Source organism: uncultured Ruminococcus sp., assembly GCF_946415235.1.
GTDB lineage: Bacteria > Bacillota > Clostridia > Oscillospirales > Ruminococcaceae > Ruminococcus.
Genome location: NZ_CAMKRR010000003.1, coordinates 1 through 57277, shown reverse-complemented (window position 1 = coordinate 57277; position 57277 = coordinate 1). Strand labels below are relative to the sequence as shown.

Genomic DNA, 57277 nt, shown 5'->3' with positions numbered 1-57277 from the left:
CATATCATCTGCTGAAATATTATTTGTGGCGCAGTACATTGCAGCTGCCATAAGAAACATACTTTTTGTAAGATTGTTTTTTATGCAGTATTCGGTTATTATCCTGTCTTCATAAAGACTCGCTCTGCATGATAGGCTTTTATAAAATATAACACCCTGAGAATATCGGGATTTAAGTTTATTATCTTTCTTTTTCATAGATGTTCCCCCTTATTACGATAATTCTATCATCGCTTTCCTGAAATGTCAAGCGATAAATGTAATAGATCGTATTTTTTTATAACAATACTTTATTTTATTTATCTGTAAAATTTAGACTTGCTTTTTTGTACAAAATGATGTATAATAATTAATGATTATTAATTAAGGAGATAAATGCTATGGCAAACATAGGTTTTATTGGTGCAGGAAATATGGGCACCGCTATTATGAAAGGCATATCCACAAGCAGCCTTGGAAAGGATGTTGAACTTTTTGCATTCGATCCGAGTACAGAAAAGGTAGAAGCTCTCAGTAAATACAATGTATCTGCTTGCTCTTCCGAAAAGGAAATAATGGAAAAATGCAAGTATGTTTTTCTTGCTGTAAAGCCTCAGATAATTGAGGGAGTACTTGAAACTATCGCTGCACATACCCAAAAGGATACAGTAATTATTTCAATAGCAGCAGGTATCGGTGATGACTTTATTGCAAAGAAGACTATTCCCGAAGCAAAGGTCATCCTTGTAATGCCGAATACCCCCCTTCTTCTTGGTGAAGGTGCATCTGCTCTTTCAAGAAATGAGAGAGTTTCCGATGAAGAATTTGACGTTGTTCTGAATATCTTCAGGATATGCGGTAAGGCTGCTGTGATCCCCAAGGACAAGATGAAGGAGATAATCGCTATAAACGGCAGCAGCCCTGCTTTTATCTATCTTTTCGCAAAGGGATTTATCGACTATGCAGCTTCTGTAGGAATAGATAAAGCTGCGGCAGAGGAGCTTTTTACACAGAGCCTTATCGGTTCGGCGAAAATGATAACGGATTCAGGCAATACAATAGATGAACTTATAAAAATGGTATCATCTCCCGGAGGTACAACTCTTGCAGGACTTGACAGGCTCTATGAGGGAAACCTTACAGATGTAGTTAAGAATTGCTGTGAAAGCTGCACCAGGAGAGCATACGAGCTTTCAAAATAATTCTAAATGACCTTTCATGTGCATATTTTTTAGTAGAAAGGAATGATGCACATGAAAAATATGGGTACCAATGCAGAAACACACTGTATATGGACAAGCTTACCGTTTTTTATATCCATAATAATCACAGGGATCGTAATAGGTTCTGTTGCAGAAAAGCCTTTATTTGAATTTGAATGGGCACGATTTGGCTATACGGTGTCTTCTGAAAGATTTTTTGCAGCAGCAGACATAAAAAATACATTCATTATTTCTGTTCTGTGTGTTTGCTTTGCTTTTATTGCAGGTTTTTCAGCGATAGGGCAGCCGTTTGCTTATTTTCTGCTTCTGAACGATGGGACAGCAGTAGGCTCCTGTATATTTACCATGTACAAGCTTTACGGAAAAAGTGCTGTTCTGCCGTTGGTCATGACTGTTCTTCCAAAAGCGGGATTCGTATTTGCAATCACAGCGTTGACTGTCAGGTCTGCATTAAAAAGCTCTGCAGCGCTTTTCTGCGTTTATCGTGACGGTGACATCAGGGACAGCAGAGAGCTTGATCTCAGACTTTACTGTATTAGATTTATTGTACTGATGCTTTTAGCTTTGGTATTCTCGGCAGCTGTCGGTGTTTTTGATTTTTTGTATTTAAAACTTTTTAGACTGTAAACGGAGGAGTTTAAATTGGGCTTTTTTTCAAGAAAATATGAGAGTGCGGGCGTTGGTATAGCAAAGGATGCGCCCAAAAAGGAAGGCATTGCACTCTTTTTTGATATATTTGGCAGAAAGCTGTGGCAGCTTATGGAGATAAACCTCATTTATATGATGTTTTTCATGCCTTTGGTGATGGTCCTGCCTGTCATAAGCCTGCTTAAAGGAAAATATCCTCATTCTGTCATTGCGGCTGCAATTCTGGCTGTTATTTTTATGGTATTGATAGGACCTGCAACTGCGGGAATGACAAAGGTCATAAGGTCTTATGTTTTAGGAAAGCACGCCTTTATATGGCATGATTTCTGGAAGGCTTTCAAGGGCAATTTCAAAACAGCTTCAATAGTGGGCTTTGTTGATTGTATCATTATATTATCTGCGCTTTCATCGCTGAGCTTTTATCCCGCTTTGGCAACGCATTACAATACGAAGGCTTTGTACATACCAATGGTCATTACTCTCAGCCTTTTTCTTGTGATAACGATAATGAATTTTTATATTTTCCCTATGATGGTTGCAACTACGCTTAAGGTAAAGAATCTCTTCAAGAACTCGCTTGCACTTGCATTTGTAGCGATCAAGCAGAATTTCATTACCTTTGGTGTTATCGTCGCAACTGTTGCATTGATGTATGTTTTCAGACTGTATGTACTGCCTGTTTTCCTGATATTGATACCATTTTTCCCCGCAGCATTTCTTTGTCTGGTCTCGTGTTTCAATTGTTATCCTGTGATACAGAAATATGTTATAAACCCTTATTACACGAGTATAGGAGAAGTAAATCCTGAGCTTGTTGATGAAACGCCTGATGAAACAGAGCGTATCTTCGAGGATATGGGCGGTAAGGAAAAGCCTGTGGAACAGCGTAAAAAAAGCAAAGGCAAGAGAATATCATAAATAAGCAATACAAAACTTTTTACTTTTGCTCTTGTAAACAGTGAATGGAAAATAGAAAGCGTTGTTTCACAATAAACGAAACACCCCTTGAACTTTTAAAGGTCCAAGGGGTGTTCTTATTTTATGTAACATATTAAGCGCTTATGCATAGAATATAGCAGGGGAGATCATACTTCCGCAATATTAAGCACAACACCCGCAGGGGATATATCTATATGTCCGAATGTAGGCTTGCTGCCGTCACGAGGGATAGAAGCACTTCCCGGATTGAGATAATATATCCCGTTCTCGTAGCTTTCGTACTTCATATGAGTGTGCCCGAAAAGCACGATATCACATCCGTTTGTCTGAGCGAGAGCTGTTAATCTGTCGAGAGAACTGCCTACACCGTAAAGGTGACCATGTGTTGCAAGGATCTTATGCTCCATAACGGGAAGAACAAAAACCTCCTGACTCAGACTGTCAAAATCACAGTTGCCTGCCACATGAATGATCTTGGGAGCGAGTTTCTGGTGCGAAAGAAGGAAATTATCAAGCTCACGCTCACCGTCACCGAGGTGAAATATCCAATCTGCGTCTGTATTTCTTAAAATAACACTTTCAAGAGCATAAGAATTGCCGTGTGTATCAGATAGTACAACGATACGCAAGTTTGATCCCTCCAGATTAAAAGATGTGATTGTCCGATTTTAGGAAGCAAATCCTCGGTCTGCACTGACATAAAAAAATATAATGTTCGTTATACAAACATTATATCATATTTTTTTGAAAAATGCAATATATTATTACTGCATACATTACAATTAAGGAGCAAAAATATGAATAATAATATTGATCCAAAGAAAATAGCGGCACTTCTGAATGTTGTGAGCAAAAAGATAGGAGTTCCGTCTGAAAAGCTGAAAAAGGAGCTTGAAGAAGGCAAATTTGACAGTGCGCTTTCAGCCATGTCACCCAATGACGCTGCAAAATTTCAACAGGCTGTTAATAATCCGCAGATTGTTGAAAAAATGATGAGCAGCCCGCAGGCAAAGGCACTCTATGAGAAGCTTTCAGGCTCAAAGAAATAGAAATTTGACTTATGGATGATATAATGAGCAAAATAAGCGATCTGCTGTCAGATGAAGAAAGCATAAAGCAGCTGTCGGAGCTTGCTCAGATGCTCGTATCGGAGGATAAAAACACAGATGCAGGCGTGGAGGCGGCAAATCTGCCTGATATTGATATAGCTTCTGTTATGAAGCTTACAAATCTTATCGGAGAGGCTTCAAAACAGGACAAGAATACTGATCTGCTGCTTGCTTTAAAGCCTCATCTCGGCGCTGAAAAGCAGAAACGTGTAGATAAAGCTCTTAAGCTTCTGAAACTCCTTGCCGTATGGAATATAGTAAAGGACAGCGGAATGCTGCATGATCTTATCTGATGAAAGGGGGATAGGCAGCCGCGATGTTTGAATATGGGACAAATCAGCATAAAAAAGAGCATATGGACCTTTATCACGGTATTCACAGAAAAGCTGCTGCCGATGTTCCGCCTTCATCAGAAAATAATGAAAACATACATGAAGATCTCGGCAGCGGTTATTCATTTAAAAGCAAGCTTTTGGATGAGCTGATAGACGATTTTTTTGACGGAAAAATTGACAATGACAAGCTTCTGATCGGCGCTCTGATGTATATGCTTATAAAAGAAGGGGCAGACATGAAGCTTATTATCGCTCTTGGTTATATACTTATGTGAGAGGTATGAAATGGATTCGGGATATATTTTTAAAATACTGTGCGGAATTGCAGCGGTTATCATGATAGTTTATTATTACAGGCGTCAGAAAAAGCTTTTTTCCTTCTTTATCGGGGCTTTTACGGGAAGTGCCGCTCTTTTTATAGTTAATAAGTACGGTTCGATTATAGGTATGGATATTCCTTTGAACCTTTTTAACATCTCAGGCAGCATTATTCTCGGAGCTCCTTTTGTTTTGTTTCTTGTAATCATGAATTTTTTGTAAAAACAACGGACAATTTCACAAAAACTATTGAATTAAAATTGTTTATATGGTAAAATATACATATAGGAGGTGGATCATGAACATCATTGATATTATCAATAAATCAAAAAAGGCTCAGGAGCTGTCCGAAGAAGAGATATTCTGGCTCGTAAACGGCTTTACAAAAGGGGATATCCCTGATTATCAGATGTCAGCGTGGCTTATGGCTGTTTGTCTCAACGGACTGACTGAAAAGGAAACATTCGCGCTCACATCTGCTATGCGTGACAGCGGTGATACATTAAAACTCAATATACCGTTTACCGCGGACAAGCACAGTACAGGCGGAGTCGGCGACAAGACATCTCTTATAATAGGACCTGTCGTTGCAGCCTGCGGCGTATGCGTAGCAAAAATGTCGGGAAGAGGACTCGGTCATACAGGCGGAACTATTGATAAGCTTGAAAGTATCGATGGTTACAGAACTGATCTTTCTCTTGATGAGTTTGAAAGCGTACTTAAGGAGACGGGTTTTTCCATAATATCGCAGACAGGCGAGCTATGCCCTGCTGACAAGAAAATGTATGCTTTGCGTAATGCAACGGGTACAGTTGACAGTATCCCGCTCATATGTGCAAGTATAATGAGCAAAAAGCTTGCGACCAATACCAATTGCCTTGTTCTTGATGTTAAATACGGCTCGGGAGCTTTTATGAAGAACAAAAGTGACGCAGAAAAGCTTGCAAAGCTTATGGAAAAGGTGGGAAAGTCCGCAGGCAAAAAGTGCAAAGCTGTAGTTACTGATATGGATTCGCCTCTGGGAAGAAATATCGGCAATGCTCTTGAAGTCAGAGAAGCTGTCGAGATACTTCAGGGCAGGAGCAAGGGAAAGCTTTACGATATTTGTATAGAACTTGCTGCTGATATGCTCGAACTGGCAGGTAAGGGGAATAACGGGGAGTGCAGGAGAATGGCCGAAGAAGCTGTTTCTTCGGGCAAAGCTCTCGATATCCTTCGCAGGACGATAAAGCTCCACGGCGGAAACGAAAAAATATGCGATGATACGTCATTGCTGCCTCAGCCGCAGCTTAAATACGAGATAAGAGCCACAAAGGATATGGAAATACTTGGCTTCAACTGTGAAGAGCTGGGTATGACATCGGTTCTGCTCGGCGCGGGAAGGCTGAATAAGAATGACAAAATTGATATGAGCGCTGGTATAGTCATGAACTGTGAAATAGGGGATCATCTTAACGCTGACGATATTATAATGACACTGTATTCCACAGTTTGCAGCGATTTTTCCGATGCAGCGGTCAGAGCGCTCAATGCAGTAAAGTTCAAGATCACTGAAAAGCCAAGCTATACTTGACGAAAGACTTTCAGTGTGATAAAATATGAATATAAAATATAAAGGAGGTAACTCATTATGGGTTTCGTTGATTCAGTAAAAGGCTTTGCAGGAAAAGTCGGAGGTTCCGTTGAGCGCGGGGCTAAGACGGTTTCAGCCAATTCAAAGAAATTTATGGAGAAAACAAAGATCAAAAATGAAATTTCAAATATTGAATCAGGTATAAATGCTGATTACATAGAGCTTGGTAAGGCAATGTTTGAAAAGATATGCAATTCCCCGGAAAATGAGTTTGAAGATACTGTTTCCGATATCAAGGAAAAGAATAAGAAGCTTGCAGAGCTGAAAGCTGTCCTTATGACTCTTGAGGACAAGATGTTTTGTACAAACTGCGGCGCACAGATAAGCAGGGAGCAGTCTTTCTGTGACAAATGCGGTCAGAAGGTTCAGATCGAGGAACCTGCTGCTGAAACTGCCGAGGTCGTTGAGAAAGCAGCAGAAGTTGTTGTTGATTCAGCTGATATCGAAGAAAAAGAATGAACGGTTAAAGGCGCATATGCAATATATGTGCCTTTATTTATGCAATATGTAAAAAAAGTAAAGCCGTAATTTGGCTAATAATACGCTTAGAAAGACTTTACTTTCCTGTCTTTTTGTGATAAAATAAGAATAGTTTATTGCTTTACAGCTTTTTGGCTTTTATATGCCAAAGTGCAGGGCTGTTTCGGCAGAAAGGATACGTATAATGCCAATTACAGATTTACTTAAAAGAAATGCAGAATTATATGGCAGTGATGTGGCTCTTGTTGAGATCAATCCCGAGATAACCGAGGTGCGCCGTATAACATGGAAGGAATACGAGCTCATAGAACCAAATCCCGAATGTCATTACAGACGAGAGATAACATGGAAGGTCTTTGATGAGAAGGCTAACCGCTTCGCCAATATGCTTTTAGAGCGTGGAGTACATAAGGGCGATAAGGTCGGTATCCTTCTTATGAATTGTCTTGAATGGCTTCCTATATACTTCGGAATACTTAAAACAGGTGCTCTTGCTGTACCTCTTAATTACCGCTATACATCGGACGAGATAAAATATTGCCTTGATCTTGCTGAGGTCGATATACTTGTATTCGGTCCCGAGTTTATCGGACGAATTGAAGAGATTGCCGATGAAATAAGCAAAAACAGACTTCTTTTCTATGTCGGTGAAGGATGTCCGACCTTTGCGGAGCACTATGACAGCCTCGTAGCTAACTGTGCAAGCGCTGAACCTGATATAAAGGTTTCTGATGATGATAATGCAGCTATTTATTTCTCTTCGGGTACAACAGGCTTCCCGAAAGCTATACTGCACGATCATACAAGCCTTATGCATTCGGCAAAAGTTGAGCAGAATCACCACGGTCAGACTCGTGACGATATTTTCCTTTGTATCCCGCCGCTTTACCATACAGGTGCAAAGATGCACTGGTTCGGAAGTCTTTATTCGGGAAGCAAGGCTGTTCTGCTGAAGGGAGTTAAGCCGAAGTCTATCATAGAAACAGTCTCTGCTGAGGGATGCACTATAGTATGGCTTCTTGTACCGTGGGCTCAGGATATTCTTGATGCGATTGACAGGGGAGAGATAGATCTTTCACAGTATGATCTTGATCAGTGGAGACTTATGCATATAGGTGCTCAGCCTGTTCCTCCTTCACTTATCGCTCGCTGGAAGAAGGTCTTCCCCAAGCATCAGTACGATACAAACTACGGACTGAGTGAGTCTATCGGTCCCGGCTGCGTGCATCTCGGAGTTGAAAATATCCATAAGGTCGGTGCTATAGGTAAAGCAGGCTTTGGCTGGGAAGTTAAGATCGTCGATGAAAGCGGTAATATCGTTGAGCGCGGACGGGTAGGTGAGCTTGCAGTAAAAGGTCCCGGTGTTATGAAATGCTATTACCGTGATGAAAAAGCTACCGCAGAGACATTAAAGGACGGTTGGTTATTTACAGGCGATATGGCTCAGGAAGACGAGGACGGTTTCATTTATCTTGTTGACCGTAAAAAAGATGTTATTATCAGCGGCGGTGAAAACCTTTATCCTGTACAGATAGAAGACTTCCTCAGAAGCCATCCGGCTGTCAAGGATGTGGCTGTAATAGGTCTTCCAGATAATCGTCTCGGAGAAATAGCTGCGGCTATAATCTCAATAAAAGATGATCATACCTGTACTGAGGAAGATATAACTGCATTCTGCCAGAAGCTTCCGAGATACAAGAGACCTCATAAGATCATTTTTGCCGATGTACCAAGAAATCCTACCGGAAAGATTGAAAAACCAAAGCTCAGGGAAATATACTGCGGCGAAAGTCTTGTGGCAAAACAAATAAAGAATTAACGGAAATAAAGGAACAGTTCACGCTGTTCCTTTATTAAATACCAAAAATCGACAAAATTCGTCAAAATTCGATGAAATACGCTATATGCATAAAAACGATAATATGTTATAATTTGTCTGTAAGCATTTAAGAGGTGATTTACATGACAAATAAATTAGAATCAATTATCGTAAAATTATTACTCAACTTCAGGATATCGCCAAATACTAAGGGTTATCATTATCTTCGGGATTGTATTTTTATCTGTGTTACAACAAAAGAGCCTATTAACGCTCTTACAAAGATGCTTTATGCCACGATAGCCGCAAACTATCATACTACAGAATGTTCGGTGGAAAGAGCTGTAAGACACGCAATTAAATCAGGCTGGTACAGACACAATGCTGAACTCGCAGATACGATATTTTTGAATGTTCTTCAATGTTCAAGCGATATTCCTACAAACTCGGTTTTTATATCCACGTTATCAGAATGGATACGTGTAAATTACGCAGATCTTATATAAAATGTGCAGATCTCGTACATATGGTTTAAAAATCCGGTTTATAAAAAGCAGTATGTTAAAAAGCATACTGCTTTTTATTTTTGCTGTATGTCCGAATACAAGGATTTTGTATTGAAAATAGCGTGGAGAAGTGATATAATGATAATAATGAAATTTGAGATAAAGTTTCACCAAATCAAAGTTTGGTGAAACTTTGAATAGTTTTCAACGGAGATCAAAGTTATGAGAGAGCTTTTCAGGATGGATCTAAAGGATTACGAACTTAGCTTTAACAGGTACAGACGTCCATCAGTTCGTGGTATTATAATTAAAGAAAATAAAGTTGCGATGGTTTACAGCCGTAAATATGATTACTATAAGTTTCCCGGCGGAGGTATTGAATCAGGCGAAGATATTATTGCTGCACTTAAGCGTGAGGTTCTTGAAGAAACCGGACTTGCTGTTCTTGACGGTCCTGTTAAAGAATACGGTTCTGTTATGCGTATTCAGAAAAGCAGATTTAAAGAAAACGAGATATTTGAACAGGAAAATTTCTATTATTTATGTCAGACAGATGGGATTTATAATCCACAGCGTCTGGACGAATACGAAGATGAAGAAGGATTTGAACTTCAGTACGTATATCCCAAACACGCTGTTTTAGTTAATCGCACACACGATCACGCTGACTATGATCTTATGCTTATTGAACGTGAGTCTAAAGTCCTTGAATGTCTTATGAAGGAAAAGTTAATATGAATAACTATAATAATGATTCCAATCCGGAGTTCCTTAATAATTACCTTGTGCATATGAAGATCGTAAAGCTTCTTGCTGAACGAACTATTCAAGAGTATTACACTGATATAAGGCTTTTTTTGCGGTTTGTATATGAAAATTCTCATAATACCGGCAAACCGCTCGAAGAGATTGATATTCGTGATATGTCAGTCGATGAACTCAGGAAAATAAGTGTTTCCGATATTTACAATTTTATTTTTTATGCTTCTGATGAGCGAAAGAATAAAGACCGTGCAAGATACAGAAAAATATCGTCTTTGAGAAGTTTTTTCAAATATCTTGAGAAAGTAGCACATATCATTGATGAAAATCCTACGAAAGACCTCGATGTGCCAGTCCCTAGGGCTTCCCTGCCGAAGTTTTTGTCACTGAATGAAAGCCTTAGGCTCCTTGAAACTGCTGATAATGCCGATTCTAAGCGGGATTACTGTATTATAACTCTTTTCCTTAATTGCGGTATGCGTTTAAGTGAACTTGTTGGTATCAATATCTCTGACCTTGATTTCTATGAAAATCGTCTTAAAGTTCTCGGAAAAAGAAGCAAGGAAAGAATGGTTTATCTTAATTCAGCTTGTGTTGATGCTTTGCAGAAATATCTTGTTATACGCAAAAACAATCCAAAGGCTGCGAATGAGCCTGCCTTATTCATAAGCAATCAGAACAGACGCATTTCTAAACGCCGTGTGCAGCAGATAGTTGAAGATACTCTTACAAAAGCAGGCCTTGACGGTAAAGGCATAACAACTCATAAGCTGCGCCACACAGCAGCCACATTGATGTATCAGTACGGCGACGCTGATGTACTGACACTGAAAGAGCTGCTCGGACACGCGAGCATTTCTACAACAGAGATATATACTCATCTTAATGATGAAAATGTCAGGAATGCTATTGAGAGCAATCCCCTTTCAAAAGTCAAATCTGAGGAAAATGGTTCAAAGTAATACTTTATTTTATAACTTTAGTGTTGCAAATTGATCTTTTTTGTAGTATAATATTTTGGGAGATTTAATAGCTTAGTAAATCGGAGGTCACATTTTATGTGCGGAATCGTAGGTTTTACGAATAATATCAGCGATCCTGATGAAGTTCTCGGAAAAATGATGGACAGGATAAAGCACAGAGGTCCTGATGCTTACGGAAAATACATTGATGATGATATTGCTCTCGGACACAGACGGCTTAGTATTATAGACGTAAGTTCAAGCGGAGATCAGCCCATATTCAATGAGGACAATTCACTTGTTATCATTTTTAACGGCGAGATCTACAATTATAAGACGATTCGTGAGACACTTATCGAAAAAGGGCATAAATTCAGAACAAATACTGATACGGAAGTGCTTATACACGGCTATGAAGAATTCGGTGAAAAGCTTCTTAATATGCTCAGAGGAATGTTTTCTTTTGTAATATGGGATAAAAATAAAAAGGAGCTTTTTGGTGCCCGTGATTTCTTTGGCATTAAACCTATGTATTATGCCGATATGAACGGTACTCTCATGTTTGGCTCTGAGATAAAAAGCTTTCTTGAGCATCCAAAGTTTACAAAGGAACTCAATACCGCCGCTCTGGAGAACTATTTGACTTTCCAGTACTCCCCTACTTCGGAAACATTTTTTAAAAATGTTTACAAGCTTCCGCCTGCACATTATTTTAAGTATATGGACGGACATTTTGAAGCTAAACGCTACTGGGACGTTAATTTTGATGCTGATGAGCTTCCAAAGCTGGATGAATGGGTGGATAAGATATCTGAAACCTTCCATGACTCCGTTGAGGCCCACAAGATCGCTGATGTTGAAGTTGGTTCTTTCCTTTCAAGCGGTGTTGATTCAAGCTATGTTGCTGCAATTGCCGATGTTGACAAGACATTTACTGTCGGTTTTGGCAATGACGAAAAGTATAACGAGATAGGCTGGGCTAAAAACTTTTCAAAGTGTATAGGGAAAGAGAATACCAGTAAGGTCATCTCCCCCGAGGAATACTGGAACAGCCTTTCAATGATACAGTATCACATGGACGAACCGCTTGCCGATCCGTCAGCGGTTGCACTTTATTTTGTTTGCAATATCGCTTCGGAAAAGCTTAAAGTCGTTCTTTCGGGAGAAGGCGCTGATGAAATTTTCGGCGGCTATAATGTATACAGTGATCCCAACGGTACATTTTATGACAGGCTTCCGAGGAGCATCAAACGCGGAATAGGTAAAATAGCCGCAAAGCTCCCTGCGAAGCGAGGAGTTAATTTCTTCGTCCGCAAGGGCAGAGATGTTGAGGAGCGCTTTATCGGAAACGCTTATATGTTCACTCCGGAGGAAAGGAAGTCGCTCCTTAAGATAAAAACGGACGCTCCCGACCCGACTGTTATTACCAAGCCGTTTTACGATAATGTGAAGAATAAGGACGATGTTACTAAAATGCAGTACCTTGATCTTCATATGTGGATGGCAGGAGATATCCTTCTGAAAGCAGATAAGATGAGCATGGCTAATTCTCTGGAGCTGAGAGTTCCGTTCCTTGATAAGGAAGTTATGGCGCTTGCCGAGAGGATACCCGTAAAATACAGGGTAACTCATGATAAGGGTACAGATGAGACAAAATATATCACGAAATACGCAATGAGGCTTGCCGCGAAAAAGGATACTCCGAAACAGACAGCCAAAACTGCTGCAAAAAAGAAGCTCGGTTTCCCTGTTCCCATAAGGGTATGGCTGAGGGAAGAAAAGTATTATGATCTTGTAAAGAGCTGTTTTGAAAGTGATTGCTCCAAGCAGTTTTTCAATACCGCTCCCCTGCTCAAGCTTTTATACGATCATCGTGACGGAAAAGCCGATAACAGCAGAAAGATCTGGACTGTATTCATATTCCTTATATGGTATAAGGTCTATTTTGAAAATAACGGAAAATATTGATCGACAGGAGTTTTTATGGCAAGTATAGTTACTTATAAGTATATAAAACAAAATCCTGATATAATGGAATATATCAGACGTGCGGATCAGGCACTTGAGGCTCTCGGTTATACGGAGCATTCATTCCCGCATGTTGAGCGTGTCGCTCATACATCGGCAATGATACTTGAGGGGCTTGGATATGACGACAGGACTGTGGAGCTGGCAAGGATAGCTTCTATCATGCATGATATAGGAAATGTCATCAACAGAGTAGACCATGCACAGAGCGGAGCTGTTATGGCTTTCAGGCTTCTGGACTGTCTGAGTATGCCTGCGGACGAGATATGCTCTATCATCTCTGCCATTGGAAATCACGATGAGGGCACAGGTCAGCCCCTTGACGCTATTTCGGCTGCTATGATAATCGGTGACAAGACAGATGTCCGCAGGAGCCGTGTACGTAATACAGATCTTCTTACGTTTGATATACACGACAGAGTAAATTATGCGGTCGAAAAGTCAAATGTAAGATTCAATGATGATAAATCTTCTATTATACTCGAACTTCAGATAGATACTGAAATATCCTCAGTCCTTGAGTATTTTGAGATATTCATGAAGCGTATGCTCCTTTGCAGAAGGGCGTCGGAATATCTCGGCGTACATTTTGAAATGATAATCAATGGCAGTAAAATACTGTAAAATCAATGGAGGTCAATTATATGTTTTCAGAATATCAGCACCTTATAGACTTGAATGATTATCCTGTTTCATGGTGGAAGAAAGTTGTAGAGCTGGGAGAAGAGATATACAAATCGCCTGAACAGTTCGCTCATGTATGCGACGGAAAGATCATGGCAACTCTTTTCTATGAGCCCTCCACAAGAACTCAGATGTCATTTCAGGCAGCGATGATACGCCTCGGAGGTCAGATCATTGGATTTGACAATCCGGCCAATTCATCGGTTGCTAAGGGAGAAACTATCAAGGATACAACGAAGATAGTAAGTAATTACTCTGATGTCCTTGTAATAAGACACCCGATCGCAGGTGCTGCAAAGGCTGCTTCTCTTACGGCAGACTGTTCTGTTATAAACGCGGGTGACGGCGGTCATCTTCACCCTACACAGACTCTTACCGATCTCCTTACTCTTAAAATAGAGAAGAAAACTCTTTCTGGGCTTACTATCGGAATGTGCGGCGATCTTCTCAACGGAAGAACTGTTCATTCTCTCTGTAAGGCACTTAGTATGTTCTCTGACAATAAATTTGTTTTTATTTCCACAAATGAACTCGGCATGCCTGCTTATATAAAGGATATCATCAAAGCAAACGGCAGCAGCTACAAGGAAGTTCAAACCATCGAGGAAGCCATAGGAAGTCTTGATGTGCTTTATATGACAAGAATACAGCAGGAGCGCTTTGCAAGCGAGGAGGAGTATCTTGCTCAGAAGAATACATACGTCCTTGACAGAAAGAAGATGCTTGGAGCAAGAAAGGATATGATAGTTATGCATCCCCTGCCCCGTGTCGATGAGATAACTGTCGATGTGGACGATGATGAGAGAGCAATGTATTTCAAGCAAGCTAAATATGGTATGTTTGTGCGTATGGCACTTATTATGACCATATTAAAGGAGAAAAAATCATCCGAAACTCTTAAGGGCAAGGTCTTCAGCGGCGTGAAATGCTCAAATCCGAAATGCATCACAAATCACGAAGCTTACCTTCCGAAAAGCTTCCGTTCGAGCGGAGATGAAACTCTTCTCGAATGTGAATACTGTGATGAAAGAAAGCTTATATAGTTCTGATTTCCGTACAGTTTTTCTGTGCGGAAATTTTTTTTGAAATTTTTTCGGAAAAGGTATTGACAAATCTGTTAAAACTGTGTATACTGTATATATACAGTAAGAAAGGAGAGCACAGATGAATATCTTTATTGATAATCGCAGCGGTGCACCGATATACGATCAGATCTATAATCAGATCAAGGATATGATCATTTGCGGGAATTTAGCGGCTAATGAATCCCTGCCGTCTATAAGGACTCTTGCGAAAGACCTTCGTATAAGCGTTGTGACTACCAAGAGAGCCTATGATGAGCTTGAACGAGAAGGATATATATATACCCTCCCTGCCAAGGGGTGCTTTGTTGCAGCACAGAATACGGAAATGCTTAAAGAGCATAACCTTAAGCTTATTGAAGAACATATGAATGAAATACGAAAACTTGCTGTATCGTGTCAGCTTTCAAAGCAGGATATTATTGATATGTTTGATATAATTGATGAATTGGAGTGATATTATGAATGCATTGGAGATCAAAAATCTTACAAAAAAATATAAGGGGTTTAAACTCGATAATATTTCCCTTACGCTTCCGAGAGGATGTATAATGGGAGTTATCGGTGAAAACGGAGCAGGCAAGAGTACGACTATTCGTTCTGTTCTGGGTATGGTAAAGCCTGACAGCGGCGATATAAATATAATGGGCAGGAAGCTTGATGCCGGTCTCAAAAACGATATCGGCGTCGTACTTGATGAAGTCGGACTTCCAAACTCGGTAAATGTTTTGGATGTTAATAAAATTATGAAGAAGTTCTTTAAAAACTGGGATGAAAAGCAGTTCTTCAAGTATATTGACAGCTTTTCACTGCCTAAGGACAAGAAATTCGCCGATTTTTCAAAGGGAATGAAGATGAAGCTCGGAATTGCCGTTGCTTTATCCCATAATGCCAAGCTTCTTATCCTTGACGAGCCTACAAGCGGTCTCGATCCGCTTGTAAGAGATGAGATAATTGATATACTTAACGATTTTACACGTGATGATGACCATTCGATACTTATCTCATCACATATTGTAAGCGATCTTGAGAAGATATGCGATTATATCGCGTTTATCCATAACGGCAGGCTGATGCTGTGCGAGGAAAAAGATGTACTTCTTGAGAAATACAAGTTTATAAATGTTACCGAGCAGCAGCTCTCTGAGCTCGATCAGTCTGCAATAAGAGGCAAGAAGGTAGGGAAATTCGGCGTTGAAGCTATTGCCGAAGCCGAAAAGATACCTGCAACATTTAGTTCTGTACCAATTACTATTGAAGATCTTTTCGTATTTATGGCTAAGGAGGACAAATAAATGAAAGGCTTGATTTTTAAAGAGATCCTTACAATATTCAAGGATAATAAGTTTTCAATTATAGTAATACCTGCTTTTGCACTTTTTGGGCTTTTTAACGATCAGAATATGTTTCTTATGATCGTACCCGTATTGATGGCAATGCTTCCACTTGGACAAATGACATATGATGAACTTTGTCATTGGGACAGATACGTACAGTGTATGCCTGTGGATAAAAAGCAGATCGTTTCTTCAAAGTATGCTGTAGTTGTTGTTTTGTCACTGATTGCTGCTGTTGTTATCGGCATTGTGATGGGTATAATGAATTATATGAAAAACGGCAGCCTGAACGAAGTAATATTTATGGTTCTCACTTCCCTGCTTATAGGCGTTTCAGTGCCATGCATCTCTATTCCGATCAATCTTAAATTCGGAACTGCGAAGGGCAGGCTCGTTTATATGATAATAGTTGGATTGATCTGCGGACTTGTTCCTGTTGTTCTTCTTTCCGATTCGGTAAAGCTCAGTGAAAAAATGGCAAAGCTGTTCAGTAATACAGCGGTATTCGGAATGGCAGCCCTTGGTTTATTCTTTGTTATGCTGTTTATCTCATGGCTGATATCGGTGAGTATATACGAAAAAAAGGAAGTATGAACATAAAGAAAAGCGATAGATGTTTAGTCTATCGCTTTTTGTCATATTGTTGCGTAAAGATTGGTTTCCCACGCTGGAATGTAAAGCTGATGCCTTATATAGAGCTTATAAGAAGGATTAAGCTTTTTTATCAGCAGCGGAAGCTCAAATATATCCTCGTTTCGATGATAAAGAGAGACCATTAGCTTTGGCGCGTAGTGGGCAATGGTAAGAGCTGCACCCCATATAGCTTCGCGCTCGAAGCCTTCCACGTCCATTTTGATGATGGTGGCAGGCTTCTTTGACAGAACACTGTCTACAGAAAGAGCTCCGATCATATTGTCAGATTCTGCTGTGATAGCTGACTGACGTCCTGCTTTTGCAGCGAACGGAAGCTCACCGTCTACACACCATGCTGCCGAATTATAGGCATACACATGGGACATCCTGTCAATAAACTTGGCAAGCTTTTTGAAGTTCTTTTTATCGGGCTCAAGTGCATAAATGGAAACATAGTTGCCGTGAGTGAACTCAAGAAGCTCCTTTATGGTGTCTCCGTTATATGCTCCGAGATCAACGTATATCTCGTTCATTGTAGGCTTTATTATTTTTTTGTATATATCCGCCTTTGTCGTTGTTACTGCGGAAAGGTACTCTATCTTGCCGCTTATCTTGAAATTGATTATATTTGCGTATACCTTGCGCGAATAATCGTCGGCAAGACTGTCATAGACCTGCTGTATCTTATCAGCGTTTTCCATACAGTACTCATACGTAAAGAGCCCTTTGCCGACAACAGGAACATCAGGTACATAAAGAGTATGCTTTTCGGAAATTTCTATGACTTTATCAACTATTTCCTGGTATCCTGCCGCAAAAGCAAGTACAACAACAAAGTCATCCACGGCTTCTTCGATCTCAGAAAGCTTATGTACACGGTATCCCTCAAAGGAATGTCCGCGAACAAAATCGTCACTGGCAAATATACCTGCTACAGTTATATGCTTCTCACGGAAAACGGACATTATCTTCAATGCGCCGTCTCCCATTCCGTAGATGAATATCGGACGTTCTTCAGCCTTTAGCCTGTCCCAGCTGGATTGTTTTTCTGTAATAAACGATAGCATTTCTTCCAATCACCTCTGAAATTAAAAATCTCCGTCACCGTCGTGCGTATCGTCGTAATCGTCGAAGTGATCGTGACCTGAATGGAAGCCCATCATATCTCTTCCTCTTATTCCGTATCTGTCGCGCATGATATTCAGATATTTGTCTATCAGTTCAGAGACCTTCCTTACATTTTTTACGCAGTGAACTTCCTTGGAAGGGGTATCCGCATCACGACTGTATATTATTATGGTCCCGCAGTTGAAAAGGCGCTGAAAGAACGGATATTTGACCTTTTTATCAGTGATCTTGTAAAGATCGATCTCATCCTCGTCAATACTGAGGAAGCCTGTACGTGTTATGAATTTTGTTTCCGTAAGATAATAACGTGTAAAAGTAAGAGGCAGTCCGAAAATTGAACGTTTTTTATCTGTCCATACGTATTCAAAAGCATTTTTTTTCATGGTTGATCCTCCAATCCGTTAATCCGTTAGAACTCACTACATATATTTTAACACATTATAAAGGAATAGTCAACTATATTCTTTAATAAAACGATATATACACCCGCTGAAAGCGTGTGGCCTGAGTGTGATATAAACAAAAATACAAGAAAAATTCGCAAAAAATGAAAAAAAGGCTTTACAAATATATAATAATATGGTATAATATTATCACCGTGTACTTGGTTCGGGGCTTGACCTCGATTTTCACCCCCCACTGAGTTGACGGAATATTTTATATTTAAGAGGTGCTTCAAATGTTATTGAAGGATGAAAAGACAGCCGTTATTGAGGCTAACAGAACACATGAAAACGACACAGGTTCACCTGAGGTTCAGATCGCTATTCTTACAAGAAGAATCAACGACCTTACAGAACACCTCAAGAGCCACAAGAACGATCACCACTCAAGAAGAGGTCTTCTTAAGATGGTCGGTCACAGACGTAACCTTCTTGCATATCTCAAGAAGAAGGATATCAACAGATACCGTGCTATCGTAGAAAAGCTCGGTCTCCGTAAGTAATCTTGTTTATAAAGGCAGTGGGGTGCTGTACCCTTCTGCCTTTACGTCTATCAGAGTGCAGGGATTAGAAGTCAGAGGCAAGAGCCGGCAGGCTTTTCCGGTTTTTACCTCTAACTTCTAAAAGCTCTCCTCTGAAATATAATAAAATGGAGGCAAATCAGATGTTTGAAAACTACAGAACTTTTGAAACGACTTATGCTGGCAGACCGCTCATCGTTGAAACAGGCAAGACCTGCGGACTTTCCAATGGTTCATGCTGGGTAAGATACGGCGAAACTGTCGTAATGGCAAACGTAACAGCAAGCGCAAAGCCAAGAGAGGGTATCGATTTCTTCCCTCTTTCCGTTGACTACGAGGAAAGACTTTACTCTGTAGGCAGAATCCCCGGTTCATTTACAAAGCGTGAGGGCAAGCCTTCCGAGAAGGCCATACTTACATCACGCTGCGTTGACAGACCTATCCGTCCCCTCTTCCCCAAGGATATGAGAAACGATGTTTCTGTTGTAATGACAGTACTGGCTGTAGAGCCTGATAATTCACCTGAAATTGCAGGTATGATCGCAACTTCGGTAGCTATCTCGATATCGGATATCCCGTGGAACGGACCTATCGCAGGTATCAATGTCGGCCTTGTTGACGGCGAGATCGTTCTTAATCCTACTCTTGAACAGAGAGCTAAGACTGATCTTAATCTTACAGTTGCAGGTACTGCTGAAAAGATCGTTATGATCGAGGCAGGCGCTAACGAGGTCCCCGAGGATACTATGCTTGATGCTATTCTCAAGGGTCATGAAGAGATCAAGAAGATGGTCGCATTCATCAATGATATCCGTGCTCAGATCGGTAAGCCAAAGTTTACATTTGAGTCAATGGAAGTTGATCACGATATGTTTGACGCCATCGAAGCATTCGCTTCGGATCGCGTAAAGGTTGCTCTCGACACAAACGATAAGAATGTACGTGATGAGAGACTTGCTCCTATCGTAGATGATATCCATGCTAACTTTGACGAGAAGTATCCCGAGCAGATCCCCATGATCGACGAGTGCATCTACAAGCTTCAGAAGAAGATCGTTCGTGCATGGCTGTACGAAGGCAAGCGTGTTGACGGCCGCGGAATCGACGAGATCCGTCCTCTTGCAGCCGAGGTTGGCATACTCCCCCGCGTTCATGGTTCGGGTCTCTTTACAAGAGGTCAGACACAGGTACTTACAGTATGTACACTTGGTCCTGTAAGTGACTGTCAGAAGATCGACGGTCTTGACGAAGAGGACTCAAAGAGATATATGCACCAGTACAATTTCCCAAGCTATTCTGTTGGCGAAACAAAGCCGAGCAGAGGTCCCGGACGCCGTGAGATAGGTCATGGTGCTCTTGCTGAAAGAGCTCTTGCTCCTGTTATCCCTTCGGTTGAGGACTTCCCGTATGCTCTCAGACTTGTTTCCGAAGTGCTTTCTTCAAACGGTTCGACATCACAGGGCTCTATCTGCGGTTCAACTCTTGCTCTTATGGATGCAGGTGTTCCGATCAAGGCTCCTGTTGCAGGTATCTCCTGCGGACTTATCACTCTTCCCGACAGTGATGATTTCATGACAATGGTGGATATTCAGGGACTTGAGGACTTCTTCGGCGATATGGACTTCAAGGTTGGCGGTACTCATAAGGGTATCACTGCTATACAGGTAGATATCAAGGTAGACGGTCTTACTCCTGCTATCATCAAGCAGGCTTTTGAGAAAACAAGAAAGGCTCGTATCTATATTCTTGACGAGATCATGCTCAAGGCTATCCCCGAGAGCAGACCTACAGTCAATAAGTATGCTCCTAAGATGCTCCAGACAAAGATACCTGTTGACAAGATACGCGAAGTTATCGGTCAGGGCGGTAAGGTGATACAGAAGATCTCGGCTGACTGCGACGTTAAGATCGATATCAGCGACGACGGAAATGTATTTATCAGCGGCGTTGACGGAGACAATGCAAACAAGGCTCTCCAGATCATCAATACTATCGCTAATGATCCTGAGGTTGGCGCTATCTATAAGGGCAAAGTTGTAAGGATCATGGACTTCGGCGCATTTGTTGAGATCGCTCCCGGTAAGGACGGACTTGTTCATATCTCCAAGCTGGACAAGCAGAGAGTTGAAAAGGTCGAGGATGTTGTTTCTATCGGTGACGAGATTGTTGTAAAGGTTACAGAGATCGACCGTCAGGGCAGGATAAATCTTTCACGCAAAGATGCTCTTGCTGAGATCGAAGCTAAAAAGACCGGAGCAAATAACTGATAATAATGGGCAGCCTTATGGCTGCCCTGTTTGTTTATAAGAAAAAGCAGACCAAATGGTCTGCTTTTTGCGGTTATGGTTCTGTTTCGACTGCAATGCCTTGTTCAAGGCTTTTCTGACAGTCGATATACCTCTGATTTGAGCTTCCGCGGAACTTTATTTCCCAATCCTTCTGTTCAAGGATAAATGGTCCGTCAATAAGGACATCGGTGACTTTCAGCAGGTCGTTCCAGTTGTTTTGTTCACGGGAACTGTAGAGCTGTTCAAACGTATAGCCCGTATACGTTACAATATTAAGCCCGAGCTTTTTGATCTCCTTCCCCAGTGAAGCGAGAGCTCCTGCCTGACAAAAAGGCTCTCCGCCGCTGAATGTCACGCCGTCCAGCAGCGGATTGCTCTTTATTTTTTCAAGCAGTTCCTCTGTATCTGTAATTGTACCGCCATTGAAATCATGAGTCTGCGGATTGTGGCATCCCCTGCAGTTATGAGGACACCCCTGGACAAATACTGTAAATCTTATACCAGGACCGTCAACGATAGAATCGTTGACAGTTCCGGCAATTCTTAGTTTCATTATATCACCTTATACATCGTGCTTTACGCGGTCATGCTCTTCCGCGCGTTTTCCGTTGTTGAAACGGTCAAGTGTTCCCACAAGATATCCTGTGATACGTCTTATTCTGTCAAAGGCAACATTGTCCGAATGTTCCTTTCTGCCGCAGCAAGGACAAGTTTCACCTATGATACCTGTATATCCGCAGCATGGATCACGGTCAACAGGATGGTTTATAGCTCCGTAGCCGATGCCTGATTCCTTCATGCAGCGTACTATCTTCTCAAATGCGCTGAGGTTTTCGAGGGGATCGCCGTCAAGCTCGATATAGCTGATATGACCTGCATTTGTGAGCTCGTGGTAAGGAGCTTCTATCTTGATCTTCTCGAATGCACTGATAGGATAATAAACAGGTACATGGAATGAATTGGTATAATAGTCTCTGTCGGTAACACCTTCGATAATGCCGTATTTCTTTGCATCCATACGTACAAAACGTCCCGAAAGACCTTCGGCAGGAGTTGCAAGAAGCGAGAAATTAAGACCTGTACGCTTTGATTCTTCATCAAGTCTTTTCCTCATTGATGAAATAATCTCAAGACCGAGTTCGCGGGCTTCTTCACTTTCACCGTGATGTGCTCCGATAAGAGCTTTAAGAGTTTCGGCAAGTCCGATAAATCCTACAGAAAGCGTACCGTGTTTCAGTACCTCACCCACTGTATCATCGGGACCAAGCTTGTCGGAATCTATCCATATTCCCTGTCCCATAAGGAATGGATAATTTCTTACCCTTTTCTGAGCCTGGATATTGAAACGATGCATGAGCTGATCTATAACGAGCTCCATTTTTTCTTCAAGCATATCGAAGAAAAGACCGACATTATGATCGGCTTTTATAGCAAGCCGCGGAAGATTTATAGAAGTAAAGCTGAGGTTTCCTCTTCCTGTGACTATCTCTCTTGACGGATCGTAGTTGTTGCCGATAACACGTGTACGACATCCCATATATGCTATCTCTGTATCAGGATTGCCCTCCTTGTAATACTGGAGATTGTAAGGAGCGTCAATGAATGAGAAGTTCGGGAAAAGCCTCTTTGCAGATACTCTGCAGGCAAGCTTGAAAAGATCATAGTTAGGATCGGTAGGGTTGTAGTTTATACCCTCCTTGATCTTGAATATGTGTATCGGGAATATAGGTGTCTCGCCGTTGCCGAGACCTGCTTCCTGAGCAAGAAGAACATTTTTGATGACCATCCTTCCCTCGGGAGATGTATCTGTACCGTAATTTATTGAGCTGAACGGAGTCTGTGCGCCCGCACGGCTGTTCATGGTGTTAAGGTTATGGATAAGCGCTTCCATAGCCTGATAAGTTGCTCTGTCTGTTTCCTTTTCAGCATTTCTTGTTGCGAAAGCCTGAATTTTCTCAGCAGTGTCCTTATCGGTATATTTCAGCAGCAGCTCCATTTCCTTTTCCTTGTAGCCGTTATCGTTTGCAAGAATAGGTTTGAGCTCATATTTTTCGGATAATTCCTTCTTTATTTCGTCAACTATCTCGAATTCGCTGTCAACTCCGCCTAAAAGAGACAATGCTCTTGCAACATTCTGTCTGTATCTTGCAGCATATGTCTTTTTTACGCCTTCTGCCATGGCATAGTCAAAAGTAGGGATACTCTGACCGCCGTGCTGATCGTTCTGATTGGACTGTATAGCGATACAGGCAAGGGCTGAATAGCTTGCTATATCGTTAGGCTCTCTTAAGAAGCCGTGTCCCGTGGAGAAGCCGTTTGTAAACAGCTTCTTCAGATCGATCTGGGTGCAGGTGGTTGTAAGTGTGTAGAAGTCGAGATCATGTATATGAATATCGCCCTCACGGTGAGCTTTTGCGTGTGCAGGCTCAAGGACGTACATTTCATAGTATTCTTTAGCGGATACAGAACCGTATTTGAGCATTGTACCCATAGCGGTATCGCCGTCGATGTTGGCATTTTCGCGCTTTATATCACTGTCTTTGGCAGGACTGAAGGTAAGCTCATTGAGGACGCACATCAGATTGGTTTTCATCTCGCGTGAGCGTGTGCGCTCGTAACGATAGAGAATATAAGCCTTTGCTGTTTTAGCGTGACCTTTTTCAATGAGAACTTTTTCAACGAGATCCTGAATCTCTTCAACAGTTGGAGTTTTACCCGGGTTCTGTTCCTCATAAAGACGGCAAACTTCAACGGCTGCGTCCATAGCAACATTGAAATCCGTACCGCCTCTCGCTTGTGCAGCTTTAAATATAGCATTTGCGATCTTTTCTATATTAAAAGGAACTTTTCGTCCGTCTCTTTTAATAATGTGTATTATCATTTCTATACCATACCTCCAAACACAATATATAGTGTCTGTCTTTCTAATGCTCTTATAATATTATATATAATTATTTTTGATATGTCAATGTAGGGTATGCACAATACGGCGGATAAAAATGCAAAAATAATTGTGATAAATATGCATAAATCATTTATAAAAAGCTGTTTTGGCGATATTTGGGCGTTTAAAAGCCGTCTACTAAATGTAAAAGCTTCAACACTATATATAGTGTTGAAGCAAAAAATTATACAGTGTGACAAAGTATGTAATCTGCTATCTTTTTGAAGGCTTTTTCAGTCAGAGCACCTGTTTCGGAGTCGGTAAATTCTTCTGAGATGGATCCGTCAACACTCTTTAAAGCTGTATTTGTATCAAGACAGTAAACTCCTGTCATATTGGCTATAGTAAGAAGCTTGGTATTGAACTCATTGATAAGGCTGTTGCTTATTTTTTCATTGCTCTCAGGTACAGGCGGAAGCTGAAGTATATAGATATCAGCAGATGTCAGGTATCCCCTGACGTTTTTTACGAATTCGGTATAATTGGAGATCATATCATCAACAGAAGATGTACCTATGTCACTTCCGAGCATGATATATATTTTTTCGGGCTTTTTTGCCTGAAGTATCTCATATGCAGTTTTGTTTCCGTAAGATGTATCTATTGTAACTGTATTACAGCCTGCAGCGTTAAGAGCATCACTTCCTATTACGTCTTTCAGTTCGGTATGATCCTCAATACCGAGAAGTGTTGAGTCTGTAACGAGACAGCAGGTATCAAGATATGAACTGTCTTTTGCTTTAGACTGCTGTATGGGATTGGATATCTTATTTTGTGTATTATCGTTCTGCGATTCGTTACTTTCGACAGGAGTATTGTCATCGGCGGCTTTATCAGAACTTTCTTCAACGACAACCTTGTCAAAATTATCTTCCCAGAAGTTTTCATTGATGTTTGCAGCGACCATATATACGATGAAGCAGGCTGCAAATGAGAGCATAAAAATAAGGATCATCCCCCATATGCTGAATCTGACCTTTGGTCTGCCTCTTTTTTTATCAGAGATCCTTGTTATACTTTTCTTTTTTGCCATATTTTCTCCCGACTCGTGAAGAGCTGCCGAATTACGGTGAACGGCTTACCGAAATGTGTCATGTATTAATATTATACCCCATTTTGACCATATTTGCAATAGATTTCATTTATTTTTTTATTTCGATATGTACTTGAATTTTATAAAAAAAAGGACTATAATAATACTATAATCGGTTTAGGAGGGATGAACTGTGTTACATTGCGGCAAGCCTATGATAAAAGGCGTATTCAGAATTGAACAGCGCGGTATACCGTCAAAGCATTCAACACTGGTGTATCCCGTGTCTACCTTCTATGAGAATGATACTATGATATGTGAGGTTCCGTCAGATAAAACGCTTGGGTATTACTGCACCGAATGCGGTATGCTTATAGGTGTGTTTCCTGTTACTCATCCCACAGGCTTTGCCGGTGAGTTCAACAAAGATATTGATGAGAGCATAGACATTCTTCCCAAAAAGAAATGCGTTGAATGCGGTGCGGAGATAGATGTGGATTATCCGAGATGTCCTTTCTGCGGTCATATATTTGAAGCAATATGATTTTTGTGCCTGCTTTGCAGGAAATATACATAATGGAGGTCATTTTTATGAATTACAAGGAAAGCTTTATTAAATTCATGGTCGATTGCGGTGTTCTTACCTTCGGTGAGTTTACATTGAAGAGCGGCAGAAAAGCTCCGTATTTTATAAACTGCGGAAATTACCAAACAGGTGCTCAGCTTGCAAAGCTCGGCGAATACTATGCTGAATGCATCAAGGCAAACGATATCCCTGTTGATACTCTCTTCGGACCTGCTTATAAAGGCATACCACTGGCTGTATCTGCTGTTGTTGCACTCAGCAATAAGTACGGTATAGATGTATCATATTGTTTTGACAGAAAGGAAGCCAAGGATCACGGCGAGGGCGGTATGTTTGTCGGCAAGGAGCTCAGGGACGGTGAAAGGGTTGTTATTATAGATGATGTTATGACATCGGGAAAGGCTCTTCGTGAGTCTATGCCTAAGCTTATGACTGCTGCCGACGTAAATGTTACGGGTATGGTCATAACAGTAGACCGTATGGAAAAAGGTACCGGAGAGCTTTCGGCTGTACAGGAGGTAAAGCGCGACTTCGGCGTTATAGTTTATCCTATCGTTACTATGGAAGATATTATTGATGCTATAAAGAAAGAGATCGTTCCTGGTAAGGAATATCTTGACAAAATGCTTGAATACAGAGAACAATACGGTGTTAAATGATAAAAGCGCTTCCGAAAGGAAGCGCTTTTTCATGCTTACTTGAATAATATAATCAGGAATTGCTCTACAAGGACTACAGAGATAAGTGCTACAGGATATGTAGCGGCATATGCTGAGGCAACATTTTCCGTTCCTGCCGTGCTTATAAGAGTACCAAGCGCAGGGGTAGATGTCATACCGCCTGTTATAGAGCCGAGGTTGTTGAGAAGGCTGAGCTTCAGTACATATTTTGCAAAGAGGAATCCGATTATCATAGGTAAGATAGTCATTATTATTCCGTACACAAAGTATACGGCGTCAAAGTACTGTACAAATTTAGCTCCGCCCGAAACGCCTGCACCTATAAGGAAGAACATGAGACCAAGCTCACGGAAGACCTTAAGAGTTGAATCCTTAGGCGTAACAGAGAACTTTCCGAAGTGTCCGAAGTGTCCGAATATAAGCGAAACAAGCAGACAGCCTCCTGTTGTGGAAAGTGAGAAATTGCCGAATTTGAATGAACCTATTATAATTCCAAAGAAAGCTGCAAGAGAAAAAGGCATGATGCCGAAGCTGTCCATTTCTATGAATTTGAACATTTTCTTTTCTTTTGCTGCGTTCTTGGATGCAGGGATAAGAAGCTCTCTTTCTTTTTCCATATTTGCTTTTGTGAGCTTGGGGATTATCTGAACAAAGAGAACAACTCCGATAACACCAAAGATATAGGCTATTGCGTATCCTACGGATACGATGCTCTGCAAATGATCTGTTCCTACTGCGTCCTTGGCAGCCGAGAAACCGGGAGTGCTTGTGAGTGCTCCCGAGAGGATTCCTGCGAGCATTGCTGTGAATTCTTCACTTGAAAGGTCGGTAAAGTTCTTTCCTACCATAATACAGCCTGCACAAGCAAGTCCGCCGCTGAAAATAATGATAACGGCAAGGAGAACATAAGACTTGAAGTTCTTTTTGAAGTTACCGAAGAAATTCGGTCCTGCAATAAATCCTACAGCTGTAACGAAGAGTATAAGTCCGAGATTGTCTATTATCTTAAGAGCATTGTTCACAAAATCGGTATTGATCTCGGCAGACAGTTCCTTATAGAACAAACAACCGTATATAAGTGCCATAATGAACACTCCTGCTGTTCCGAGAGATATGCCTTTGATAGTAATTCTTCCAAGTACATATCCGAGAGCAGCTATCGCAATTACCGACAGCATAAGGAAGCCGACACCATGAATTGAAAGAATTCCGTTAAAAAAATCCATTTTTATCACTTAACTTTCTTTTATTATAACATATTTCGGGACGCTCTGATAAGCGTCCCATATTTTTATTTTTTTCTTGCATAGTGCGGGAGCAGCATCGGTGAAGCTGTTCCGCTTGAAGCTCCTGCCGCTTCAAGCTCCTTGTTGAACTTCTCGATATGAGCAAGGGTGAGCTTTTGGGGAACTGCTGTTTCCTTAGCCTTGGCAGCTGCATAGATACCTGCGTTCCTGCCGAAAACGATAACATCAAGGAGCGAGTTTCCCATGAGTCGGTTTCTGCCGTGGATACCTCCTGCGACTTCTCCTGCCGCATAGAGATTTTCTACTCCTGTTGAGCAGTCATCAGATATCTCGAGTCCGCCGTTCTGATAGTGGAGTGTCGGGTATACGAGTATAGGCTCTTTGCGGATATCTATGCCATATTTGCCAAACATTCTCATCATTGCGGGGATACGCCTTTCGATGGTTCCCTCGCCGTGGATAAGCTCTATCATAGGAGTATCGAGCCACAGCGCCTTGCCGAGGTTTGTCTCTACGCCCTTGCCGCGTTCCGTACATTCACGTATGATAGAAGCTGCGGTAACATCGCGTGTCTCCAGTGGGTGCATGAATACATCACCGTCTATATTTACAAGCTTTGCACCGAGCGAACGTACCTTTTCGGTAACAAGAGCGCCGAATATCTGCTCGGGGTAGCCTGTACCTGTGGGGTGATACTGTAAAGTATCGGCGTAAAGAAGCTTTGCGCCTACTCTGTAGCCGAGAATAAGTCCGTCAGCAGTTGCACCGTAATGGTTTGAAGTCGGGAATCCCTGATAGTGGAGACGTCCTGCACCGCCTGTTGCGATAATAACTGTCTTTGCCTTAGCTACAAGGAGCTCTTTGGTCTCCATATTCATAAGAACAGCACCTGATGCCTTACCGTTTTCGTCGAGGATTATTTCCACTGCGGCTGTGAAATCAACTACAGGTATACCTCTGTTGATGACCTCGTCACGGAGAGTTCTCATTATTTCCGCGCCTGAGTAGTCCTTTGCAGCGTGCATTCTCTTGCGTGAAGTACCGCCGCCGTGAGTTGTTACCATTGTTCCGTCGGGTTCCTTATCGAACTCAACACCGAGCTTATTGAGCCACTGTATAGCTTCGGGGGCTTTTGTGACCAGTTTCTTTACGAGCTCTGGTTTTGCAGCGAAGTGTCCGCCTCCGAAAGCGTCGAGGAAATGTATGGCAGGTGAATCGTTAGGCTTGTCAGCAGCCTGTATACCGCCCTCAGCCATCATTGTATTGGCGTCGCCTATACGAAGCTTTGTGACGATCATTACCTTTACGCCTGCATCGTCAGCTTCGATCGCAGCAGAAGCGCCTGCACCGCCACCGCCTATGATAAGTACATCTGTTTCATAATCGGGAGAAGCAAGATCCACGCCATCAGCGCTGATACGGCTTTTTCCCTGAAGAAGCTCTGCAAGCTGTGTAGGAACTTTATCACCCTTGTTTACACCTGCGGAGAGGACAGTGAATTCGTCCTGCTTGTAATCGGGGTGAAAATGTGCAAGAAGGTCGTCCTTCTCTTCAGCGGTCATTCTTCTTGGTTCGAGAGCGGCGTTATCAGCTCTTTTTTCAGCAACTATCTTTGCCAGTTCATTGAGTTTTTCGATTTTGTACATATTCTCCCCTCCTTACTTCTCTATTTCGCGGTGATTGTACATATCTTTTATCTCGTCAATATTGTTGACAGCCTTTGTCATGAGCTCCTCGATCTGCTTGTCAAAGATACCATCGTTGACTTCCTTTACCCTGTCCGAGAGATGTCCGCATTCCGGAGCAATGTACTTACCGTTGAGACGTCTTGCAAGCATAGCTACTTGAGGATGGGAAATACCTGCGGGACAGCGTGATGAACATACTCCGCACATTACGCAGTCAAAGCTCTCCTCAGCACATTTCTCGTACTCGCCTCTCTGTGCGTAAGCAATATACTGCATAACATTGAGTTCCTGAGTACAGGCCTTTGTACAGGCATTGCAGCCTATACAGCTGTATATCTCGGGATAAAGCTGCATCATTATCTGCTGGTCCGGCTTTATTTCTTCGATGTTGTATACTCTTTTTTCAAGTGGGAAGAAAGGAAGAGTTGCTACGTACATTCCTTCCTGTATCTCGGTCTGACAGGCAAGACATCCGTGAAGCTCTATCTCCCCTTTTATTCTGTATATCGTAGCACAGGCTCCGCAGAATCCGTTGCGGCATCCGCAGCCTCGTACAAGCTCATAGCCTGCGTACTCCATAGCTGTCATTATCGTAAGACCTGCAGGCACCTGATATTTCTTGCCGAACAGGTAAACATTCAACATATTTTCCATGCAAGTTTCTCCTTCTTAATATTCGTCAGGCAGTTCGCCAAGCTGATCAAAGCGGAAAACAGGACCGTCTTTGCATACATATTTGTTTCCGATATTGCAGCGTCCGCATTTTCCGACGCCGCATTTCATGCGAAGCTCCATAGTTGTGTAGACCTGTGTTTCGGTAAAGCCAAGTTCTTTTAGGCCTGCAAGTGTGAACTTGATCATGATCGGCGGTCCGCAGACAAGTACTGTCTTGTTTACAGAGGGATTTAGCTCCTTGACATAATTCGGAACAAAGCCTACATGGCCATCCCAGCCATCCTGCGGATTGTCTATAGTGAGATCAACTTCGATATTAGGATCAGCCATCCACTCGTCGATTATCTCCTGATAGTCAACAAGGTCGTCCTTTGAACGTGAGCCGTAGATGACCTGCACATCGCCGTAATTTGCACGGTTATCACGGACATAGTTTATTACCGACCGAAGAGGAGCAAGTCCGATACCGCCTGCGATAAAGAGGAGATCCTTTCCTTTAAGCTCTGTTTCAACAGGAAAGGCGTTGCCGTAAGGTCCGCGTATCGTTATCTGCTGACCTACATCCATAGCGTGGAGCCATGTCGTAAGACATCCGCATTTCTTTATGCTGAACTCCATAAACTCCTTATTTGTAGGAGAAGATGTTATTGAGAACATTGCCTCTCCCACTCCGGGGATAGAGAGCATTGCGCACTGTCCGGGCATATGCTCGAAAACCTTGCCGCCTTCGGGAGAAACTACCCTGAAGGTCTTGACATCGGGAGTATCCTGCCTTATATCGGTAACTACTCCGATGTAAGGTATCAATGTATCATTATTCATCACTTTACCTCCAGCGCTTTCATTACCTTGACGATATTCATGGATATGGGACATTTTGAAAGACATCTTCCGCAGCCTACACAGCCGAATTCTCCGTTATTGTTTGCGGGGAAATATACAAGCTTGTGCATGAATCTCTGACGGAAGCGCTCAAGCTGAGTAAGTCTCGGATTTCCGTGTGCCATTTTGGTGAAATCGGAGTACATACATGAGTCCCAGCAGCGGAAACGCTTTATTCCGTGACCTGTATTGAAATCCTTTATGTCATAGCACTGACAGGTAGGACAAACAAAGGTGCAGGTGCCGCAGCCGAGACAGCTTTCCGAAAGCACTCCCCATTTATCGGAGTTGAAGTACTCATTCAGCTTGTCTCCGCCGAAGCTGTCAGTTGTAAGGTCGGCAAGAGGAAGCTTTTTCAGTATCTCTCTTGTTTTGCTGCGTGTTTCTTCAAGCTTTGAAGTATCGCCTTCTTCGAGAAGCGATGATACAGAGTCTATGAACTTCTGTCCCTTTTCGTTGTGAGCTTCTATGAATAAGTTCTCACCGTCGCTGTAGCAGGCGGCATCACCCTCGGGAGAAGCTGCGTCTATACCGAAGGTACCGCAGAAGCAGGTCTCGGCAGGACGTGTACAAGCCATAGTTACAACAGTTCCGTGTTCGCGGCGGTTTTTATAATAGCTGTCAACGGGTTCGGCAAGGAATACCTTGTCGAGTATCGTGAAGCTTCTTGCGTCACAGGCGCGTACACCGAATATTACAAAATCCTCTGCTTCTTCACGGACATCTATAACTTCAATACTTTTGCCGTCCATTTTGAAGTCAACGAGGTTTTCCGTCTGAGGAAAGAAGAAATCCTTTGCGCTCCTTACAGTGTTGAGAGCGCTGCTGAGTTTCATGCCGCTTTCGTACTTTCTGTATTCAGCGCCGCCGTCTTCGCGGTCAGTGGGGACATAGAGAGCCTTTGAAGCTGAGACAGCTTCAAAAAGCTTATCAAGCTTGTCAAGTGATATCTTCAGCATTATTCTGCTCCCCTTTCATGAACTATATTTGCTTCACAGTCGCTCTGTTTATATTCATTCAGCGGAGCACGGGAGGTAGTATCCTCTCCTGCCTGATATTCGCCGTAAAAAGTATTTATATCCTTAATGAACTTGCGGTTGAGAAGATGAAGCGGTATATTCTGAGGGCATACTCTTGAGCATTCGCCGCAGTCCGTACATCTTCCCGCTACGTGGAACGCGCGGATTATGTGGAACATATTCTCCTCAAAGCTGTCTGCGGGAGCCTTGTTTTCAATCCCCGAATCTGGATTATCGAAAACGCACTTTTCGCAGGTGCAGGCAGGACAGACATTGCGGCAGGCATTGCAGCGTATACACTTTGAAAGCTGCTCTCTCCAGAAGTCATAACGCTCCTGCGCGGTCATGTTCTCGAGCTTTTCTACCATATCGAAGCGGTTTGAGTCGAGTACATCGCCTTCTTCACCAAGAAGCTCGTCATATATCATATGCTTTTTGCTCTTGCATGAAGCGCACTTGTCAAGTACTGCCTCATAGAAAGGCATTGTCTCCTCGCCGTAAACAGTTTCGATCTTTAATGTGTAGTTTTCGTTTTTTACGCTTAGAATACCTGTTATCCCCTTTTCCTTTATCTTTTCAGCGTCAAGCTTTGGACCTCCGGGGATGCCCACTATATAAACATTTTCACGTACAACCCTGTGCTCCTTTATGAGCTGATTGAAGCTGTATGTGTCGCAGGGCTTGAGGAAAGCAAGTATCTTTCCTTCCTTTTTGCTCTCTTTTACAAGATATTTTGAAACATTTGCCGCTGTAAAATCGTCATATACAAAGTCTTTTTCAAGCTCTTCGGCAGTTTCAAATATCGCAGGAGTGATATCGTAAACGAATTCTCCCCTCTTCCAGCCGATGACACGGTCAACGATGCCGTCGGCCAAAAGCTGTTTTGCTTTATTTATCATTGCTTCCTGCATCGTAGATCCTCCAATCTGCGGTTAGGTCCGAGTTTTTTTACAGCTTCCGTAAATTCGTTCATGGTAGCTGCAAATTTAGCTCCTTCAGCTGCGGACACCCATTCTACTCTTGTTCTATCACGTTCAATACCGAGAAAATCCAGCATACTGAACAGAAGCGTCATTCTTCTTCTTGTAAAATAGTTTCCCGAGGTGTAGTGACAGTCTCCGGGGTGGCAGCCGCAGAGTATCACTCCGTCGGCTCCGCGCTGAAAAGCTCTGAGAATGAACATAGGATTTACTCTGCATGAGCACGGGACTCTGATTATCTTAATGTTATCGGGATAGTTCAGCCTGTTTGTGCCTGCGAGGTCAGCTCCTGCATAGGAGCACCAGTTGCAGCAGAAAGCTACGATCAGCGGCTGAAACTCTTTATTTTCATTTACTTGCATATTGCATCTACCTCCGCTATGATCTGGCTGTTTGAAAATCCGTTCAGATCCATTGCTCCCGAAGGACAAGCGACTGTACAAGCACCGCAGCCCTGACATACAGCAGGATTGACGCTTGCAACTCTTCGTATTGCAACAGTTCTGTCTGGCATTTTGAATTCCTTGTCAATGTATGTGATAGCGCCGTAAGGACAAACCTTTTCACATGAGGAGCAGCCGTTGCACATGAGCTCGTCTGAATGGGCAACGCAGGGATTACAGGTGATACTGTTCTTTACAAGGAGTCCTATAGCCTTTGCAGCTGCCGCACTTGCCTGAGCGACTGTTTCTGGGATATCCTTCGGACCCTGACAGGCACCCGAAAGGAATATACCGGCCGTTGCGCTCTCGACGGGACGGAGCTTCGGATGAGCTTCCGTGAAGAAATCATTTGTATCCATCTGAGTTGTCAGCATTGTTGCAAGCGGACGGGCTGTCTTGTCAGGCTCGATAGCTGCTGCAAGAACTACCATATCAGCGTCAATATGGAGCTGTTCGTTTGCAAGGAGGTCGGAAGCCTGAACGTCTATCTTGCCGTCTGAACGCGGAGTTACCTTTCCGACCATACCCTTGATATAGTGAACATTGTACTGTTCAACTGCTCTGCGGTAGAATTCGTCAAAGTTCTTTCCGGGAGTACGGACGTCTATGTAGAATACATAAACCTCTGTATCAGGATATTTTTCGCGTATGAGCATAGCGTGCTTGGCTGTGTACATACAGCATATCTTCGAGCAGTAGGGTTTTCCCTTGCTGTCGTCACATCTTGAACCTACGCACTGGACGAATACTATCTTGTGTGGATGCGTTTTGTCTGAAGGACGAAGAAGCGTTCCGCCGTTAGGACCTGCCGCATTCATGAGTCTTTCAAGCTCAAGCGACGTTACTACGTCAGGACACTGATTGTATGCGAATTCGTCATATTTATCAAGATTTATAGGATTGAAGCCCGTAGCAACGACGATTGCGCCGTACTTCTGCTCTATAAGCTTATCTTCCTGCTTATAGTCAATAGCTCCCACAGAGCATACCTTTGAGCAGACTCCGCATTTACCTGTTTTCAGCATCATGCAGTAGTTCGGATCAATGGTTGCGACCTTTGGTACAGCCTGAGCAAACGGGATATATACTGCTGATCTGTTGTCAAATCCCATATTGAATTCGTTTGGAACTTTATTCATGGGACATTTTTCGGTACATAATCCGCAGCCTGTACATTTTGTTTCATCAACAAAACGTGCCTTTTTCTTTATAGTTACCGTAAAATTGCCAACAAAGCCCTTTACGTCTGATACTTCGCTGTATGAATGTATGGTTATGTGCTCGTTCTGAGAAGCTTCTACCATTTTAGGCGTAAGTATGCAGGCTGCACAGTCAAGAGTCGGGAAGGTCTTGTCTATCTGAGCCATTTTACCGCCGATCGTTGGCTGCTTTTCAACTATATCTACATCAAAGCCTGCCTCGGCAATATCAAGGGCAGTCTGTATTCCTGCTATACCGCCTCCGATAACGAGGGCTCTTTTGACAACAGGGCTCTCGCCTGCTGTAAGAGGAGCATTGAGATGCACCTTTGCAACTGCTGCCTTACCGAGAATTATTGCCTTTTCCGTAGCGCTTGCTATATCCTTGTGGATCCATGAACACTGTTCGCGGATATTGGCAATTTCTACGAGATAAGGATTAAGACCTGCTGAAGCTGCTGCTTTTCTGAATGTATTTTCATGCATTCTCGGAGAACATGAACATACCACGACGCCTGTGAGGTTATGTTCTTTTATAGCGTTTTTTACAAGGTTCTGACCTGATTCGGAACACATATACTGGTAATCCTGAGAGACGATAACTCCGGGTTCATGACCAAGCGCTTCCGCGACTGCCTTTACATCGACAGTTGCAGCGATATTTGTTCCGCAGTGACAGACAAATACACCTATTCTCTGCATTAAACTGTCCCCCCTTCTTACTTTATGTATTTCCTGAATGCTGTAACTATAGCCTGCTGCGGCATATCCTCGTCAAGCATTTCAGGTATCTGATTCGGGTTCATGTGATTGTTTCCCTGCTGCCTTATCGCTGCAAGGCGAACTGCTTCCACTACCTTTGCAGGCTCTACATTTCGCGGACATCTGTCAACGCAGGCGAAACAGGTCAGGCACTTGTATATCGACTTTGAATTCATCAGTGTCTCGATATCTCCGCGCTCGACCATATAAACGAACTGATGAGGATGATATTCCATTTCATCGTAAGAAGGACAGGTTCCCGAGCACTTTCCGCAGCGCATACATTTAAGTACGTTTACGCCGCATGAACGCAGCACCTGTTCTTTGAGATTTTTATTCATTGTCATCCTCCTTTGCTCCGAGAGCCTCAGCAAGTATCTCGGTGAAGTAGTATACAGGCAGAGAAGAATCCGAGTTTTTTTTCAGATTATACATACAAAGCGGACAGGCAGTAATGACCATTTCCGCCCCCTGATCCTCTGCGGACCTCATTACATTGCTGCTTCTTTTCTGTGCCTGAGCCCTGTCCTCAAGAGCTATATATCCGCCGCAGCACTCATTCCTCTGAGCATATATTACAGGCGTTCCGCCTATGGCTCGGATAAAGTCTTCTATGATAGACGGATTTTCCGGATCATCCATTGCAAGAGCTTTTGAAGGACGGAGCAGCAGACAGCCGTAATAAGCAGCTATTTTTTTGCCCGTAAGAGGATTAACGACCTTTTTTGCAAGCTCATCAAAGCCTATAACGTCCCTGAGCATTTCGAGATAGTGATATACTGTTGCTTCTCCGCAGTATGGCTCGTCAAGCTTGAGGTAGTTATTTACTTTTGAAGCAAATTCTTCATCGTGCGATATATCGTAATTTGTCTGCTTGATAACATTATGACATGCGGAACAGACTGTAATAAGCGGTCTGTCAGCTGCCCTTGCAGCATTTAAGGTCCTTACTGCCGAAAGCTTGGTAGCGATTTCGTCTTTTGCTGTTGTATATGCGCCGCCGCAGCACTGCCAGTCGGAAGGCTCTTCAAGTGATATGCCGAGCGCTTTTGCAGATGCTCTTGCGTAATCGTCGAGAGTCTTGGCTTTGGTCCTCAGCGTACATCCGGGATAATAAGTAAAGGTTTCCATACGCATTTTTCCTTTCATTATATATCAGACCATCTCTTCGGGATGGAATACTTCATCAAATCTTTCGGGAGTAAGGAAACCAAGCTCCACGCAGGCTTCCTTAAGGGTTATATTGTCTTTGAAGGCTTTTTTTGCAGTCTTTGCGGCGTTTTCGTAGCCGATATAAGGATTGAGGGCTGTTACGAGCATAAGAGAATTGTGAAGATTGTGGTGCATCTTTTCTCTGTTCGCCTTTATTCCTACTGCACAGTTCTTATTGAAGGAGGTTATGGATTCTGCAAGAAGTCTTGCTGACTGCAGGAAATTGTATGCACATACAGGCATAAAGACATTGAGCTCAAAATTTCCCTGTGAAGCAGCCATACCTACGGTGACATCGTTGCCCATTACCTGTACAGCGACCATTGTTACCTGTTCGCACTGTGTAGGATTGACTTTTCCGGGCATTATTGAAGAGCCGGGCTCGTTTTCGGGAATGAATATCTCTCCGAGTCCGTCACGGGGGCCCGATGCGAGCCATCTGACGTCATTGGCAATCTTCATCATATCAGCTGCAAGAGCCTTTAATGCTCCGTGGGCAAAAACGATCTCGTCCTTTGAAGTAAGAGAGTGGAATTTGTTCGGTGATGATCTGAAATCCTTTCCCGTGAGCTTTCCGACATTCTCCGCAGCCTTTTCGGCAAATCCCTTAGGTGCGTTCAAACCTGTACCAACGGCAGTTCCGCCGAGTGCGAGTTCTTTGAGCTCCTCACAGGCTGAAAGTATCATTTTTTTATCTTTTTCAAGAGAAGCTCTCCAGCCGCTGATCTCCTGAGAGAACTTGATAGGAGTTGCGTCCTGAAGATGAGTGCGTCCGCTTTTTACTATGCCTTCATTTTCAGCTTCAAGCCTGATAAATGTATTGATAAGCTCTTCAACAGCGGGCACTACTCTGTCCTCAAGCGCAAGAACGGCGGATATATGCATAGCTGTTGGAAAAGTATCGTTTGAGGACTGACTCATATTTATGTCATCATTCGGATGAAGAAGAGCTTTGCCTGCGATCTCGTTTCCGCGGTTGGCAATTACCTCGTTTGTATTCATATTTGACTGAGTACCGCTTCCCGTCTGCCATACGACAAGCGGGAAATGATCGTTAAGAGAGCCGCTTATGACTTCGTCGCATACTCTGACGATAATGTCACGCTTTTCTTCAGTCATTTTCTCGGGCTTTATCACATAATTTGCCATTGCGGCAGCTTTTTTCAGAATTCCCAGAGCGTGTGTTATCTCACGCGGCATTGTCTCGATGCCTACGCCGATAAGGAAATTTTCATGACTTCTTTCGGTCTGTGCGCCCCAGTACTTATCGTTAGGTACTTTGACCTCGCCCATTGAATCATGTTCTATACGGTAATCCATTTTAATATCCACTCTCCCAGACAGATTTAGCGGAGAAAATGCAAAATATGACACTATCTCCTTAATTTCAATCGTATACATTATAAGTATACCAGTATCTCGGGATTATTTCAAATTCAGTTTAAGAATATTGCTATTCAGATATTGATATCTAATTAACAATTCTTTTTTATTAAAACCTTAATAAATCTTTTATATGATATATTGTTTTATATATCAGCAGCCTAAAAAATGTACATAAATAGTAAATCAATATTATTTTTGGCATTATTTATCTTCCTGCGGTCTTTGCTGAAGGGTGAACCAAAACATATCAAACGAGTAGTTTTATTATATATGCATAAAACAATTGACCTTTTTTATGCAAGCCATATAATTGACATCAAGGTGAAGGAATATGTTTATTCCGATTAATATATAATGTTGCTGAGAGTTTGATATTTTTTTCACACTATATATGCGATGATTTTGAAAAAACGGAGCTTCTGATGCAAAGCTCCGTTTCGTGTTCATTTATTATTGCTTTCAAGGTTGTTCAAGCCATAGGAAAGAGTTGTAAGACTGTCGCCAAGATGTACATTTTCCACGACAATGCCTTTATGCAGCACTTTCAGGTCATAGTGGGTAAAGTTCCAGAAAGCTTTTATACCGCATTCGATAAGCGTATTCACAAGCTTTTCGGCGGACGTCATGGGAACGCAGAGTATAGCGGCAACAGGCTTGTTTTCTGCACAGAATGTCCCTACCTCTTCGATGCTTTTGACTTTGAGCCCTCCGAGGTCCTTGCCGATTATATCGGGATTAACGTCGAATGCTCCTATAAGGTCAAAGCCTTTGTTATGAAAATCAATGTGTGTTGCGATTGCTTTTCCGAGATTTCCCGCACCGAGAAGTATCATAGGCGTAAGGGTGTCAAGTCCGAGTATTTTGCCTATTTCAAAGCGAAGGTCGCTTACGTTGTAGCCGTAGCCCTGCTGTCCGAACTCGCCGAAGCAATTGAAGTCCTGACGTATCTGCGAAGCTGTGAGCCCCATTTTCTCCGAAAGCTCACGCGATGAGATGCGGATATAGCCGTTATGCTCGAGTTCACCAAGGAAACGATAATATCGAGGTAGTCTTCTTATGACTGAATTGGATATTGTGCTCTTTGACATTACAATATGCCTTCTCTCTTACTTCATTAATTTGTCGAGTCTGATCTTTATTTCGTCAAGGAATGTCTTTGAGTCAACCTTACGCTTATTGTCAAGCTTTGAAATAAGATAGAGGTCACCTGTCATTATTCCGTCTTCAATGGTCTGTATAGTTGCTTTTTCAAGCTTGTCAGCAAAGTCACAGAGCTCCTTTGTACCATCTAGCTCTCCCCTTTTGCGGAGCGCTCCGCTCCATGCAAATATAGTGGCAACCGAGTTCGTAGATGTTTCCTCGCCCTTGAGGTACTTATAGTAATGACGCTGTACTGTTCCGTGAGCTGCTTCATACTCATAGATACCGTCGGGTGAAACGAGAACGGATGTCATCATTGCAAGGCTTCCGTAGGCTGTTGATACCATATCCGACATAACGTCGCCGTCGTAGTTCTTGCAAGCCCAGATATATCCGCCGTTCGAACGGATAACTCTTGCAACAGCATCATCTATGAGGGTATAGAAGTATTCAATACCTGCTGCTTCATACTTTTCCTTATACTCCTTATCGAATATCTCCTGGAAAATGTCTTTGAAGCGGTGATCGTACTTCTTTGAGATAGTGTCCTTTGATGCAAACCATACGTCCTGCTTGAGATCAAGTCCGTAGTTGAGGCAGGCTCTTGCAAAGCCTGCAATAGAAGCATCAAGGTTGTGAAGTCCCTGTATTATACCGTCGCATTTTGTAAAATCGTGGATAAGCTCACGGGTCTCATTTCCGTTTTCGTCAGTAACGACAAGCTCAGCCTTGCTGCCCTTGCTTACACGCATTTCGGTATTCTTGTAGACGTCACCGTATGCATGACGGGCAATGGTGATCGGCTTTGTCCATGTTGGAATATAAGGCTCTATGCCTTTTACTATTATAGGAGTACGGAAAACTGTTCCGTCAAGTGCTGCACGGATAGTGCCGTTTGGAGATTTCCACATCTGAGTGAGATTGTATTCGGGCATTCTTGCAGCGTTAGGAGTGATAGTTGCACACTTTACCGCTACGCCGTACTTTTTGGTAGCTTCAGCGGAGTCAAGAGTGATCTGATCCTTTGTCTCTTCTCTGTTTTTGAGTCCAAGGTCGTAATATTCAGTGTTGAGCTCTACATATGGTTCAAGGAGAGTTTCCTTTATCCATTGCCAGAGAATTCTTGTCATCTCGTCGCCGTCCATTTCAACGAGCGGCGTTTTCATGGTGATTTTTGCCATTGGTTCATACCTCCGTAAATAAAAGTTCATTAAGCCTTGGCACGGCTGAGCAGATCAATAAATGCAAGCGCTCCGCAGAAAAGCAGCATTAGTATGATGTTTCTGACAACAGCGGGTGCGAACGATATCCTGTCAAATGAGATACTTTTATATGTTCCCGCAGCAAGGGCACACAGTCCGCCGATTACCGGATAGGCGGCTCCGTGAAGTCCTATCATCCTTGTTAAGGCAAGTCCGAGGATAAAGCCTATAAACTGCGGAAAAATGATAGCCAGCCAGCCGCCGAGATACTCTCCTGCGCGCTGACGGAGATTAAGGGGGATGATCACCCTTTCCCTTCTGTCTGACTTGATCCTTTGATTGCTGTCATTCACATCTGTTACGATATCTTTAAATATTTCTTTTATATCCATAGTACTTTACAGTCAGCACTATTTTTACTTCATCGACTCTCTTGTGAAGTCAAGAAGTCCGCCTGCGAGCATGATATCCTTTGTACGTCCCGAAAGCTCGCAGAGTACGGGGATTTCCCTGCCGTTTGTCTTGTTGAGAACAGTGAGCTCACTCTTTCCGCTTTCAACTGATTTCCTTACATCAGCAAGAACGAGCTCGTCGCCCTGCGAAATGCTGTTATAATCAGCTTCATTTACAAATGTAAGAGGAAGGATTCCTGCATTTATGAGATTTGCACGGTGGATACGTGCGAAGGATTTAACAAGTACAGCCTTTACTCCAAGGTAAAGCGGTGCAAGTGCAGCGTGCTCACGTGAAGAGCCTTGCCCGTAGTTGGAACCGCCGACGATTATACTCTTGCCGAGTGATTTTGCTCTCTCGGGGAAGCTTTCGTCGCAGACTGCAAAGCAGTGCTGTGATATCTTCGGGATATTTGAACGCAGAGGAAGTATTTTCGCACCTGCGGGCATGATATGGTCTGTAGTGATATTATCGCCTACCTTGAGTGAAACAGGAGCGTCGATGGTTTCGAGGAGCGGAGCTGTCTCCGGATAAGGCTTGATGTTTGGTCCGCGGAGTATCTCAACGCTGTCCATTTCTTCAACAGGTGCGGGAGGAACTATCATATTGTCGTTGATAACAAATTCCTCGGGGAGCTTGAATTCAGGCATATCGCCAAGCTCTCTCGGGTCTGTGAGGTAGCCTGTAAGAGCTGAAACAGCAGCCATTTCAGGAGATACGAGGTAGATCTGTCCGTCCTTTGTTCCCGAACGGCCTTCAAAGTTTCTGTTGAATGTACGCAGAGAGATACCCTTTGAGTTAGGTGACTGTCCCATACCGATGCAGGGACCGCAGGCACTTTCGAGTATTCTTGCACCTGCGTCTATGAGTATCGAAAGTGCACCGTTCTGAGCAAGCATATTGAGGACCTGCTTAGAACCGGGAGCAATAGCAAGCGATACATCGGGATTTACGGTCTTGCCCTTGAGTATATAAGCTACCTTGAGCATATCAAGGAGCGAAGAATTCGTACATGAACCGATACATACCTGATCTATTTTAAGTCTGCCTATCTCCTCAACGCTCTTGACGTTGTCGGGAGAATGAGGACAGGCAGCAAGAGGAACGAGCTTGCTGAGGTCGATCGTGAGCTCTTCGTCATAAACGGCGTCGGGATCTGCTGCGAGAGGAGTCCATACTTCCTCACGCTTCTGTGCCTTGAGGAACTGTTTTGTGATCTCGTCTGACGGGAATATAGATGTTGTAGCGCCGAGCTCTGCACCCATATTTGTGATAGTTGCTCTCTCAGGGACAGAAAGTGTCTTTACGCCTTCGCCGCAGTACTCTATTACCTTTCCTACGCCGCCCTTAACGGATAATCTTCTGAGGACTTCGAGGATAACATCCTTTGCGGCTACCCATGGCTGAAGCTTTCCTGTGAGTTCAACCTTAACGACCTTCGGGCAGGTTATATAGTAAGCGCCGCCGCCCATAGCAACTGCAACGTCAAGTCCGCCTGCACCTATAGCGATCATACCTATACCGCCGCCTGTAGGAGTATGGCTGTCAGAACCGATAAGAGTCTTTCCGGGAATACCGAAGCGCTCAAGGTGTACCTGATGACAGATACCGTTGCCGGGACGTGAGAAGTAGATACCGTGCTTCTTTGCGACACTGCCGATAAATCTGTGGTCATCGGCATTTTCAAAGCCGCTCTGAAGAGTGTTATGATCTATGTATGCCACAGAGCGCTCTGTCTTTACGCGAGGAACGCCTATCGCCTCAAATTCAAGATATGCCATCGTACCAGTTGCGTCCTGAGTAAGAGTCTGATCGATACGTATACCGATCTCCTGACCCTTGATGTACTCGCCGTCAACAAGGTGTGCCTTAAGGATCTTTTCAGTTAAAGTTGAACCCATTGAAGATCATTCCTTTCAATATATAAAAAATACATTATAATTTTACAACATTTCTGTCAGTTTGTCAAGAATTAAACAAAGTATTTTTTGTGCAGTCAAAAAAGACTCCATATAAAAGAAAATATCCTGAAAGCGATAAAATGTTTTCAGGATAAAACAGAAGATCATTTGTATAATTTGCTCTTTATACGCAGGCTTGCTTCTATATGCATTATCCAGTGGCGTGAAAAGGGCATTTGTATCAGTCCGCGGATATCCTTTCCGCACCAATAATCAATGAGCCACACTGCGTTTTCGTCGCTGCTGACAACATTTAAGTCTGTAAGCAGCTTTTTTGTCTCGGGAGATATCTTATTCTTCATTGAATTAAATGGTAAATTTTTTAATATGATCTCGGTGCTGGTTTTTACTTCCGAAATTTAAGCATACAGCTCGTCAAGCTCCAATTGCCCGGAAAAATCAGATATCTGCTCTTTTACAAGCTCATTTCCCGTTGTTATGATCGGTGAACCGATGCGTTTCTTGTAATTCCCTGCAAAGAAGATCTGTTCGTCATTGTTTATGATCGTATGTGCGACTATATCCTCTATGCGGGAAATATGCCATATTGAATAGGCTATGGTCTTGGAATGATATCCGTCTGCGTTTATGAACGGGATTGCATTGAAGTCTTCTCTTTTCAGTTCTTTCCTGAATAATAGCAGTTCTTCCATAAGCTGATCTCTCAGTTTACAAAGAGTTTCAATGCCGTTTGTAAAGGTTTCTTCCTTTTTCAGCTTCGTTTGGAGCGTTTTATTGAGTTCGGACCATTCTTTATTCATCTTACTATCTCCTTATTATATATCAAGATGCAAACTGGCTGTTGTAAAGCTCTGAATAGAAACCGCCTTTTTTCATGAGCTCTTCATGACTTCCCTGTTCTATGATATTTCCCTGCTTCATAACGAGGATAACATCGGAATTCCTGATAGTTGAAAGTCTGTGAGCGATAATAAAGCTCGTTCTGCCTTCCATGAGCTTTATAAATGCTTTTTGTATACGCTGTTCTGTTCTGAGGTCAATAGAGCTCGTAGCTTCGTCAAGTATCAGGATCGGTGGAGACATGAGCATTATCCTTGCGATGCAGATAAGCTGCTTCTGTCCCTGTGAAAGTCCGCAATCCTCACTTATTACGGTATCGTAGCCGTTTGGAAGCCTTTTTATGAAGCCGTGTGCATATACAGCTTTTGCGGCTTCTATTATTTGTTCTCTTGCAGCATCGGGAGCTCCGTAGGCGATATTTTCGGCAACAGTACCAGTAAATACCCATGTTTCCTGCAATACCATGCCAAACTGACTGCGAAGACTGTCGCGTGTGATGTCGTATATGTTTTTGCCTGATATTTCGATACTTCCGCTGTTTATATCATAAAAGCGAAGCAGTAGATTGATTATTGTGGACTTTCCGCAGCCTGTGGGACCGACTATCGCTACACGCTGTCCCTGTCTGACATTGAGATTGAAGTTTTGGATAAGCTTTATTTCTGGCGTGTACGAGAAAAATACATCGCTGAACTTAAGGCTGCCGTCACATGAAGCAAGCTCCTCTTTATAGGAATCGTCGGATATCTCCTTTTCGTCGAGGACGGTGAAAACACGCTGTGCTGAGGCGACGGCGTTCTGAAGCTCGGCAAATACGCCCGAGATCTCGTTGAAGGGCTTTGTGTACTGGTTGGAATATGCAAGGAAGCTTGAAAGCTTTCCGACGGTCATAGTGCCTAGAAATGGGAAACGCCCTATAACGCCGAGAGCTCCAAGCAATCCAACTGCCGCATAGATCAGACCATTGACAAAACGTGTGGTCGGGTTTGTCATGGAGCTGAAAAAAGTTGCTTTTGCGCCTATCTTTCCGTATGCTTTGTTGACCGTGTCGAATTTTTCTTCCGCTCTTTCGCCGAAAACGAATGCGTTTACTATTTTCTGGTTCCCTGCCATTTCTTCCGCAAGACTTACCATGTCACCGCGAAGCTTTGACTGTTTCATGTATGAGTCATGTGAAGCCTTTGTTATCCTTGAAGCGGCAATGAATGAAAGCGGAGTCAGTATTACAACTACGACGGCTATTTTTACGTTTATGGTCATCATAAAGATAAGTGTGCCGATTATAGTTATGATACCGCTGAAAAGCTGTGAAAAGCCCTGTAATAAACCGTCCGAGATTATCTCTATATCGTTTATGACACGGCTTGTGAGCTCGCCTTTTGTATGCCTGTCGATATATCTCAGAGGAACTCTTTCAAGCTTGCTGAAAATATCGGCTCTCAGATCGCGGATAGTTAAAAATGCGAGTTTATTGCTGCAAAGGCTCATAAGCCACTGGAACAAAGTGCTTGCAATTACTATTGAAGCGAGAAATGCTATGATCTTAACAAGTCTGTTGAAATCTACGCTCCCCTTCCCCACACAGCAGTCAACGGCTTCGCCGATAAATACGGGTACAGCAAGTGAGAGCGATATGCCTGCAAGTGCAAAAAATATGGTTAGAACGAAATATTTCAGATACGGACGAGCGTAAGCCATAACTCTTTTAAGTACTTTAAGCATCGGCTTTTCCCTCCTTCTGATTCATTTGTGAACGGTAGATCTCATTATAGACCTGACAATTCTGTATGAGCTCCTCATGTGTTCCTATGCCGACTGCTTCACCGTCGTCCATTACTATTATCTTATCTGCATCTTTAAGCGAAGTTGTCCTCTGTGAGATCATGATGACCGTTGTATTGGGATGATCTGTTCGGAGAGCTCTTCTGAACGCAAGGTCTGTCCGATAGTCAAGTGCGCTCGTTGAATCGTCAAGAATGATTATATCAGGACCTCCCACAAGTGCTCTTGCTATGGAAATTCGCTGTTTCTGACCGCCCGAAAGGTTCTTTCCGCCCTGAGACAGGTGTGTATCAAGTCCGTCTGGAGTTTTGCTCACAAAGTCCCACGCCTGAGCAGTTTTCAGAGCTGAAATTATTTCCTCATCAGTTGCGTCTGCTTTGCGCCATTTCATATTATCACGTACAGTTCCCGTAAAAAGAACAGCCTTTTGCGGGACTATGCCTATTCTTCTTCGGAGCTCATCGTGTGAAATGCTGTTTACTTCCCTGCCGAATACGGATACAGAACCTTCTGTTGCTCTGTAGAAGCAGGGTATCAGATTTGCAAGAGTGGTCTTTCCGCAGCCTGTAGCACCTATGATTCCCAGCATTTCTCCGCGGTTAACAGAAAAGCTTATACCCTTTACGGACGAATCTCCCGAGTCTTCATAGGCATAGCTTACATTATTGAACTCAATGATTTTTTTATCAGGTACTTCTATATTTCTGATTTCTCCGTTTTCTTCAGGTGCTAATGCAAGCACTTCGCTTATGCGGTTTGCAGATGCAAATGCCTTTGTGAATATAACGATAAGATTGGCAAGAACTACGAGCGCAAGAAGTATCTGTGTCATATAATTGGTGAAGGCTGTAAGCTCGCCCTGCGTAAGTCCGCCGATATCTATTCTTTTTCCGCCAAACCATATAACTGCAACTATACCGAGGTTCATTACCATAAATGCTATGGGATTGAGTATTGCAGATATTTTTCCGACTGCTATTGACTGAGCCGAAATATCGTCAACAGCTTCCTTGAATTCACGGATCTCTTCATCCTGACGTGAAAATGCGCGTATGACCCTCGCGCCCTCAAGACTTTCCCGTGTAAGCATAGAAGCGTGGTCGAGGTTTTGCTGAGTTTTTTTGTACATTGGGATAGTTTTTTTCATTATAAGAAAGATAACTGCCGATATAAGCGGTGCTGCTATAAAAAATACTGATGACAGCCGAAGATCTATGGAAACAGCCATTACAGCAGCTCCTATCACGAGAAAAGGAGCTCTTACCGCAAGTCTGATGAACATATTAACTCCGTTCTGTACTGTATTCGTATCATTGGTAAGACGGTTTACAAGAGAGGATGTGCCTATCTTATCTATACTGCTGTATGATAAGGTGTTGATATGCTTATATAAGGCTGTTCTGAGTTCGGTACCGAATCCGTAAGCGCATTTTGCGGCAAGATACTGACAGGTCAGAGCGAAACACAGACCGCATATGCCGAGTACTACAATAAGCAGGCTCATTTTTATTACGTAGTTAACATCGTTGCCAGCAATTCCCTTATCAATGATCTTTGCCATTACCAAAGGTACTGTCAGTTCGAAAATGGCTTCAAGGAGCTTAAAAAAAGGACCTAAGATAAGCTCTTTCTTGTAGCCTTTTAAAAATTTCAGAAGTTTAATCATTCATGTGCATCCTTACTTGTTGTTAAACATATTAGCGACACTGCCTTTGCAGGAAGTGCCGCTTTGAGATCATATTTTGATTCCGTTTGCTTTGAGAAGCTCTCTTGCCGAATCAACGGAATCTACTCCTGTTGCGTTCTTTACGGGAGCAAATTCCTTTTCGCGTATAACTTCGTATGCGAGACAGCTGTCCTGCATATGTACCATATCAAGGACAAGAGTTTCAAATTTATGTCCGTTGGGAGATGTAGGGATAATATAGTTCCCCTCTTCGTCCATGAACGGTATTTTCTTGTCTACTATGTGTACAGGAAGCTTTTGGTCACATATTTCTTCAAGCTTTGCAACATTGAACAGATAATTGAGGATAACTCCGTATTTGTATGCGAGCTCGCCTTTTTCGTTGACAAGTGTCCTCATTTCATCGGTCATTTCGTAATATTCGACTATTGAAGGCTTTCCGTCCTCAAGACAAAGTACACCGACTTTTTCTTCGGGAGCTGCCTTGCTTACCACCTTACTGCCTGACTGGAGTCCCGATTTGATAACAGCTCCGATAAAGCTCGGATCGCAGATACGCTGAAGAACATTATCAACTGCAAAAACGTTTATCCACTCAACGCCCTTGCTTCTGATATCATTAAGAAGCCCTGCTCTTACAAGTGACGAGAACCAGCCGCCGTTTCCGTTTGGTGAAACAGAGATCTTTGATCTGCTTTCCATAAGGATCTTTCCGTCAAAGTCAACTGACGGCGCCATATCCTGAATAAAGAATCTGATATATTCCGGAGCATAGCCGAAATAATTCTTTTCCTCAAAGAAATCTATGGTATCCTTGTTGTTTTTCTCACTTGTCATTATATAGAGAGGGATCCATGTACCTGTGAGTTTCACAACATCCATGAGATTATTTATCAGACACTGGAAAATATAAAGTTCCTGTTCAACGCCTATTTTGAACATTCCCTTTGGCTTGTCGAATCCGAGCCTTGTTCCCTGTCCGCCCGCAAGAAGTACTGCTGCGGCTTTTCCCGCCTTTATAGCTTCGGTTCCGATAGCTATATATTCACTGCTGTTGGCGGAAATATCGTCTATAGTAACAGCGCCGAGAGGTTCAAAGGTGCCACGTGCGATATTTTCCTTATTTCCGTCAAGATTTGAAAGTACTGAAAAGTCCGTGATTTCGATCTGCTTTAACAGCTCCTCCTTTTCTTCTTCATTCAGTTCGTCGAAATACTTCATTATGTGTTCCTGTTTGTATTCAGCAACAATTCCTGATGCTTTTTCACGATCTAACATAAACTCCTCCTTATATGCGAAAAAATCCGCAAATTTATGTATACATTATACCATAATAATGTAAATAAGTCAATTGTATATAGTACCGAATATAACAAAAAAACACGGCTCGGATATTCTGAGCCGCAGTCTGCCTGTGCCATATTAAAAAGCTGTATATGTGTTACGATATATGTAACATTTCATGTGCTAAGTAAAAATGCGCTTCACCATATGCGAAGCGCAAAACAACCTGCGTGGTATTCCCACTGGTGCGGATAACAGGACTTGAACCTGCATGAACTTGCGTTCATATGGACCTGAGGGTGAGGTCATGATAGTGAAAAAATAAAGCATGTAAATTAATATGCAGTTGCAAAAATTACAAGTTGTATAACACTAGATTAAAACAACATATGATATAATTTGTTAACAAAACGTTCATTCAAATCACGGCGAAATATAGTATAATTAAACAAGAAAAAGATTTTTTTATTTCTATGAAAACTAAAATCAAGGAGGAATGAGTTTATGAAACAGTTATGGAAGAAAACCGCGGCATTCGTGATTGCATTTACTCTTGTAGCAGGCGCTGTACCTGCGCAAGTTGAGATGGAAGGACTTTTCCACAACTATGCAATTACGGCTCATGCTATGCAGATTTTTGTTAAAGTGCAGATAGGCGGAAAAACAATTACACTTGACGTTGAACCATCTGATACGATCGAGAATGTCAAAGCAAAAATCCAGGACAAAGAAGGCATTTCTCCCATTAAACAAAAACTTATTTATGCAGGCGCTGTTGTTGAAAATGACAAAACCCTCTCAGATTATAATATTCAAAAAGAATCTACTTTGCATCTGATTGTTCTTTCTGATAAAAATGCTCAAAACACTACACTATGTACATCAGGAATAAAATCACCAAAGAAATCAGCTCAAAGCTCAGATATTATATTTGTTCAAGAAGATGGATCATCTCAGGCTTGGTATGGTTTTGATAATGATAATAATACAGAAGAAAATGTTAAATATGAAAGTAAGTGGTCGGGAAACTATGTTTATTACGGGAAATATGATGGAAGTCCTGTCAGGTATCGTGTTCTTGCGCCAAATACAACAGATTATGGATCATCCACTATATTCCTCGATTGTGATACGTCACTTTTTAATGCCGCATTTTCTGAACAATCTACTTCTTCTGAACAATCTAATTCAGGAGTGTGGATCAAGGAAGAGACAGGTTCGTCCGGTGCTTGGTACGGATTTGATGATCAAAGTGAAACTCCCAACACTGATATGTGGTTGGGAAGTGGGATCAAAAACAAATTGAATGGAGATCAGTTTTACAATAAGAACGGCGTTTTTTCTGCGTTAGAAAAAGAATCCATAGTGGAAAGTCAAAGAACTACTGAGGGAGTCAAGTCAACCACAAGTGTCAACTTGACTGGTGAACGTGTTTTCTTGTTAGAAGGTTGGGAAGCACGTAATCCTGAATACGGCTACGGGACGGCAGAGGAAAGGGTCAAAACGACTGGTGCTTGGCTGCTGCGCTCTCCTAACTACGAGGGTGGGGGTACAGGCAGTAGTTACGTAGGAAATAACGGTAATTTAGGGAAAATGGGAATGTATACCCCCACCGGAATCAGCCCCGCTTTCAACGTTGATTTAAGTTCAATTCTTTTCTCTACAAATATCAATTCTAATTCCGCCGAAGAATATGGCAATGAATATAAGCTGACGCTGAAAGACGCAAACACCACTATTACTCCAGGAACGGTCACAAAGAATGGTGATACCATAACAGTGCCATATACTGTCAACGATGCTGACGATTCGGATGGTATCAATGCTGAACAAGTTTCTGTACTTATTACGGATAAGGACTATACCGAATCAGGTGTAAAGATTCTGTACTATGCACCGCTGACGGGTGACTATTCTGCATCAAATGGCTCTGGTACATTTGATCTGCCGTCTGATCTCGGCGATTCCTATAATGTATACATTCTTGCGGAAGATCTGAACAGTAAAATGGAAACGGATTATGCGAGTGCACTTGTTGAGATCGCTTTACCGACTTCAGATAAGATCAACAAATTCTCCAGCGTAAGTGTCACCCTCGATGACGGATTCGGATTGAATTTCTACATTGACAACATCGACAGCACAACTGCGTCTGAATACAAGGTCAAGTTTACGGGCAATTGCGATGAGAACGGCACGGAAGTCGCTCTCAACGAAAAGGACGGAAAGTTCTATGCGACCGCAAACATAAATGCAAAGGACATAAATGAGAAGATCATAGCCGAGCTTTACAAGGGCGAAGAAATGGTCACAGAGCTTGCGTATTCTGTGGACGATTACATTACCGCGGCTTCTGGCACTGACGGACTTGATGACAAGACAAAGGCAATGCTGAACGCCACAAGAGACTACGGCTATGCGGCTGACAACTACTTCAAAGAGGGTACAAATGACCTTTCTGCACTGTCAACGCCGACCAATGAAGAACTTGCACCTTATAAGGAAGCAAGCGACGCTCTTGGTGACAACAAGGTCTCAATGGTGCTCAATTCAAAGGTGAAGCTGCGTGTTTACAGCGACAACGGCACAGAGGAGAACAGCAACGGCAAGTATTCCGAGGTTGCTGACCTGACACCTATCACAATTGGACAGCCCCAGACGATCGACGGCTTCAATGTTTCCGGCTATATATGGGTATACCGTGTGCTGACGAACAGTGCAAGCTCCGACAAAAACGTGACAATGGCAAAGGCTCTGTATGCTTATATGAAAGCTGCTGAGGGGCTGAACGCGTCTGCTCAAACCATGAAAGTTACAATTAACGGTACAGAATATGCTTACACAGAAGGCATGACATGGGCACAACTTGCGAGTCAGCAAGGCTGGGCAGCCGACCAGAATAATATTTATAAAGATTCTAATTGTGTTGAGGCTTTATGTTTCAATAATTATAATTTAGATTTTGTAACTCCAACTGCTTCCATTGATAATAGTCAAAGCTATGTCTGGTCTGCTGAGTGAATTAATTAAACTTTGATGAAATGGAGGTAAAATCATGGAGAAATATATTATTCCCGAAGTGGAGATCATCGAATTCGACAACGAGGACGTTATCACCATAAGCAACGAGCTTGATCCAGTATAACAAAACAGACAGGCAGTCCAAGCGGCTGCCTGTTGCTATAAAATAATAAGTGACATTTATGAAAAGGCTTATACCTGTTTTTCTTTTGTCGGCGCTCCTGCTTACAGGCTGTAACGACGATCCATGGAAAACAGGAGCCAGATGGAATTTTTCTGCATAGATCAATTTGTACCCCAAAAGCATTTGCTTCGGAAGATAGACAAGGCAGTGGATTTTGATCATATCTATGAACTGGTGGAAGATTTATACTGTCCAAAAAATTCGCTCTCCACGTTGCTTGATGGAGAGCGTTTTCGTTGATATCTGTCATGATTTTGGGGTTTATTGACAAGCTGGGCTCCTCACATTTTGTGAGGCGCTGGTGCGGATAACAGGACTTGAACCTGCATGAACTTGCGTTCATATGGACCTGAGGGATAGGTCACGATAGTGGATTTATTATCTTTATGCTCGATCCAAATCTCTGAAAAGTAGCCGCATATAATCACGCTTACCATAAATGATTCTATCTATATATATGGTTTCTGCGCTTGTTCGGTAGAATGCAAGGTAATTCTTATAAACAAGGAAACGATATCCGCTGAACATATCAGATGTGAAATAAAGAGGCTTTCCTATCTCCGAATGCTCTTGCAAAGCATCTACTGTATCAAGAATACCATTTATCGTGCTTTCGGCAGCAGTAGGATTCAGCAATTTTTTAGAAATATAAGCCCAAATCTCGTCAAGATCATTCTGTGCTTTCGGAGAGTAAACGATTTTATTCATGCTTTCTTTGCCCCAAAATGCTTCCTCATATCATCGGAGGTGATCCAGCCTTCCTGTTCTCCTGATTTTCTTCCCTCTTCCAATTCACACATCAGGCGGAGTGCTGCTTTTGTACGCTCATACTCTTCTTGCTCCTTAATATCAACGATTGCATAGCAGCCGCGACCGTTCTTGGTAAGATAAACGGGTGAGCCTACTGCAACGTCCTGCAATACAGCAGAATAATTCCTTAGATCTGAAATAGGTACAATATTCGGCATGATAACAGCTCCTTTCAAAACCATTTTTCTATAATAATTATAACCCAAATTAGAGAAATTGTCAAGTTTTAAGATGAATTTATCAGCGAATATATCGTAAATTTCTCTATATAATATTTAAATGTTAATCCAATTTTGTCATCTGAAACATTTCCGTGCCACATCTGTATGAGCGTTGACTTGTTCAAACTGGCACTTGAAAATTGTTTCCCTGCCTATTTATATAAAAACGGCACTGTGATGATATTGCTTCAATGTTAAGAAGCTTTCATCACAGTGCCATAATATTATTTATTATCCTGCTCGCATATCATGCAGTCTATAATTATTCGGATATAGTTGATATCTATTATCTCAGTTCTCCATGCTTTTCGTAATCGGCTAACCTTACAACTTCATTTTTATCGCTAACAAAAACTACCTTTGGACGGTGAGTTTTTATTTCCTCGGGGGTCATGTTCGCATATGCCATTATGATAACATGGTCGCCTTTTTGTCCTGAACGTGCGGCTGCACCGTTGAGACAGATAACTCCGCTTCCGCGTTCGCCTGCGATAACATAGGTCTCAATACGGCTTCCGCTGTTTACGTTTGATATATGTACGCGCTCGTATTCATAAAGCCCTGCGGCTTCCATGAGCTCTTCGTCGATAGTGACGCTGCCAACATAGTTGAGCTCCGCCTGAGTGATAACGGCGCGGTGTATTTTGCTTTTGAGCATTGATATTTCCATAGCAGCCTCCTTATACGTCTTCGGTGAAGAAGTTGTCGATAAGGCGTGTTTTGCCGATATATACAGCCATAGCGCATAGCGCAGGACGGTCGAGAGCCTTTATCTGCTGCATTGTTGCACAGTCGACTATCTTAACGTAGTCGATATGTGCGAGAGGCTCGGCTTCTATGAGCTTTTTCATAGCTCCGATTATTGCAGAGCAGTCCTTTTCGCCCTTTCTGACCATATCCATGCCAAGAAATACTGCCTTAGAGAGTACAAGTGCAGCTTTTCTTTCGGCTTCGTTAAGGTATGTGTTGCGTGAGCTCTTTGCAAGTCCGTCTGCGTCACGGACGATAGGACAGCCGACTATTTCGATATCCATATTCAGGTCGTCGACCATATGGCGGATAACTGCAAGCTGCTGTGCGTCTTTCTTGCCGAAATATGCACGGTCGGGCTTTACGATATTGAAAAGCTTGGATACTACTGTGCATACGCCGCGGAAATGAACGGGACGGCTAAGACCGCAGAGCTCCTGTGTGAGCACGGTCATATCAACGAAAGAAGAGAAGCCCTCATGGTACATCTCGGAAGGTTCGGGATTGAAAATGATATCGCCGCCATGTTCTTCAACGAGCTTTGCGTCGCGCTTGATATCGCGGGGATAGCTTTCAAGGTCCTCCGTCGGGCCGAACTGCATGGGATTTACAAAATCAGATACAACTGTTCTGTCATTATCTCTGTGAGAAGCGTCGATAAGGCTTGCGTGTCCCTCATGGAGATAGCCCATTGTAGGGACAAGTCCCACGGTGAGCCCCTGTGCTCTCCATTCCTTTACCTGTGTGCGGACTTCATCTATGGTTTTAACTACTCTCATTTCACTTTTCCTCCCTCATAAGCTGTTCGATAACATCATCTTCAATAGCGTAGGTATGCTCCTCGGCAGGGAATGCTCCCTCTTTGGTCTCACTGATATAATCAGCGATACCATGACGCATTACCGTACCCACATCAGCAAAATGCTTTACGAATTTAGCAGTATGACCTGTGGTAAGTCCAAGCATATCCTGATATACCAGTACCTGCCCGTCGCAGCCTTTTCCTGCGCCGATACCGATTGTCGGTATAAAGAGTTTTCTTGTGATGATATCCGCAAGCTTTGCGGGGATACCCTCTAAAACTACTGCACAGGCGCCTGCCTCCTGTATTATCAGGGCGTCGTCGATGAGCTTTCTTGCCTTGTCAAGGCTCTTGCCCTGTACCTTGAAGCCGCCGAAGGCATTTACAGACTGTGGAGTAAGTCCCAGATGTGCAACAACAGGAATGGACGCATTCACGATAGCTCTTATCTGCTCGCAGACCTCGGCTCCACCTTCAAGCTTTACAGCATTGGCGCCGCCCTCTTTGATAAGTCTGCCTGCATTGATAACAGCCTCCTGTACACTGACCTGATAGGACATGAACGGCATATCGGCTACGATGAAAGCATTTTCCGCACCTCTTGAAACTGCGGCGGTATGATGTATCATATCCTCCATAGTCACAGGGAGCGTGTTTTCGTAGCCCAACATTACCATGCCCAGTGAATCGCCGATAAGTATGGCATTTACGCCGCACTCGTCGATGATCTTCGCTGTTGTGTAGTCGTAAGCAGTAAGCATCGTGATCTTGTCACCTGATTGCTTCTGCTTCAGAAGGGTTGAAATAGTGTTCTTCATATTCAATTTTCTCCTTAAAAGATGTTACCTTTCCATTGCCTGGATAAGATACAAGAAGAAGTATAACATATAAATGTGAATAAAATATGAACAAAAGGCTTTTCTTTGGTGACAATTACCTAAGGAGCTTCTCCATTTCTGTATAATCTGCCTGTGGGTGACGTTCCTTAGCCATTTCTGTCAGTTTTTTCGAGACCGCTCTGTAGATATCGGAGTCATTCCCGCCGTTTATGCAGGCGATATGCTTTTTAACCGTAGATACGTCGTTGCGCTCCACAGGACCTGTAAGGGCGGCAGTCGGTCCCACTGTGAAGATACGTTTCATATTGCTCATTGCAAGAGGTTCAAGAGCTGAAAGAGCTTCTTCTTCAGTAAATCCGCACTGTTCAAGGAGCTCTGCGCTTTCCGCCATAAGTCCGCAGACGAGATTGCTTGCAACAGAACAAGCAGCATGATAGCGGCTCTTGATATCGCTTGGGATAATGCGCGTAGGATTGCCCATATCCGAGAGTATAGCGCTCCATTCCTTAGCGCAGTCACCCTCTATGCAGAAAAAAGCATTGTGGAGCTCCCTGTAGGACTCCGTTTTGCTGCTTATGGGGAAAAGAGGGTGTATTGATGTGCCTTTTGCACTGTATTTTGCTATATTCGGGAACGCTTCCTCCGCTGACATCGCTCCGCTACAATGGCATATCTGTCTGCCGCAAAGAAGTTCCTTTGGCAGAGAGTTGTATATTTCTGTTATGTCGCTGTCGGAAACTGTGAGAAAAACTGCGTCACTTGCGGAAACAAGCTCCTCCGCGGACACAAACAGCTCCGAGCCTGTAAATACGGCAGCCTCAAGGGCAGAACTCTCCGAGTGGCTGTAATATCCCGATATCTCCAAACCGTTTTCTGCAAAATATTTTCCAAGCGAAAAGCCGACTTTTCCAGCACCTATAAATCCTATCTTCATTACATTCACCTACATAATATAATAATAAAATCAATCTATTTTGAAAATATATGCGATAAATATTAACTACGAACCATACATGAGTTACATTAAACGCAGTCTCGCCCTACACACCCCAAAGCTCTGCTTATCGCGTTCAAGTAAAGTATCAGGGAACAAATTGAGCCACTTGTGGCTGAAGCTGGTATTCCCGAAGTAAGCGTCAAAGTTGGAAACAGGAAGGATAACATAGTCCGAATCGTCAGGCTTATTGGCGATGCAGTAAGCGATAACAGTTTCCGCGACCTCATAAGGCAGACCGTCAGGCAGCAGTCCCTTTATACGCTCTTTTTCATCATCAGAGAAGGAAACTGTCTTATCTGCCAGCGGTCCAAGCTCAAGGGCATCCGCAAGCACATCATCAAACCGCAGAACCCACGCACCTTTGGTCTCGGGCGAGTAAAGTGACACCTGATACTGCTTGACCTTTGCACTCCATGCAGCATCAAATCTGGTTTTAAGCGGCTCAGCGTTGGAGAGAGTAGTCTTGCTCATGTTTTCGCTGTTCTTGGTGATGAACTTTTCGACCTTGTGAACGTGCCTGTAAAACCAGCCTTTTCCAGTCTTATCCACCAATTCGGGGAATTCTTCATGCAAATCTCTGAAATCAGTCCTGAACTGCCACTCCTCCTTCGGAGCGGCAGTTTTTTTGTCGGGGATACTGCACCACGCACACAGAGCTCGCCGTGCATAGTCCACATCGGGATTGCCGTTTCCGAACATATATCCCCGAGCGATTATAGTCAGCACGCGGCTCAGACCTGTGAAGTCCTTCATCATTTCAAAGCTGAAACGTCCGAGGAAGGAAAGGTCACGCTTACCGCTGCACTTGTAAACAGGCTTGCCCGTATAAGCCTTGAATTCTTCAATTTCGTTCAGCATTATTTCTCCCTCCTGACGTGCTTTTCGATCCTGTCATACAGCAGATCGAAGAGCACTTTTCTTTTGCCCAGAGCTACGATGTACCTGACCGCTTCATCAGCCTTCATTACGGCTTCAATCAGCTTGCGGCACTCAGCAGCAACCGCATCACGGTAGTACACATTCACGGATTTATTGAGGTAAGTCTCCATAAGCTGTCTGAAATTTGCGGAATCAACGTCACGGATAAGGCATTTCCTGTCCGTGAGGTTGTTTTCATCGTCAATGTCAGCTATGAGATCAATTAGAACACGGTAACCGCCGAAACGGAAGTCGCTGAAAAGCGGATAATACCGTTCAAGCTCAGGCAGCCACTCAGCTAACAGATCATCACGCTGTTCCTTTGGAGTCAAATGCCAGTTTTTAGCCTGCAACTCCTGCCTGATAGCAGATATCCTCTCGGGCGGTGTGCCCTGAAACAGGGTATACAGCATATCTGCGTCGTATTCACGATCCTGACCACGGCTGTACAGAATTCGCTGAATGTCGTTCCTGCGCTGTCTGTCCTTGACTGGCTGATCGCAGGCTCTGATGCGTGACAGACACCGTTCATAGTCAGTAATAAGAGCAGACAGATTTCTCAGTTTATCGCCGTTCAGCTTGTCCTTCCAGTTCTCATCAGCGGCAAATGTGAAAAGATCGCTGTCATCGGCAGGCTTGTCAACGATAGTCTTCGTGTTCTTTCCAAGCATATACGCAAGGTACGGCAGACGCTCTACATTGGAGTCCACCTTGTTCCAGTCCGTGTCTGCGAAGAACTTCTCAAACTGTTCCTCAAAGGTTGGTTCGTACCATGCACGGCGACCCTCGCTCTTTTCAAGCAGGCTCTTGTATTTCAGGAACTTGCTCTTGG

General features: G+C 42.9%; 58 protein-coding genes and 1 pseudogene (1 of these 59 cut by a window edge). 24 read left to right on the top strand and 35 right to left on the bottom strand.

Going from position 1 to position 57277, the window contains the following annotated elements; translation table 11 throughout:
- A protein-coding gene (locus Q0R37_RS01495) for a hypothetical protein (RefSeq protein ID WP_294750362.1) crosses the window boundary here: on the bottom strand, nt 1–198 show its 5' portion. The gene continues 69 nt to the left of window position 1, outside the view; only the first 198 of its 267 coding nucleotides appear in the window; it begins with the start codon at nt 196–198; its stop codon lies beyond the left edge, outside the window.
- A gap of 182 nt (nt 199–380) precedes the next feature.
- Between Q0R37_RS01495 and proC the strand changes: the two genes are divergently transcribed.
- From proC to Q0R37_RS01480, 3 genes are read left to right on the top strand one after another with little or no spacing between them, the layout of a single operon-like run.
- Entirely contained in the window at nt 381–1181 is an 801-nt protein-coding gene (proC, locus tag Q0R37_RS01490) for a pyrroline-5-carboxylate reductase (RefSeq protein ID WP_294750360.1), read from the top strand.
- A 51-nt stretch (nt 1182–1232) separates the two neighbouring features.
- Nucleotides 1233–1829: a stage II sporulation protein M gene (locus Q0R37_RS01485; RefSeq protein WP_294750359.1), complete on the top strand. Its 597-nt coding sequence runs from the start codon at nt 1233–1235 to the stop codon at nt 1827–1829.
- A gap of 15 nt (nt 1830–1844) precedes the next feature.
- Nucleotides 1845–2768: a DUF624 domain-containing protein gene (locus tag Q0R37_RS01480; RefSeq protein ID WP_294750357.1), complete on the top strand. Its 924-nt coding sequence runs from the start codon at nt 1845–1847 to the stop codon at nt 2766–2768.
- Between the two features lie 167 nt (nt 2769–2935).
- Here Q0R37_RS01480 and Q0R37_RS01475 read toward each other — a convergent pair whose 3' ends face one another.
- Complete coding sequence (locus Q0R37_RS01475; protein ID WP_294750355.1) at nt 2936–3418, bottom strand: metallophosphoesterase; 483 nt, start codon at nt 3416–3418, stop codon at nt 2936–2938.
- Between the two features lie 168 nt (nt 3419–3586).
- Between Q0R37_RS01475 and Q0R37_RS01470 the strand changes: the two genes are divergently transcribed.
- The 16 genes from Q0R37_RS01470 to Q0R37_RS01395 all read left to right on the top strand — a co-directional run bounded on the left by Q0R37_RS01470 (nt 3587) and on the right by Q0R37_RS01395 (nt 16438).
- A complete protein-coding gene (locus tag Q0R37_RS01470) occupies nt 3587–3838 on the top strand; it encodes a hypothetical protein (protein WP_294750353.1) in 252 nt (83 codons plus the stop codon).
- Between the two features lie 23 nt (nt 3839–3861).
- Nucleotides 3862–4191, top strand: coding sequence for a hypothetical protein (locus Q0R37_RS01465; RefSeq protein WP_294750351.1), 330 nt, complete (start codon nt 3862–3864; stop codon nt 4189–4191).
- Nucleotides 4192–4214: 23 nt separating this feature from the next.
- Nucleotides 4215–4508: a hypothetical protein gene (locus tag Q0R37_RS01460; RefSeq protein ID WP_294750349.1), complete on the top strand. Its 294-nt coding sequence runs from the start codon at nt 4215–4217 to the stop codon at nt 4506–4508.
- Nucleotides 4509–4518: 10 nt separating this feature from the next.
- On the top strand, nt 4519–4773 hold the full coding sequence (locus Q0R37_RS15620) for a pro-sigmaK processing inhibitor BofA family protein (RefSeq protein ID WP_366517387.1): 255 nt from the start codon (nt 4519–4521) through the stop codon (nt 4771–4773).
- Nucleotides 4774–4849: 76 nt separating this feature from the next.
- Nucleotides 4850–6124, top strand: a complete 1275-nt coding sequence (locus Q0R37_RS01450; RefSeq protein WP_294750345.1) for a thymidine phosphorylase — start codon at nt 4850–4852, stop codon at nt 6122–6124.
- A gap of 57 nt (nt 6125–6181) precedes the next feature.
- Nucleotides 6182–6643, top strand: a complete 462-nt coding sequence (locus Q0R37_RS01445) for a zinc ribbon domain-containing protein (RefSeq protein WP_294750343.1) — start codon at nt 6182–6184, stop codon at nt 6641–6643.
- Between the two features lie 205 nt (nt 6644–6848).
- On the top strand, nt 6849–8483 hold the full coding sequence (locus tag Q0R37_RS01440; protein WP_294750341.1) for a class I adenylate-forming enzyme family protein: 1635 nt from the start codon (nt 6849–6851) through the stop codon (nt 8481–8483).
- A 143-nt stretch (nt 8484–8626) separates the two neighbouring features.
- Nucleotides 8627–8989 (top strand): sporulation initiation factor Spo0A C-terminal domain-containing protein, encoded by a 363-nt coding sequence (locus Q0R37_RS01435; protein WP_294750339.1) that lies wholly within the window; start codon nt 8627–8629, stop codon nt 8987–8989.
- 222 nt (nt 8990–9211) lie between these two features.
- Nucleotides 9212–9727, top strand: coding sequence for an NUDIX domain-containing protein (locus Q0R37_RS01430; protein WP_294750337.1), 516 nt, complete (start codon nt 9212–9214; stop codon nt 9725–9727).
- Nucleotides 9724–10713, top strand: coding sequence for a tyrosine recombinase XerC (locus Q0R37_RS01425; protein WP_294750335.1), 990 nt, complete (start codon nt 9724–9726; stop codon nt 10711–10713). The genes Q0R37_RS01430 and Q0R37_RS01425 overlap by 4 nt, the downstream gene beginning before the upstream one ends.
- Before the next feature lie 96 nt (nt 10714–10809).
- On the top strand, nt 10810–12681 hold the full coding sequence (gene asnB, locus Q0R37_RS01420) for an asparagine synthase (glutamine-hydrolyzing) (RefSeq protein WP_294750333.1): 1872 nt from the start codon (nt 10810–10812) through the stop codon (nt 12679–12681).
- Between the two features lie 15 nt (nt 12682–12696).
- Nucleotides 12697–13365, top strand: coding sequence for an HD domain-containing protein (locus tag Q0R37_RS01415; protein ID WP_294750332.1), 669 nt, complete (start codon nt 12697–12699; stop codon nt 13363–13365).
- A 20-nt stretch (nt 13366–13385) separates the two neighbouring features.
- Nucleotides 13386–14468 carry an aspartate carbamoyltransferase gene (gene pyrB, locus Q0R37_RS01410; protein WP_294750330.1) on the top strand — a complete coding sequence of 361 codons (1083 nt, stop codon included), beginning with the start codon at nt 13386–13388 and terminating at the stop codon, nt 14466–14468.
- Between the two features lie 121 nt (nt 14469–14589).
- Nucleotides 14590–14964, top strand: a complete 375-nt coding sequence (locus Q0R37_RS01405) for a GntR family transcriptional regulator (protein WP_294750328.1) — start codon at nt 14590–14592, stop codon at nt 14962–14964.
- Nucleotides 14965–14968: 4 nt separating this feature from the next.
- Entirely contained in the window at nt 14969–15802 is an 834-nt protein-coding gene (locus tag Q0R37_RS01400; RefSeq protein WP_294750326.1) for an ABC transporter ATP-binding protein, read from the top strand.
- Nucleotides 15803–16438: an ABC-2 transporter permease gene (locus Q0R37_RS01395; RefSeq protein ID WP_294750324.1), complete on the top strand. Its 636-nt coding sequence runs from the start codon at nt 15803–15805 to the stop codon at nt 16436–16438. It begins immediately after the preceding gene.
- A 41-nt stretch (nt 16439–16479) separates the two neighbouring features.
- Here Q0R37_RS01395 and Q0R37_RS01390 read toward each other — a convergent pair whose 3' ends face one another.
- Nucleotides 16480–17544 carry an FkbM family methyltransferase gene (locus tag Q0R37_RS01390; RefSeq protein WP_294750322.1) on the bottom strand — a complete coding sequence of 355 codons (1065 nt, stop codon included), beginning with the start codon at nt 17542–17544 and terminating at the stop codon, nt 16480–16482.
- 21 nt (nt 17545–17565) lie between these two features.
- Nucleotides 17566–17988, bottom strand: a complete 423-nt coding sequence (locus Q0R37_RS01385) for a PH domain-containing protein (protein ID WP_294750320.1) — start codon at nt 17986–17988, stop codon at nt 17566–17568.
- A 296-nt stretch (nt 17989–18284) separates the two neighbouring features.
- Here Q0R37_RS01385 and rpsO point away from each other — a divergent pair, with 296 nt between their 5' ends.
- Together rpsO and Q0R37_RS01375 are read left to right on the top strand one after the other, a co-directional pair.
- Entirely contained in the window at nt 18285–18551 is a 267-nt protein-coding gene (rpsO, locus tag Q0R37_RS01380; protein WP_294750319.1) for a 30S ribosomal protein S15, read from the top strand.
- Nucleotides 18552–18712: 161 nt separating this feature from the next.
- Nucleotides 18713–20836, top strand: coding sequence for a polyribonucleotide nucleotidyltransferase (locus Q0R37_RS01375; protein WP_294750317.1), 2124 nt, complete (start codon nt 18713–18715; stop codon nt 20834–20836).
- Between the two features lie 73 nt (nt 20837–20909).
- On the opposite strand, the gene nrdG is transcribed toward Q0R37_RS01375, so the two are convergent.
- The 3 genes from nrdG to Q0R37_RS01360 form a co-directional block, all read right to left on the bottom strand.
- Nucleotides 20910–21410: an anaerobic ribonucleoside-triphosphate reductase activating protein gene (nrdG, locus tag Q0R37_RS01370; protein WP_294750315.1), complete on the bottom strand. Its 501-nt coding sequence runs from the start codon at nt 21408–21410 to the stop codon at nt 20910–20912.
- 9 nt (nt 21411–21419) lie between these two features.
- The gene (locus tag Q0R37_RS01365; protein WP_294750313.1) at nt 21420–23738 is read right to left on the bottom strand and encodes an anaerobic ribonucleoside triphosphate reductase; all 2319 of its coding nucleotides are present in this window, start codon (nt 23736–23738) and stop codon (nt 21420–21422) included.
- Nucleotides 23739–23985: 247 nt separating this feature from the next.
- Nucleotides 23986–24834 carry a hypothetical protein gene (locus tag Q0R37_RS01360; RefSeq protein WP_294750311.1) on the bottom strand — a complete coding sequence of 283 codons (849 nt, stop codon included), beginning with the start codon at nt 24832–24834 and terminating at the stop codon, nt 23986–23988.
- 193 nt (nt 24835–25027) lie between these two features.
- Between Q0R37_RS01360 and Q0R37_RS01355 the strand changes: the two genes are divergently transcribed.
- Together Q0R37_RS01355 and pyrE are read left to right on the top strand one after the other, a co-directional pair.
- Entirely contained in the window at nt 25028–25378 is a 351-nt protein-coding gene (locus tag Q0R37_RS01355; RefSeq protein ID WP_294750309.1) for a zinc ribbon domain-containing protein, read from the top strand.
- Between the two features lie 47 nt (nt 25379–25425).
- The gene (gene pyrE / locus Q0R37_RS01350; protein ID WP_294750307.1) at nt 25426–26079 is read left to right on the top strand and encodes an orotate phosphoribosyltransferase; all 654 of its coding nucleotides are present in this window, start codon (nt 25426–25428) and stop codon (nt 26077–26079) included.
- 35 nt (nt 26080–26114) lie between these two features.
- Here pyrE and Q0R37_RS01345 read toward each other — a convergent pair whose 3' ends face one another.
- The 20 genes from Q0R37_RS01345 to Q0R37_RS01255 form a co-directional block, all read right to left on the bottom strand.
- A complete protein-coding gene (locus tag Q0R37_RS01345; protein WP_294750305.1) occupies nt 26115–27326 on the bottom strand; it encodes a permease in 1212 nt (403 codons plus the stop codon).
- Between the two features lie 65 nt (nt 27327–27391).
- Nucleotides 27392–28993, bottom strand: a complete 1602-nt coding sequence (locus tag Q0R37_RS01340; RefSeq protein ID WP_294750303.1) for an FAD-dependent oxidoreductase — start codon at nt 28991–28993, stop codon at nt 27392–27394.
- A gap of 12 nt (nt 28994–29005) precedes the next feature.
- Nucleotides 29006–29689: a 4Fe-4S dicluster domain-containing protein gene (locus Q0R37_RS01335; protein ID WP_294750301.1), complete on the bottom strand. Its 684-nt coding sequence runs from the start codon at nt 29687–29689 to the stop codon at nt 29006–29008.
- A 15-nt stretch (nt 29690–29704) separates the two neighbouring features.
- On the bottom strand, nt 29705–30532 hold the full coding sequence (locus Q0R37_RS01330) for an FAD/NAD(P)-binding protein (protein ID WP_294750299.1): 828 nt from the start codon (nt 30530–30532) through the stop codon (nt 29705–29707).
- The gene (locus Q0R37_RS01325; protein ID WP_294750297.1) at nt 30532–31551 is read right to left on the bottom strand and encodes a 4Fe-4S dicluster domain-containing protein; all 1020 of its coding nucleotides are present in this window, start codon (nt 31549–31551) and stop codon (nt 30532–30534) included. Before Q0R37_RS01325 ends, Q0R37_RS01330 begins: the two co-directional genes overlap by 1 nt.
- Entirely contained in the window at nt 31551–32522 is a 972-nt protein-coding gene (locus Q0R37_RS01320) for a 4Fe-4S dicluster domain-containing protein (RefSeq protein WP_294750296.1), read from the bottom strand. The genes Q0R37_RS01325 and Q0R37_RS01320 overlap by 1 nt, the downstream gene beginning before the upstream one ends.
- Nucleotides 32507–32953, bottom strand: coding sequence for a hydrogenase iron-sulfur subunit (locus tag Q0R37_RS01315; protein ID WP_294750294.1), 447 nt, complete (start codon nt 32951–32953; stop codon nt 32507–32509). The genes Q0R37_RS01320 and Q0R37_RS01315 overlap by 16 nt, the downstream gene beginning before the upstream one ends.
- On the bottom strand, nt 32944–34935 hold the full coding sequence (locus Q0R37_RS01310; RefSeq protein ID WP_294750292.1) for a CoB--CoM heterodisulfide reductase iron-sulfur subunit A family protein: 1992 nt from the start codon (nt 34933–34935) through the stop codon (nt 32944–32946). The genes Q0R37_RS01315 and Q0R37_RS01310 overlap by 10 nt, the downstream gene beginning before the upstream one ends.
- Nucleotides 34936–34952: 17 nt before the next feature.
- Entirely contained in the window at nt 34953–35336 is a 384-nt protein-coding gene (locus Q0R37_RS01305; RefSeq protein ID WP_294750290.1) for a 4Fe-4S dicluster domain-containing protein, read from the bottom strand.
- Nucleotides 35329–36126, bottom strand: a complete 798-nt coding sequence (locus tag Q0R37_RS01300) for a CoB--CoM heterodisulfide reductase iron-sulfur subunit B family protein (protein WP_294750288.1) — start codon at nt 36124–36126, stop codon at nt 35329–35331. The genes Q0R37_RS01305 and Q0R37_RS01300 overlap by 8 nt, the downstream gene beginning before the upstream one ends.
- Nucleotides 36127–36150: 24 nt before the next feature.
- Entirely contained in the window at nt 36151–37527 is a 1377-nt protein-coding gene (gene fumC, locus Q0R37_RS01295; RefSeq protein WP_294750286.1) for a class II fumarate hydratase, read from the bottom strand.
- Between the two features lie 509 nt (nt 37528–38036).
- Entirely contained in the window at nt 38037–38681 is a 645-nt protein-coding gene (locus Q0R37_RS01290) for a redox-sensing transcriptional repressor Rex (RefSeq protein ID WP_294750284.1), read from the bottom strand.
- An 18-nt stretch (nt 38682–38699) separates the two neighbouring features.
- On the bottom strand, nt 38700–39914 hold the full coding sequence (locus tag Q0R37_RS01285; protein WP_294750282.1) for an NADP-dependent isocitrate dehydrogenase: 1215 nt from the start codon (nt 39912–39914) through the stop codon (nt 38700–38702).
- 29 nt (nt 39915–39943) lie between these two features.
- Nucleotides 39944–40327, bottom strand: a complete 384-nt coding sequence (locus tag Q0R37_RS01280; protein WP_294750280.1) for a hypothetical protein — start codon at nt 40325–40327, stop codon at nt 39944–39946.
- A gap of 24 nt (nt 40328–40351) precedes the next feature.
- Nucleotides 40352–42289 (bottom strand): aconitate hydratase, encoded by a 1938-nt coding sequence (locus tag Q0R37_RS01275; RefSeq protein WP_294750279.1) that lies wholly within the window; start codon nt 42287–42289, stop codon nt 40352–40354.
- 164 nt (nt 42290–42453) lie between these two features.
- The gene (locus Q0R37_RS15615) at nt 42454–42651 is read right to left on the bottom strand and encodes a hypothetical protein (RefSeq protein ID WP_366517386.1); all 198 of its coding nucleotides are present in this window, start codon (nt 42649–42651) and stop codon (nt 42454–42456) included.
- A 57-nt stretch (nt 42652–42708) separates the two neighbouring features.
- Nucleotides 42709–43110 (bottom strand): hypothetical protein, encoded by a 402-nt coding sequence (locus Q0R37_RS15610; RefSeq protein ID WP_366517385.1) that lies wholly within the window; start codon nt 43108–43110, stop codon nt 42709–42711.
- 22 nt (nt 43111–43132) lie between these two features.
- On the bottom strand, nt 43133–44872 hold the full coding sequence (locus Q0R37_RS01265) for an ABC transporter ATP-binding protein (RefSeq protein ID WP_294750278.1): 1740 nt from the start codon (nt 44870–44872) through the stop codon (nt 43133–43135).
- Nucleotides 44865–46598, bottom strand: a complete 1734-nt coding sequence (locus Q0R37_RS01260; RefSeq protein WP_294750276.1) for an ABC transporter ATP-binding protein — start codon at nt 46596–46598, stop codon at nt 44865–44867. The genes Q0R37_RS01265 and Q0R37_RS01260 overlap by 8 nt, the downstream gene beginning before the upstream one ends.
- 69 nt (nt 46599–46667) lie before the next feature.
- On the bottom strand, nt 46668–47897 hold the full coding sequence (locus Q0R37_RS01255) for a UDPGP type 1 family protein (protein WP_294750274.1): 1230 nt from the start codon (nt 47895–47897) through the stop codon (nt 46668–46670).
- A gap of 510 nt (nt 47898–48407) precedes the next feature.
- Here Q0R37_RS01255 and Q0R37_RS01250 point away from each other — a divergent pair.
- Nucleotides 48408–50924: a ubiquitin-like protein gene (locus tag Q0R37_RS01250; RefSeq protein ID WP_294750272.1), complete on the top strand. Its 2517-nt coding sequence runs from the start codon at nt 48408–48410 to the stop codon at nt 50922–50924.
- A gap of 568 nt (nt 50925–51492) precedes the next feature.
- Here Q0R37_RS01250 and Q0R37_RS01245 read toward each other — a convergent pair.
- The 8 genes and pseudogenes from Q0R37_RS01245 to Q0R37_RS01210 form a co-directional block, all read right to left on the bottom strand.
- The gene (locus Q0R37_RS01245) at nt 51493–51816 is read right to left on the bottom strand and encodes a type II toxin-antitoxin system RelE/ParE family toxin (RefSeq protein WP_024859350.1); all 324 of its coding nucleotides are present in this window, start codon (nt 51814–51816) and stop codon (nt 51493–51495) included.
- Nucleotides 51813–52076, bottom strand: coding sequence for a type II toxin-antitoxin system prevent-host-death family antitoxin (locus Q0R37_RS01240; protein ID WP_024859351.1), 264 nt, complete (start codon nt 52074–52076; stop codon nt 51813–51815). Before Q0R37_RS01240 ends, Q0R37_RS01245 begins: the two co-directional genes overlap by 4 nt.
- Before the next feature lie 349 nt (nt 52077–52425).
- The gene (gene panD / locus Q0R37_RS01235; protein WP_294750267.1) at nt 52426–52809 is read right to left on the bottom strand and encodes an aspartate 1-decarboxylase; all 384 of its coding nucleotides are present in this window, start codon (nt 52807–52809) and stop codon (nt 52426–52428) included.
- 10 nt (nt 52810–52819) lie between these two features.
- A complete protein-coding gene (gene panC, locus Q0R37_RS01230; protein ID WP_294750254.1) occupies nt 52820–53668 on the bottom strand; it encodes a pantoate--beta-alanine ligase in 849 nt (282 codons plus the stop codon).
- 1 nt (nt 53669) lies between these two features.
- Nucleotides 53670–54509, bottom strand: coding sequence for a 3-methyl-2-oxobutanoate hydroxymethyltransferase (gene panB, locus Q0R37_RS01225; RefSeq protein WP_294750252.1), 840 nt, complete (start codon nt 54507–54509; stop codon nt 53670–53672).
- 115 nt (nt 54510–54624) lie between these two features.
- Entirely contained in the window at nt 54625–55464 is an 840-nt protein-coding gene (locus Q0R37_RS01220; protein ID WP_294750250.1) for a Rossmann-like and DUF2520 domain-containing protein, read from the bottom strand.
- Nucleotides 55465–55548: 84 nt separating this feature from the next.
- Nucleotides 55549–56385 (bottom strand): hypothetical protein, encoded by an 837-nt coding sequence (locus Q0R37_RS01215; RefSeq protein ID WP_294750249.1) that lies wholly within the window; start codon nt 56383–56385, stop codon nt 55549–55551.
- Nucleotides 56385–57277 (bottom strand): annotated as a pseudogene (locus tag Q0R37_RS01210) (hypothetical protein); the annotation flags it as partial. The gene Q0R37_RS01215 and the pseudogene Q0R37_RS01210, both read right to left, overlap by 1 nt.

Excerpts from the sequence above, each read along its gene's own strand:
- proC (WP_294750360.1), top strand. The coding sequence starts at position 381 with ATGGCAAACATAGGTTTTATTGGTGCAGGAAATATGGGCACCGCTATT.
- Q0R37_RS01485 (WP_294750359.1), top strand. The coding sequence starts at position 1,233 with ATGAAAAATATGGGTACCAATGCAGAAACACACTGTATATGGACAAGC.
- Q0R37_RS01470 (WP_294750353.1), top strand. The coding sequence starts at position 3,587 with ATGAATAATAATATTGATCCAAAGAAAATAGCGGCACTTCTGAATGTT.
- Q0R37_RS01465 (WP_294750351.1), top strand. The coding sequence starts at position 3,862 with ATGAGCAAAATAAGCGATCTGCTGTCAGATGAAGAAAGCATAAAGCAG.
- Q0R37_RS01460 (WP_294750349.1), top strand. The coding sequence starts at position 4,215 with ATGTTTGAATATGGGACAAATCAGCATAAAAAAGAGCATATGGACCTT.
- Q0R37_RS15620 (WP_366517387.1), top strand. The coding sequence starts at position 4,519 with ATGGATTCGGGATATATTTTTAAAATACTGTGCGGAATTGCAGCGGTT.
- Q0R37_RS01450 (WP_294750345.1), top strand. The coding sequence starts at position 4,850 with ATGAACATCATTGATATTATCAATAAATCAAAAAAGGCTCAGGAGCTG.
- Q0R37_RS01445 (WP_294750343.1), top strand. The coding sequence starts at position 6,182 with ATGGGTTTCGTTGATTCAGTAAAAGGCTTTGCAGGAAAAGTCGGAGGT.
- Q0R37_RS01440 (WP_294750341.1), top strand. The coding sequence starts at position 6,849 with ATGCCAATTACAGATTTACTTAAAAGAAATGCAGAATTATATGGCAGT.
- Q0R37_RS01435 (WP_294750339.1), top strand. The coding sequence starts at position 8,627 with ATGACAAATAAATTAGAATCAATTATCGTAAAATTATTACTCAACTTC.
- Q0R37_RS01430 (WP_294750337.1), top strand. The coding sequence starts at position 9,212 with ATGAGAGAGCTTTTCAGGATGGATCTAAAGGATTACGAACTTAGCTTT.
- Q0R37_RS01425 (WP_294750335.1), top strand. The coding sequence starts at position 9,724 with ATGAATAACTATAATAATGATTCCAATCCGGAGTTCCTTAATAATTAC.
- asnB (WP_294750333.1), top strand. The coding sequence starts at position 10,810 with ATGTGCGGAATCGTAGGTTTTACGAATAATATCAGCGATCCTGATGAA.
- Q0R37_RS01415 (WP_294750332.1), top strand. The coding sequence starts at position 12,697 with ATGGCAAGTATAGTTACTTATAAGTATATAAAACAAAATCCTGATATA.
- pyrB (WP_294750330.1), top strand. The coding sequence starts at position 13,386 with ATGTTTTCAGAATATCAGCACCTTATAGACTTGAATGATTATCCTGTT.
- Q0R37_RS01405 (WP_294750328.1), top strand. The coding sequence starts at position 14,590 with ATGAATATCTTTATTGATAATCGCAGCGGTGCACCGATATACGATCAG.
- Q0R37_RS01400 (WP_294750326.1), top strand. The coding sequence starts at position 14,969 with ATGAATGCATTGGAGATCAAAAATCTTACAAAAAAATATAAGGGGTTT.
- Q0R37_RS01395 (WP_294750324.1), top strand. The coding sequence starts at position 15,803 with ATGAAAGGCTTGATTTTTAAAGAGATCCTTACAATATTCAAGGATAAT.
- Q0R37_RS01390 (WP_294750322.1), bottom strand. The coding sequence starts at position 17,544 with ATGCTATCGTTTATTACAGAAAAACAATCCAGCTGGGACAGGCTAAAG.
- Q0R37_RS01385 (WP_294750320.1), bottom strand. The coding sequence starts at position 17,988 with ATGAAAAAAAATGCTTTTGAATACGTATGGACAGATAAAAAACGTTCA.
- rpsO (WP_294750319.1), top strand. The coding sequence starts at position 18,285 with ATGTTATTGAAGGATGAAAAGACAGCCGTTATTGAGGCTAACAGAACA.
- Q0R37_RS01375 (WP_294750317.1), top strand. The coding sequence starts at position 18,713 with ATGTTTGAAAACTACAGAACTTTTGAAACGACTTATGCTGGCAGACCG.
- nrdG (WP_294750315.1), bottom strand. The coding sequence starts at position 21,410 with ATGAAACTAAGAATTGCCGGAACTGTCAACGATTCTATCGTTGACGGT.
- Q0R37_RS01365 (WP_294750313.1), bottom strand. The coding sequence starts at position 23,738 with ATGATAATACACATTATTAAAAGAGACGGACGAAAAGTTCCTTTTAAT.
- Q0R37_RS01360 (WP_294750311.1), bottom strand. The coding sequence starts at position 24,834 with ATGGCAAAAAAGAAAAGTATAACAAGGATCTCTGATAAAAAAAGAGGC.
- pyrE (WP_294750307.1), top strand. The coding sequence starts at position 25,426 with ATGAATTACAAGGAAAGCTTTATTAAATTCATGGTCGATTGCGGTGTT.
- Q0R37_RS01345 (WP_294750305.1), bottom strand. The coding sequence starts at position 27,326 with ATGGATTTTTTTAACGGAATTCTTTCAATTCATGGTGTCGGCTTCCTT.
- Q0R37_RS01340 (WP_294750303.1), bottom strand. The coding sequence starts at position 28,993 with ATGTACAAAATCGAAAAACTCAATGAACTGGCAAAGATAGTTGCTGAA.
- Q0R37_RS01335 (WP_294750301.1), bottom strand. The coding sequence starts at position 29,689 with ATGGAAAATATGTTGAATGTTTACCTGTTCGGCAAGAAATATCAGGTG.
- Q0R37_RS01330 (WP_294750299.1), bottom strand. The coding sequence starts at position 30,532 with ATGAATAATGATACATTGATACCTTACATCGGAGTAGTTACCGATATA.
- Q0R37_RS01325 (WP_294750297.1), bottom strand. The coding sequence starts at position 31,551 with ATGCTGAAGATATCACTTGACAAGCTTGATAAGCTTTTTGAAGCTGTC.
- Q0R37_RS01320 (WP_294750296.1), bottom strand. The coding sequence starts at position 32,522 with ATGCAGGAAGCAATGATAAATAAAGCAAAACAGCTTTTGGCCGACGGC.
- Q0R37_RS01315 (WP_294750294.1), bottom strand. The coding sequence starts at position 32,953 with ATGCAAGTAAATGAAAATAAAGAGTTTCAGCCGCTGATCGTAGCTTTC.
- Q0R37_RS01310 (WP_294750292.1), bottom strand. The coding sequence starts at position 34,935 with ATGCAGAGAATAGGTGTATTTGTCTGTCACTGCGGAACAAATATCGCT.
- Q0R37_RS01305 (WP_294750290.1), bottom strand. The coding sequence starts at position 35,336 with ATGAATAAAAATCTCAAAGAACAGGTGCTGCGTTCATGCGGCGTAAAC.
- Q0R37_RS01300 (WP_294750288.1), bottom strand. The coding sequence starts at position 36,126 with ATGGAAACCTTTACTTATTATCCCGGATGTACGCTGAGGACCAAAGCC.
- fumC (WP_294750286.1), bottom strand. The coding sequence starts at position 37,527 with ATGGATTACCGTATAGAACATGATTCAATGGGCGAGGTCAAAGTACCT.
- Q0R37_RS01290 (WP_294750284.1), bottom strand. The coding sequence starts at position 38,681 with ATGTCAAAGAGCACAATATCCAATTCAGTCATAAGAAGACTACCTCGA.
- Q0R37_RS01285 (WP_294750282.1), bottom strand. The coding sequence starts at position 39,914 with ATGGCAAAAATCACCATGAAAACGCCGCTCGTTGAAATGGACGGCGAC.
- Q0R37_RS01280 (WP_294750280.1), bottom strand. The coding sequence starts at position 40,327 with ATGGATATAAAAGAAATATTTAAAGATATCGTAACAGATGTGAATGAC.
- Q0R37_RS01275 (WP_294750279.1), bottom strand. The coding sequence starts at position 42,289 with ATGGGTTCAACTTTAACTGAAAAGATCCTTAAGGCACACCTTGTTGAC.
- Q0R37_RS15615 (WP_366517386.1), bottom strand. The coding sequence starts at position 42,651 with ATGAAGAATAAGATATCTCCCGAGACAAAAAAGCTGCTTACAGACTTA.
- Q0R37_RS15610 (WP_366517385.1), bottom strand. The coding sequence starts at position 43,110 with ATGAATAAAGAATGGTCCGAACTCAATAAAACGCTCCAAACGAAGCTG.
- Q0R37_RS01265 (WP_294750278.1), bottom strand. The coding sequence starts at position 44,872 with ATGCTTAAAGTACTTAAAAGAGTTATGGCTTACGCTCGTCCGTATCTG.
- Q0R37_RS01260 (WP_294750276.1), bottom strand. The coding sequence starts at position 46,598 with ATGATTAAACTTCTGAAATTTTTAAAAGGCTACAAGAAAGAGCTTATC.
- Q0R37_RS01255 (WP_294750274.1), bottom strand. The coding sequence starts at position 47,897 with ATGTTAGATCGTGAAAAAGCATCAGGAATTGTTGCTGAATACAAACAG.
- Q0R37_RS01250 (WP_294750272.1), top strand. The coding sequence starts at position 48,408 with ATGAAACAGTTATGGAAGAAAACCGCGGCATTCGTGATTGCATTTACT.
- Q0R37_RS01245 (WP_024859350.1), bottom strand. The coding sequence starts at position 51,816 with ATGAATAAAATCGTTTACTCTCCGAAAGCACAGAATGATCTTGACGAG.
- Q0R37_RS01240 (WP_024859351.1), bottom strand. The coding sequence starts at position 52,076 with ATGCCGAATATTGTACCTATTTCAGATCTAAGGAATTATTCTGCTGTA.
- panD (WP_294750267.1), bottom strand. The coding sequence starts at position 52,809 with ATGGAAATATCAATGCTCAAAAGCAAAATACACCGCGCCGTTATCACT.
- panC (WP_294750254.1), bottom strand. The coding sequence starts at position 53,668 with ATGAGAGTAGTTAAAACCATAGATGAAGTCCGCACACAGGTAAAGGAA.
- panB (WP_294750252.1), bottom strand. The coding sequence starts at position 54,509 with ATGAAGAACACTATTTCAACCCTTCTGAAGCAGAAGCAATCAGGTGAC.
- Q0R37_RS01220 (WP_294750250.1), bottom strand. The coding sequence starts at position 55,464 with ATGAAGATAGGATTTATAGGTGCTGGAAAAGTCGGCTTTTCGCTTGGA.
- Q0R37_RS01215 (WP_294750249.1), bottom strand. The coding sequence starts at position 56,385 with ATGCTGAACGAAATTGAAGAATTCAAGGCTTATACGGGCAAGCCTGTT.